This window comes from Pseudomonas sp. ICMP22404, assembly GCF_006227205.1.
GTDB lineage: Bacteria > Pseudomonadota > Gammaproteobacteria > Pseudomonadales > Pseudomonadaceae > Aquipseudomonas.
In genome coordinates this window covers 1-55,833 of record NZ_VCNG01000016.1, presented here as the reverse complement: position 1 = coordinate 55,833, position 55,833 = coordinate 1, and the positions used below count along the sequence as shown (strand labels likewise).

Annotated in this window: 52 protein-coding genes and 1 pseudogene (1 of these 53 only partly in view); 30 read left to right on the top strand and 23 right to left on the bottom strand. The window is 60.7% G+C overall.

What is annotated here, in order from left to right; all coding sequences use genetic code 11:
• The 6 genes from fadB to FGE05_RS23790 all read left to right on the top strand — a co-directional run.
• Positions 1 to 897 carry the 3' end of a fatty acid oxidation complex subunit alpha FadB gene (fadB, locus tag FGE05_RS23815; protein WP_139648814.1) on the top strand. The gene continues 1,251 nt to the left of window position 1, outside the view, so the window shows 897 of its 2,148 coding nt (coding positions 1,252-2,148); the start codon falls outside the window, past its left edge; it ends in the stop codon at positions 895 to 897.
• 30 nt (positions 898 to 927) lie between these two features.
• Positions 928 to 2,103 (top strand): acetyl-CoA C-acyltransferase FadA, encoded by a 1,176-nt coding sequence (gene fadA / locus FGE05_RS23810; protein ID WP_139648812.1) that lies wholly within the window; start codon positions 928 to 930, stop codon positions 2,101 to 2,103.
• A gap of 106 nt (positions 2,104 to 2,209) precedes the next feature.
• Positions 2,210 to 2,446 (top strand): DUF1653 domain-containing protein, encoded by a 237-nt coding sequence (locus FGE05_RS23805; protein ID WP_003199644.1) that lies wholly within the window; start codon positions 2,210 to 2,212, stop codon positions 2,444 to 2,446.
• A gap of 115 nt (positions 2,447 to 2,561) precedes the next feature.
• Entirely contained in the window at positions 2,562 to 5,174 is a 2,613-nt protein-coding gene (gene topA / locus FGE05_RS23800) for a type I DNA topoisomerase (RefSeq protein WP_139648811.1), read from the top strand.
• A gap of 237 nt (positions 5,175 to 5,411) precedes the next feature.
• Positions 5,412 to 5,936: a DUF6586 family protein gene (locus tag FGE05_RS23795; RefSeq protein ID WP_139648809.1), complete on the top strand. Its 525-nt coding sequence runs from the start codon at positions 5,412 to 5,414 to the stop codon at positions 5,934 to 5,936.
• A gap of 106 nt (positions 5,937 to 6,042) precedes the next feature.
• Positions 6,043 to 6,282, top strand: a complete 240-nt coding sequence (locus FGE05_RS23790) for a hypothetical protein (RefSeq protein ID WP_041022021.1) — start codon at positions 6,043 to 6,045, stop codon at positions 6,280 to 6,282.
• A 73-nt stretch (positions 6,283 to 6,355) separates the two neighbouring features.
• On the opposite strand, the gene sulA is transcribed toward FGE05_RS23790, so the two are convergent.
• A complete protein-coding gene (sulA, locus tag FGE05_RS23785) occupies positions 6,356 to 6,829 on the bottom strand; it encodes an SOS-induced cell division inhibitor SulA (RefSeq protein WP_139648807.1) in 474 nt (157 codons plus the stop codon).
• A 10-nt stretch (positions 6,830 to 6,839) separates the two neighbouring features.
• Positions 6,840 to 7,448, bottom strand: a complete 609-nt coding sequence (lexA, locus tag FGE05_RS23780; RefSeq protein ID WP_024777918.1) for a transcriptional repressor LexA — start codon at positions 7,446 to 7,448, stop codon at positions 6,840 to 6,842.
• Positions 7,449 to 7,687: 239 nt separating this feature from the next.
• On the opposite strand from lexA, the gene FGE05_RS23775 reads away from it, so the two are divergent.
• The 3 genes from FGE05_RS23775 (at position 7,688) to FGE05_RS23765 (ending at position 10,320) form a co-directional block, all read left to right on the top strand.
• On the top strand, positions 7,688 to 8,395 hold the full coding sequence (locus FGE05_RS23775) for a TetR/AcrR family transcriptional regulator (RefSeq protein WP_041022016.1): 708 nt from the start codon (positions 7,688 to 7,690) through the stop codon (positions 8,393 to 8,395).
• A gap of 179 nt (positions 8,396 to 8,574) precedes the next feature.
• A complete protein-coding gene (nagZ, locus tag FGE05_RS23770) occupies positions 8,575 to 9,573 on the top strand; it encodes a beta-N-acetylhexosaminidase (RefSeq protein ID WP_173668667.1) in 999 nt (332 codons plus the stop codon).
• Positions 9,574 to 9,585: 12 nt separating this feature from the next.
• Positions 9,586 to 10,320, top strand: a complete 735-nt coding sequence (locus tag FGE05_RS23765; protein WP_139648804.1) for an S-methyl-5'-thioinosine phosphorylase — start codon at positions 9,586 to 9,588, stop codon at positions 10,318 to 10,320.
• Between the two features lie 317 nt (positions 10,321 to 10,637).
• Here FGE05_RS23765 and FGE05_RS23755 read toward each other — a convergent pair whose 3' ends face one another.
• The 3 genes from FGE05_RS23755 to mfd are packed head-to-tail and all read right to left on the bottom strand — an operon-like array spanning position 10,638 to position 17,366.
• Positions 10,638 to 13,328, bottom strand: coding sequence for a DEAD/DEAH box helicase (locus tag FGE05_RS23755; protein ID WP_139648801.1), 2,691 nt, complete (start codon positions 13,326 to 13,328; stop codon positions 10,638 to 10,640).
• Positions 13,329 to 13,339: 11 nt separating this feature from the next.
• On the bottom strand, positions 13,340 to 13,906 hold the full coding sequence (locus FGE05_RS23750; protein ID WP_139648798.1) for a CsiV family protein: 567 nt from the start codon (positions 13,904 to 13,906) through the stop codon (positions 13,340 to 13,342).
• Positions 13,907 to 13,916: 10 nt separating this feature from the next.
• Positions 13,917 to 17,366 carry a transcription-repair coupling factor gene (mfd, locus tag FGE05_RS23745; protein WP_139648797.1) on the bottom strand — a complete coding sequence of 1,150 codons (3,450 nt, stop codon included), beginning with the start codon at positions 17,364 to 17,366 and terminating at the stop codon, positions 13,917 to 13,919.
• 169 nt (positions 17,367 to 17,535) lie between these two features.
• Here mfd and FGE05_RS23740 point away from each other — a divergent pair, with 169 nt between their 5' ends.
• Entirely contained in the window at positions 17,536 to 18,999 is a 1,464-nt protein-coding gene (locus tag FGE05_RS23740; RefSeq protein ID WP_041020650.1) for a glyceraldehyde-3-phosphate dehydrogenase, read from the top strand.
• A gap of 170 nt (positions 19,000 to 19,169) precedes the next feature.
• On the opposite strand, the gene FGE05_RS23735 is transcribed toward FGE05_RS23740, so the two are convergent.
• Positions 19,170 to 20,468, bottom strand: coding sequence for an MFS transporter (locus tag FGE05_RS23735; RefSeq protein ID WP_139648795.1), 1,299 nt, complete (start codon positions 20,466 to 20,468; stop codon positions 19,170 to 19,172).
• A gap of 263 nt (positions 20,469 to 20,731) precedes the next feature.
• Between FGE05_RS23735 and FGE05_RS23730 the strand changes: the two genes are divergently transcribed.
• The gene (locus tag FGE05_RS23730) at positions 20,732 to 21,718 is read left to right on the top strand and encodes an FAD:protein FMN transferase (protein WP_241802165.1); all 987 of its coding nucleotides are present in this window, start codon (positions 20,732 to 20,734) and stop codon (positions 21,716 to 21,718) included.
• A gap of 210 nt (positions 21,719 to 21,928) precedes the next feature.
• On the top strand, positions 21,929 to 23,323 hold the full coding sequence (sthA, locus tag FGE05_RS23725) for a Si-specific NAD(P)(+) transhydrogenase (RefSeq protein ID WP_041020652.1): 1,395 nt from the start codon (positions 21,929 to 21,931) through the stop codon (positions 23,321 to 23,323).
• 42 nt (positions 23,324 to 23,365) lie between these two features.
• Here the strand turns inward: sthA and FGE05_RS23720 are convergent, their stop codons facing one another.
• The gene (locus tag FGE05_RS23720; protein ID WP_139648791.1) at positions 23,366 to 24,088 is read right to left on the bottom strand and encodes a glycerophosphodiester phosphodiesterase family protein; all 723 of its coding nucleotides are present in this window, start codon (positions 24,086 to 24,088) and stop codon (positions 23,366 to 23,368) included.
• Complete coding sequence (locus FGE05_RS23715) at positions 24,085 to 24,681, bottom strand: PilZ domain-containing protein (RefSeq protein ID WP_139648789.1); 597 nt, start codon at positions 24,679 to 24,681, stop codon at positions 24,085 to 24,087. Before FGE05_RS23715 ends, FGE05_RS23720 begins: the two co-directional genes overlap by 4 nt.
• Before the next feature lie 94 nt (positions 24,682 to 24,775).
• Here FGE05_RS23715 and FGE05_RS23710 point away from each other — a divergent pair, with 94 nt between their 5' ends.
• The 3 genes from FGE05_RS23710 (at position 24,776) to FGE05_RS23700 (ending at position 28,025) form a co-directional block, all read left to right on the top strand.
• A complete protein-coding gene (locus FGE05_RS23710; RefSeq protein ID WP_041020655.1) occupies positions 24,776 to 26,026 on the top strand; it encodes a lipoprotein-releasing ABC transporter permease subunit in 1,251 nt (416 codons plus the stop codon).
• Between the two features lie 7 nt (positions 26,027 to 26,033).
• Positions 26,034 to 26,717 carry a lipoprotein-releasing ABC transporter ATP-binding protein LolD gene (gene lolD / locus FGE05_RS23705; RefSeq protein WP_175363615.1) on the top strand — a complete coding sequence of 228 codons (684 nt, stop codon included), beginning with the start codon at positions 26,034 to 26,036 and terminating at the stop codon, positions 26,715 to 26,717.
• Between the two features lie 63 nt (positions 26,718 to 26,780).
• Positions 26,781 to 28,025 (top strand): lipoprotein-releasing ABC transporter permease subunit, encoded by a 1,245-nt coding sequence (locus tag FGE05_RS23700; RefSeq protein WP_139648785.1) that lies wholly within the window; start codon positions 26,781 to 26,783, stop codon positions 28,023 to 28,025.
• Positions 28,026 to 28,189: 164 nt separating this feature from the next.
• On the opposite strand, the gene FGE05_RS23695 is transcribed toward FGE05_RS23700, so the two are convergent.
• Together FGE05_RS23695 and FGE05_RS23690 are read right to left on the bottom strand one after the other, a co-directional pair.
• On the bottom strand, positions 28,190 to 29,536 hold the full coding sequence (locus FGE05_RS23695; RefSeq protein WP_139648783.1) for a heavy metal sensor histidine kinase: 1,347 nt from the start codon (positions 29,534 to 29,536) through the stop codon (positions 28,190 to 28,192).
• A complete protein-coding gene (locus FGE05_RS23690) occupies positions 29,533 to 30,213 on the bottom strand; it encodes a heavy metal response regulator transcription factor (protein WP_139648781.1) in 681 nt (226 codons plus the stop codon). Before FGE05_RS23690 ends, FGE05_RS23695 begins: the two co-directional genes overlap by 4 nt.
• A 155-nt stretch (positions 30,214 to 30,368) precedes the next feature.
• Here FGE05_RS23690 and FGE05_RS23685 point away from each other — a divergent pair, with 155 nt between their 5' ends.
• Together FGE05_RS23685 and queF are read left to right on the top strand one after the other, a co-directional pair.
• Positions 30,369 to 30,896: a plastocyanin/azurin family copper-binding protein gene (locus FGE05_RS23685; protein ID WP_139648779.1), complete on the top strand. Its 528-nt coding sequence runs from the start codon at positions 30,369 to 30,371 to the stop codon at positions 30,894 to 30,896.
• Between the two features lie 61 nt (positions 30,897 to 30,957).
• Positions 30,958 to 31,788 carry an NADPH-dependent 7-cyano-7-deazaguanine reductase QueF gene (queF, locus tag FGE05_RS23680; RefSeq protein WP_139648777.1) on the top strand — a complete coding sequence of 277 codons (831 nt, stop codon included), beginning with the start codon at positions 30,958 to 30,960 and terminating at the stop codon, positions 31,786 to 31,788.
• A gap of 184 nt (positions 31,789 to 31,972) precedes the next feature.
• Here queF and FGE05_RS23675 read toward each other — a convergent pair whose 3' ends face one another.
• Positions 31,973 to 32,236 carry a DUF4404 family protein gene (locus tag FGE05_RS23675; protein ID WP_041021911.1) on the bottom strand — a complete coding sequence of 88 codons (264 nt, stop codon included), beginning with the start codon at positions 32,234 to 32,236 and terminating at the stop codon, positions 31,973 to 31,975.
• Between the two features lie 111 nt (positions 32,237 to 32,347).
• A complete protein-coding gene (locus FGE05_RS23670) occupies positions 32,348 to 32,968 on the bottom strand; it encodes an HAD family phosphatase (protein ID WP_139648775.1) in 621 nt (206 codons plus the stop codon).
• A gap of 202 nt (positions 32,969 to 33,170) precedes the next feature.
• On the opposite strand from FGE05_RS23670, the gene FGE05_RS23665 reads away from it, so the two are divergent.
• From FGE05_RS23665 to rssC, 3 genes are all read left to right on the top strand, one after another.
• The gene (locus FGE05_RS23665) at positions 33,171 to 33,860 is read left to right on the top strand and encodes a VacJ family lipoprotein (protein ID WP_139648773.1); all 690 of its coding nucleotides are present in this window, start codon (positions 33,171 to 33,173) and stop codon (positions 33,858 to 33,860) included.
• Positions 33,861 to 34,203: 343 nt separating this feature from the next.
• On the top strand, positions 34,204 to 35,385 hold the full coding sequence (gene rssB, locus FGE05_RS23655) for a two-component system response regulator RssB (protein ID WP_139648771.1): 1,182 nt from the start codon (positions 34,204 to 34,206) through the stop codon (positions 35,383 to 35,385).
• Entirely contained in the window at positions 35,385 to 35,867 is a 483-nt protein-coding gene (gene rssC / locus FGE05_RS23650) for an anti-sigma factor antagonist RssC (protein ID WP_139648769.1), read from the top strand. Before rssB ends, rssC begins: the two co-directional genes overlap by 1 nt.
• Before the next feature lie 209 nt (positions 35,868 to 36,076).
• Here the strand turns inward: rssC and tal are convergent, their stop codons facing one another.
• From tal to FGE05_RS23635, 3 genes are all read right to left on the bottom strand, one after another.
• Entirely contained in the window at positions 36,077 to 37,003 is a 927-nt protein-coding gene (gene tal / locus FGE05_RS23645) for a transaldolase (RefSeq protein WP_139648767.1), read from the bottom strand.
• A gap of 178 nt (positions 37,004 to 37,181) precedes the next feature.
• Positions 37,182 to 38,177, bottom strand: a complete 996-nt coding sequence (gene dusA / locus FGE05_RS23640; RefSeq protein ID WP_139648765.1) for a tRNA dihydrouridine(20/20a) synthase DusA — start codon at positions 38,175 to 38,177, stop codon at positions 37,182 to 37,184.
• 183 nt (positions 38,178 to 38,360) lie between these two features.
• Positions 38,361 to 39,107: a hypothetical protein gene (locus FGE05_RS23635; protein WP_139648763.1), complete on the bottom strand. Its 747-nt coding sequence runs from the start codon at positions 39,105 to 39,107 to the stop codon at positions 38,361 to 38,363.
• A 605-nt stretch (positions 39,108 to 39,712) separates the two neighbouring features.
• Here FGE05_RS23635 and FGE05_RS30495 point away from each other — a divergent pair.
• Both FGE05_RS30495 and FGE05_RS30490 read left to right on the top strand, forming a co-directional pair.
• Positions 39,713 to 40,483, top strand: a pseudogene (locus tag FGE05_RS30495) (MCP four helix bundle domain-containing protein); the annotation flags it as partial.
• Positions 40,475 to 41,338, top strand: coding sequence for a methyl-accepting chemotaxis protein (locus tag FGE05_RS30490; protein ID WP_373682520.1), 864 nt, complete (start codon positions 40,475 to 40,477; stop codon positions 41,336 to 41,338). The pseudogene FGE05_RS30495 and the gene FGE05_RS30490, both read left to right, overlap by 9 nt.
• Positions 41,339 to 41,377: 39 nt before the next feature.
• On the opposite strand, the gene FGE05_RS23625 is transcribed toward FGE05_RS30490, so the two are convergent.
• The 4 genes from FGE05_RS23625 to FGE05_RS23610 form a co-directional block, all read right to left on the bottom strand.
• Positions 41,378 to 42,100, bottom strand: coding sequence for a metallophosphoesterase (locus FGE05_RS23625; protein ID WP_139648759.1), 723 nt, complete (start codon positions 42,098 to 42,100; stop codon positions 41,378 to 41,380).
• Positions 42,101 to 42,166: 66 nt separating this feature from the next.
• Positions 42,167 to 42,709, bottom strand: a complete 543-nt coding sequence (locus FGE05_RS23620) for a hypothetical protein (RefSeq protein WP_139648757.1) — start codon at positions 42,707 to 42,709, stop codon at positions 42,167 to 42,169.
• A gap of 142 nt (positions 42,710 to 42,851) precedes the next feature.
• Positions 42,852 to 43,472, bottom strand: coding sequence for a putative adenosine monophosphate-protein transferase Fic (locus FGE05_RS23615; RefSeq protein WP_139648754.1), 621 nt, complete (start codon positions 43,470 to 43,472; stop codon positions 42,852 to 42,854).
• A complete protein-coding gene (locus FGE05_RS23610) occupies positions 43,472 to 43,642 on the bottom strand; it encodes a YhfG family protein (protein WP_139648753.1) in 171 nt (56 codons plus the stop codon). The genes FGE05_RS23615 and FGE05_RS23610 overlap by 1 nt, the downstream gene beginning before the upstream one ends.
• 117 nt (positions 43,643 to 43,759) lie before the next feature.
• Between FGE05_RS23610 and FGE05_RS23605 the strand changes: the two genes are divergently transcribed.
• From FGE05_RS23605 to FGE05_RS23590, 4 genes are all read left to right on the top strand, one after another.
• The gene (locus FGE05_RS23605; RefSeq protein WP_139648751.1) at positions 43,760 to 44,980 is read left to right on the top strand and encodes a putative DNA modification/repair radical SAM protein; all 1,221 of its coding nucleotides are present in this window, start codon (positions 43,760 to 43,762) and stop codon (positions 44,978 to 44,980) included.
• Positions 44,971 to 45,843, top strand: a complete 873-nt coding sequence (locus tag FGE05_RS23600; RefSeq protein ID WP_139648749.1) for a TIGR03915 family putative DNA repair protein — start codon at positions 44,971 to 44,973, stop codon at positions 45,841 to 45,843. Before FGE05_RS23605 ends, FGE05_RS23600 begins: the two co-directional genes overlap by 10 nt.
• A 132-nt stretch (positions 45,844 to 45,975) precedes the next feature.
• Positions 45,976 to 46,662, top strand: a complete 687-nt coding sequence (locus FGE05_RS23595) for a cysteine hydrolase family protein (RefSeq protein WP_139648747.1) — start codon at positions 45,976 to 45,978, stop codon at positions 46,660 to 46,662.
• A 6-nt stretch (positions 46,663 to 46,668) separates the two neighbouring features.
• Positions 46,669 to 47,556, top strand: a complete 888-nt coding sequence (locus tag FGE05_RS23590) for a LysR family transcriptional regulator (RefSeq protein ID WP_139648745.1) — start codon at positions 46,669 to 46,671, stop codon at positions 47,554 to 47,556.
• Positions 47,557 to 47,587: 31 nt separating this feature from the next.
• Here the strand turns inward: FGE05_RS23590 and FGE05_RS23585 are convergent, their stop codons facing one another.
• Together FGE05_RS23585 and FGE05_RS23580 are read right to left on the bottom strand one after the other, a co-directional pair.
• A complete protein-coding gene (locus tag FGE05_RS23585; protein WP_257225704.1) occupies positions 47,588 to 48,076 on the bottom strand; it encodes a hypothetical protein in 489 nt (162 codons plus the stop codon).
• Positions 48,077 to 48,250: 174 nt separating this feature from the next.
• Complete coding sequence (locus tag FGE05_RS23580; protein ID WP_139648743.1) at positions 48,251 to 49,159, bottom strand: LysR substrate-binding domain-containing protein; 909 nt, start codon at positions 49,157 to 49,159, stop codon at positions 48,251 to 48,253.
• Positions 49,160 to 49,340: 181 nt separating this feature from the next.
• Between FGE05_RS23580 and FGE05_RS23575 the strand changes: the two genes are divergently transcribed.
• Entirely contained in the window at positions 49,341 to 50,633 is a 1,293-nt protein-coding gene (locus tag FGE05_RS23575) for a dicarboxylate/amino acid:cation symporter (protein WP_139648741.1), read from the top strand.
• 11 nt (positions 50,634 to 50,644) lie between these two features.
• A complete protein-coding gene (locus FGE05_RS23570) occupies positions 50,645 to 52,108 on the top strand; it encodes an amino acid racemase (protein WP_139648740.1) in 1,464 nt (487 codons plus the stop codon).
• A 202-nt stretch (positions 52,109 to 52,310) separates the two neighbouring features.
• Here the strand turns inward: FGE05_RS23570 and FGE05_RS23565 are convergent, their stop codons facing one another.
• Entirely contained in the window at positions 52,311 to 53,210 is a 900-nt protein-coding gene (locus FGE05_RS23565) for an AraC family transcriptional regulator (RefSeq protein ID WP_139648738.1), read from the bottom strand.
• 246 nt (positions 53,211 to 53,456) lie between these two features.
• Between FGE05_RS23565 and FGE05_RS23560 the strand changes: the two genes are divergently transcribed.
• Positions 53,457 to 54,692, top strand: coding sequence for an MFS transporter (locus FGE05_RS23560; protein ID WP_139648736.1), 1,236 nt, complete (start codon positions 53,457 to 53,459; stop codon positions 54,690 to 54,692).
• 128 nt (positions 54,693 to 54,820) lie between these two features.
• A complete protein-coding gene (locus FGE05_RS29930; protein ID WP_175363638.1) occupies positions 54,821 to 55,069 on the top strand; it encodes a hypothetical protein in 249 nt (82 codons plus the stop codon).
• Here FGE05_RS29930 and FGE05_RS23550 read toward each other — a convergent pair.
• Complete coding sequence (locus FGE05_RS23550; RefSeq protein ID WP_139648734.1) at positions 55,066 to 55,557, bottom strand: hypothetical protein; 492 nt, start codon at positions 55,555 to 55,557, stop codon at positions 55,066 to 55,068. The genes FGE05_RS29930 and FGE05_RS23550 overlap by 4 nt on opposite strands.
• Positions 55,558 to 55,833 lie beyond the last annotated feature (276 nt).

Below are 55,833 nucleotides of genomic sequence, written 5' to 3'. Positions count from 1 at the left end.
AAGGTCAAGGAGGACACGATCCTCGCGTCGAACACCTCGACCATTTCCATTTCGCTGTTGGCCAAGGCCCTCAAGCGTCCGGAAAACTTCGTCGGCATGCACTTCTTCAACCCGGTGCACATGATGCCGCTGGTGGAAGTGATCCGTGGCGAGAAGTCCAGTGAGCTGGCCATTGCCACCACCGTTGCCTACGCGAAGAAAATGGGCAAGAACCCGATCGTCGTCAACGACTGCCCGGGCTTCCTGGTCAACCGCGTGCTGTTCCCGTATTTCGGCGGTTTCGCCAAATTGGTCAGCGCTGGCGTGGACTTCGTGCGCATTGACAAGATCATGGAAAAATTCGGCTGGCCAATGGGCCCGGCGTACCTGATGGACGTGGTCGGTATCGACACCGGCCACCACGGTCGCGACGTCATGGCTGAAGGCTTCCCGGACCGCATGAAGGACGACCGTCGTTCGGCTGTCGACGTGCTCTACGAAGCCAAGCGCCTGGGTCAGAAGAACGGCAAGGGTTTCTACGCCTACGAGACCGACAAGCGCGGCAAGCAGAAGAAAGTGGCCGATCCGTCGGTGCTGGAAGTGCTCAAGCCGATCGTTTACGAGCAGCGCGAAGTCACCGACGAGGACATCATCAACTGGATGATGATCCCGCTGTGCCTCGAAACCGTGCGTTGCCTGGAAGACGGCATTGTCGAAACCGCCGCCGAAGCCGACATGGGTCTGGTCTACGGTATCGGTTTCCCTCCATTCCGTGGCGGTGCGCTGCGCTACATCGATTCGATCGGTGTGGCCGAGTTCGTTGCCCTGGCTGACCAGTACGCTGATCTGGGCGCGCTGTACCACCCCACCGCGAAGCTGCGTGAAATGGCCAAGAACGGCCAGAGCTTCTTCGGTTAAGCGCCCAACGACTAGAGCGAGAGAACATTTATGAGCTTGAATCCTAGAGACGTCGTGATTGTCGACTTCGGTCGTACGCCGATGGGCCGCTCCAAGGGCGGCATGCACCGTAACACTCGCGCCGAGGACATGTCGGCGCACCTGATCAGCAAACTGCTGGAACGCAACGTCAAGGTCGATCCGAACGAAGTCGAGGACGTGATCTGGGGCTGTGTTAACCAGACTCTGGAGCAGGGCTGGAACATCGCCCGCATGGCCTCGCTGATGACCCAGATCCCTCACACCGCGGCCGGTCAGACCGTCAGCCGCCTGTGCGGTTCGTCCATGAGCGCGCTGCACACCGCCGCCCAGGCGATCATGACCGGTAACGGCGATGTGTTCGTCGTCGGCGGTGTCGAGCACATGGGCCACGTGAGCATGATGCACGGTGTCGATCCGAACCCGCACATGTCGCTGTACGCGGCAAAAGCCTCGGGCATGATGGGCCTGACCGCGGAAATGCTTGGCAAAATGCACGGCATCACCCGCGAACAGCAGGACGCCTTTGGCGTGCGCTCCCACCAGCTCGCCCACAAGGCGACCGTGGAAGGCAAGTTCAAGGATGAAATCATCCCGATGCAGGGTTACGACGAGAACGGTTTCCTGAAACTGTTCGACTACGACGAAACCATTCGTCCGGAAACCACCCTTGAAAGCCTGGCGGCCCTCAAGCCTGCCTTCAACCCTAAGGGCGGCACCGTGACAGCCGGTACCTCGTCGCAGATCACTGACGGCGCTTCGTGCATGATCGTGATGTCGGCTCAGCGTGCCCAGGACCTGGGCATCCAGCCGATGGCGGTGATCCGTTCGATGGCCGTGGCGGGTGTGGACCCGGCGATCATGGGCTATGGTCCAGTACCGGCCACGCAGAAAGCTTTGAAGCGTGCCGGCCTGAGCATGGCCGATATCGACTTCTTCGAGCTCAACGAAGCGTTCGCCGCACAGGCCCTGCCGGTGCTGAAAGATCTGAAAGTGCTCGACAAGATGAACGAGAAGGTTAACCTGCACGGCGGCGCGATCGCCCTGGGTCACCCGTTCGGTTGCTCCGGTGCACGTATCTCCGGCACGTTGCTGAACGTCATGAAACAGAACGGCGGCACTTTTGGCGTGTCCACCATGTGCATTGGCCTCGGCCAGGGCATCGCCACTGTCTTCGAACGCGTCTAAGCGTTGCGTTGATGGAAGCCGGGGCCAAGTGCCCCGGTTTTTGTTTTTCCGGGTTTAATAAAAAAATTTGTTTTTATTTTGAAAAGATTTCAGCGAGGGCCGAAGCATGCCGATACAACCTGGGCTCTACCAGCATTACAAAGGTCCGCAGTACCGCGTATTCAGCATCGCGCGGCATTCCGAGACCGAGGAAGAAGTGGTCTTCTATCAAGCCCTGTATGGCGATTACGGCTTTTGGGTGCGTCCCTTGAGCATGTTCGAAGAGTCCGTCGAGGTTGACGGCGAACAAGTGCCGCGCTTTGCTTTGGTGCAGGCCGAAGAGAGCATTTTTTCCAAGCCTTGAGGCCAATCCGCGGACAACCCTGCGCTTGACCTCACCTTGCAGCCACTATATATAGCGGTGCCGCGTCAGGCGCCTACCGCCTTTCACTTTTTAGAATTCAGGAATTTTCTGATCCATGGGCAAATCGCTGGTCATTGTGGAATCCCCGGCTAAGGCCAAGACCATCAACAAGTATCTGGGCAACCAATACGTGGTGAAGTCGAGTATCGGCCATATCCGAGACCTGCCCACCAGCGGTTCGGCTAGCGCCAGCAAGGAGCCAGCCGCCAAGCGCGGCAAGGCGGCCGCTGGTGAGGCGCCGGCGCTGTCGCCAAAGGAAAAGGCGCGCAAGCAGCTGGTCTCACGCATGGGGGTCGATCCGGAACACGGCTGGAAAGCCAAGTACGAGATCCTCCCAGGCAAGGAAAAGGTCATCGAGGAGCTGCGCCGGCTCGCCAAGGATGCCGACACCATCTATCTCGCGACGGACTTGGACCGCGAAGGGGAAGCCATTGCCTGGCACCTGCGCGAAGCCATCGGTGGTGATGACAGCCGCTACAAGCGCGTGGTGTTCAACGAAATCACCAAGAAGGCCATCCAGGAAGCATTTTCCGAACCGGGTGAGCTGGACATCGACCGGGTCAATGCTCAGCAGGCGCGCCGTTTCCTCGACCGCGTGGTGGGCTACATGGTTTCGCCCTTGCTGTGGGCCAAGATCGCCCGTGGCCTGTCGGCCGGACGGGTGCAGTCGGTGGCGGTGAAGCTGGTGGTGGAGCGCGAGCGGGAGATCCGTGCGTTCATCCCTGAAGAATACTGGGAAGTCCACGCGGACCTTGGCACGGCCAAAGGCGCCAACGTGCGCTTTGAAGTGGCCCGGGAAAAGGGCGAAGCCTTCAAGCCGCTTAACGAAGCCCAGGCCATGGCCGCCCTGGAGAAGCTCAAGGCTTCCACCTACAGCATCGTCAAGCGTGAAGACAAGCCGACCAGCAGCAAGCCATCGGCACCGTTCATCACGTCCACGCTGCAGCAGGCCGCGAGCAACCGCCTGGGCTTCGGCGTGAAGAAAACCATGATGATGGCCCAGCGTCTGTATGAAGCCGGCTACATCACCTATATGCGTACCGACTCGACCAACCTCTCGGCCGATGCCGTGGCGATGGCGCGTACTTATATAGAAAGCGAGTTCGGCAAGAAGTACCTGCCGGACACGCCGAACGTCTACAGCAGCAAGGAAGGCGCACAAGAGGCTCACGAAGCGATTCGTCCTTCCGATGCCAACACCGAGCCAAGCAAGTTGTCGGGCATGGAGCGCGATGCCGAGCGTCTCTACGAGCTGATCTGGCGCCAGTTCCTGGCTTGCCAGATGCTGCCGGCGCAGTACCTGTCCACCACCGTCAGCGTCGGTGCTGGAGACTTCGAGCTGCGCGCCAAGGGCCGCATCCTGAAGTTCGACGGTTATACCCGCGTCATGCCGCAGATCACCAAGCCTGGGGACGACGACGTCTTGCCGGACATGGCCCAGGGTGACGTGATGAAGCTGATCAAGCTCGATCCGACCCAGCATTTCACCAAGCCGCCGGCCCGTTACTCGGAAGCCAGCCTGGTCAAGGAAATGGAAAAACGAGGTATCGGTCGTCCTTCGACCTATGCGGCGATCATTTCGACCATCCAGGATCGCGGCTACGTGGCGCTGCACAACCGTCGTTTCTATTCGGAAAAGATGGGCGACATCGTTACCGAGCGGTTGTCCGAAAGCTTCTCGAACCTGATGGACTACGGCTTCACCGCTGGCATGGAAGAGCATCTCGACGATGTGGCCCAGGGTGAGCGGGACTGGAAGAACGTCCTCGACGAGTTCTACGGCGACTTCAAGAAAAAACTCGAAGTGGCTGAAAGCCCTGACAGCGGCATGCGGGCCAACCAGCCGGTGATGACCGACATTCCGTGCCAGACCTGCGGTCGCCCGATGCAGATCCGTACGGCGTCCACCGGCGTCTTCCTGGGTTGCTCGGGCTACAGCCTGCCGCCCAAAGAGCGCTGCAAGGCGACGGTCAACCTGGTGCCAGGCGATGAAATCGCCGCGGACGACGAGGGCGAGTCCGAATCCCTGGTGTTGCGCGGCAAGCATCGCTGCCCGATCTGCAGCACGGCGATGGATGCCTATCTGCTGGACGAAAAGCGCAAGCTGCACATCTGCGGTAACAACCCGGATTGCGCGGGCTACGAGATCGAAGAGGGCACCTATCGCATCAAGGGCTACGAAGGCCCAAGCCTGGAATGCGACAAGTGTGGTAGCGAGATGCAGCTCAAGACCGGCCGTTTCGGCAAGTTCTTCGGCTGCACCAACCCGACCTGCAAGAACACTCGCAAGCTGCTCAGGAGCGGTGACGCCGCGCCGCCGAAGATGGACCCGGTGAAGATGCCGGAGCTCAAGTGCGAGAAGGTCAATGACACCTACATCCTGCGTGATGGTGCGTCCGGTCTGTTCCTGGCGGCCAGTCAGTTCCCGAAAAACCGCGAGACCCGTGCACCCCTGGTGATGGAGATCGTGCCGCACAAGGACGAGATCGATCCGAAGTACCATTTCCTCTGCGAAGCACCGCAGAAGGATCCGGATGGCCGCCCGGCGGTGATTCGCTACAGCCGCAAGACCAAGGAGCAGTATGTGCAGACCGAAGTCGACGGCAAGCCTACGGGCTGGAAGGCCTACTACGACGGCGGTAAGTGGACGGTGGAAGACAAGCGCTGATTGATGGAGGCAAGGAGCCTCCCCAAATCAGTCAGACAAAGAACTGTGGGAGCGAGCCTGCTCGCGATAGCGGTTGGTCAGTCATCAATGCTGATCGTGACACCGTTATCGCGAGCAGGCTCGCTTCCACAGGGCACCGCTTGATCCTTTGGCTCTATTTGGCTTGCAGTGGTCTTGGTTGATCCACGACACTGTCGCTCTTGCGTAAAGCTTTCATGTCGCTGGGAGAATGCCGTCATGGCCCACGAGCTCTATACCCGCACCAACCAGAAAATCTACTTCGCCGGCCTGTCGCTCGAAGCGCTCGCCAGGACCGAGGATGGACGTGCGATGAACTCCCCGGCGCTGCTCCAGGCCGGACGCGAGTCGGCCCTGTTTCACCTGTACGGTGCGTTACTGGGCTTGTGCCATGAAATAGCCGGTTTCTATCGACTGCCCCTGGCGAGCGCCCCGCGGGCCGAACTGCTGCTGACACGGGAAGTGCTGCAGGATATTGCCATTCCGGAAATGGCTGAAATGATTGAACTGGCTCAAAACCCGGAAACCTGGCTGGCCAAGCTGCTGGCAGCCCATGCGGCGCTGTTCCAGCCGCCACGGGCTCCTCGCAAGCCCAAGGGTGACGTGACCCAGCCGTTGATCGTAGCGGTCAATCTGGATGAAGAAGAGCCGGAGCAAGAACTCAGCCGGGAAGAGCTGGAGAGCTGGCGTCAGAACCTCAAGAGCCTGGCGTTGCGCTTCCGTGAAGGGTTGAACGAGTGCTGAGTTTTCTTTCAGCTCAAGACCCTCATTGATAACGCTTGGTCAAGATCCCGAGCGAAGCCTGGCCGATGACTATATAATCCTCGCCTTTCGTGGAGAACAGACTTTTATGCCAACGTCCTTTCTAGAAATTGTCGAACTTCCTGATGGCCGTATCGAGCTGCGCAGGGCTGAGGACGAGGGTTCCCTGGTGACTCTGAGTTTCTCCGAAGATGCCAAGGCATTCCTGCAAGGCCAACACGTCGAAGTCGCCAAGGCGATGCTGAGCGTGGGTGTCCAGATGGCAGGGCGCCTGGTTGAAGGCGAATTCAACAACAAGGAAGACGAGGGGCCGCGGGTTCTACACTGATCCTGTCTGTCGGTTTCTTGGAAGTAGTGTTGCCGCCCGGCTTCTCTGTCCTGGAGAAGCCCCTGTGTTTGTCTTAGCCCAGTCGAATGTTCAGACTCTGTGCGTCCCCGGTGCGAGCGGCGCTGATCAACTGTTGTCGAGCCGTTGAGCTCAACGGGTTGAGCCAGCTGACCACCGTATGGCTGCGACCCAGGCGCAAGGCTTCGCAAGTCAACTGTTGAGCGCTTTGGGTGCCCCGCGGTTGCAGCAGCAGGATTCGCTCGCGATTAAGACCTGCGTCCCGCAACCAGGCCTGTGTGACACTGGCCGGAGGTGCGATCAGCGTCAACCAGCGGGCTTCCTGGTCCTGGCTTAATTCCCGCAGAATCGGTGCCAGCAGATTCAGGCAGTTCCCGGCTGCACCACGCAGTGACAGTTCACTGAAGGCCTCGGGCTCGACGCTCCACGGCGCCTCGATCACATCTTTCAGGACTGGAGCCAGCGGCTGGGCCATGAAGGCCTCGAACAACGGAAGTTGCGTGTGCTGTGGTGTGTGAGGGAACTGCATAAAGCCTCCTTTAGCGGCGGATGACGCCGACACTCAAGCCTTCGATGACCAGATCCTGTTCTTGCAGGTCCACCTCGATGGGTGCGAATTCAGGGTTCTCGGCAATCAGCCAGACCTTGCTGCCATCGCGTTTGAAGCGCTTGACGGTGACTTCGTCGCCGATACGCGCCACCACGATCTGGCCGTTGCGGGCTTCGCGAGTGGTGTGTACCGCCAGCAGATCGCCGTCGAAGATGCCGATGTCCTTCATGCTCATGCCATGTACGCGAAGAAGATAATCGGCCCGTGGATGGAAGAAGGCGGGGTTGATGTTGCAGGACTCCTCGACATGCTGCTGGGCGAGGATCGGAGCACCCGCCGCCACACGACCGATGATCGGCAAGGTGGTTTCGTCGGCCTTGGCTTCGAAGCCGGGAATACGAATGCCACGGGATGCGCCCGGGGTCATTTCAATCGCGCCCTTGCGGGCCAGTGCCTTGAGGTGTTCCTCAGCCGCGTTCGGCGACTTGAAACCCAGTTCCTGAGCGATTTCCGCGCGGGTCGGCGGATAGCCGTTGTCCTCGAGGCAGCGCTTGATGAAGGCCAGAATCTCTGCTTGGCGTGGCGTCAGCTTTAGCATATTGATCGCTCTGTCTTTTTATACAGTGACTGGGATTATATACAGTGAGCGCCGCTTGGCAATCTTCCTTTTTTCGCGGGCCGCTGGACGGTCGGTCGGGCGGTTGAAGCCACTTGGGCAACAGCCTGTAAAGGTGTGGTTAAATAGCTGACCGGGCGTTCGCAAAACGTCCCGTCAGGCTTGACAACCCCAAGGTCGAAACGTATGTTTCAAACAAGTGTTTGTCAGGCGGAGTAACCATGGCCCAGTCGGAAACCGTTGAACGCATTCTCGATGCTGCGGAACAGTTGTTCGCGGAGAAGGGTTTCGCTGAAACCTCGTTGCGCCTGATCACCAGCAAGGCCGGGGTCAACCTGGCGGCAGTGAACTACCACTTCGGTTCGAAGAAGGCGCTGATCCAGGCGGTGTTCTCGCGATTCCTCGGGCCTTTCTGCCTCAGCCTCGACCGTGAACTGGAGCGTCGCCAGGCCAAGCCCGACGTCAAGCCCACCCTGGAAGAGCTGCTGGAAATGCTGGTGGAGCAAGCGCTCGCCGTGCAGCCGCGCAGCGGTAACGATCTGTCCATCTTCATGCGCCTGTTGGGCCTGGCATTCAGCCAGAGCCAGGGCCATCTGCGGCGTTATCTGGAAGACATGTACGGCAAGGTATTCCGCCGCTATATGCTCCTGGTCAACGAGGCTGCGCCCCGGATCCCACCGATCGAGTTGTTCTGGCGCGTGCACTTCATGCTCGGCGCCGCCGCGTTCAGCATGTCTGGCATCAAGGCCCTGAGGGCGATCGCCGAAACCGACTTTGGCGTGAATACTTCCATCGAGCAGGTGATGCGCCTGATGGTGCCTTTCCTGGCGGCCGGCATGCGCGCCGAAAGTGGCGTCACCGACGACGCCATGGCAGCCGCCCAGTTGCGTCCGCGCAACAAATCCACGCCGGCCCTCGCCAAGGCGTGAACGGGTGGGCGCGGCTGCCCACATCCGCTAAGCTAGCCGCCCATGCCGACTCTCGTTTCGAATCCGTTTCAAATGTCATTGCACGACCGCGACCTGCCGGGCCTGGCGCCTGGCAACGCGGTCGTGCCTGTATTGCCATGCGGGTTCATCGTTACTAAGGAAATGCTATGACTGCTGGCCTGCAAGGCTCGTTGATGGTGGACGTCGCCGGTACCTGGCTGACGGCCGAAGATCGCCACTTGTTGCGTCAGCCGGAAGTGGGTGGGCTGATCATTTTTGCTCGCAATATCGAGCATCCACGTCAGGTTCGCGAGCTGAGCGCGTCGATCCGTGCCGTTCGTCCTGACCTGCTGCTGGCGGTCGATCAGGAGGGCGGGCGCGTTCAGCGTCTGCGCCAGGGGTTTGTGCGGTTGCCGGCGATGCGGGCGATTGCCGACAATCCGAATGCCGAATACCTGGCCGAGCAGTGCGGCTGGATCATGGCGACCGAAGTGCTGGCGGTGGGTCTCGATCTGAGCTTTGCCCCGGTGCTGGACCTCGACTATCAGCGCAGCGCGGTGGTTGGCAGCCGTGCCTTTGAAGGCGATCCGGAGCGCGTCGCGCTGTTGGCGGGCGCATTCATTCGCGGCATGCGAGCGGCCGGCATGGCCGCCACGGGCAAGCATTTCCCTGGTCATGGCTGGGCCGAGGCCGACTCCCACGTGGCGATTCCCAACGATGAACGCAGCCTCGAACAGATCCGCGCCAATGACCTGGTGCCCTTTGCCCGATTGAGCAAGCAACTGGCCGCAGTGATGCCGGCCCACGTGATCTATCCCCAGGTCGATGCCAACCCGGCAGGTTTTTCCCGGCGTTGGCTGCAGGACATCCTGCGTGGCGAACTGCAATTCGATGGCGTTATTTTCAGCGATGACCTGTCGATGGCTGGCGCCCATGTGGTCGGCGATGCCGCCAGTCGTATCGAGGCCGCGTTGTCGGCCGGTTGCGACATGGGCCTGGTGTGCAACGACCGCGCCGCCGCGGAGCTGGCCTTGAGCGCTGCCCAGCGCCTGAAGGTCAAGCCGTCGGCGCGGATCGCACGCATGCGTGGCCAAGCCTTTGCCACCACCGAATACCGCCAGGATCCACGCTGGCTGACGGCAATCGGCGCGCTGAAAGCCGCCCAATTGATTGATTAAGGACGTTTTGTCATGACCGTTTACGCAATTATCGGCGGCACTGGCCTGACCCAGCTCGAAGGCCTGACCATTCGCCGATCCCTGGCGGTGGATACGCCTTATGGCGCACCGTCGGCCGATATCCAGATCGGTGACTACGCTGGACGTGAAGTGTTGTTCCTGGCTCGCCATGGCCATCCCCATCGGTTGCCGCCCCATCAGGTCAACTATCGCGCCAATCTCTGGGCGTTGAAGCAGGCTGGCGCCGAGGCGATCCTGGCGGTCAATGCCGTGGGCGGGATCCATGCAGCGATGGGCACCGGGCATTTCTGTGTGCCTCATCAGTTGATCGACTACACCAGCGGTCGCCAGCACACCTATTTCGCTGATGATCTGGAAGCGGTCACCCACATTGATTTCAGCTACCCCTACAGCGAGTCGCTGCGTCAGAAGTTGATCGCTGCCCTGGCCGCCGAAGGCTGTGGCTACAGCAGCCATGGTGTATACGCCTGCACCCAGGGGCCACGCCTGGAAACCGTGGCCGAAATCGCCCGCCTGGAACGTGACGGTTGCGACATCGTCGGCATGACCGGCATGCCGGAGGCAGCGCTGGCTCGCGAACTGGAGCTGGACTACGCCTGCCTGGCCCTGGTGGTGAATCCGGCAGCGGGCAAGTCCACGGCGGTGATCACCATGGCGGAGATCGAGCAGGCGCTGCATGACGGGATGGGGAAAGTGAAATCGACCCTGGCGCGTGTATTGATGTAACGCTATCGCGAGCAAGCCCGCTCCCACACTGGAATGCTGGTGTACTCGCTATGACTGCACGACACGAAACCTGTGGGAGCGAGCCTGCTCGCGATGGCGCCGGAACATCCAGCATCGCAGGTAACTGAGACACCGCTATCGCGAGCAGGCTCGCTCCCACCCTGGAATGCAGGTGTACTCGCTATGACGGTACGACACGAAACCTGTGGGAGCGAGCCTGCTCGCGATGGCGTCGCAACATCCAACATCGCAGGTAAAAACACCGCTATCGCGAGCAAGCTCGGCTCCCACAGGTATCAGGCCGCCATATACGGGCCTCAGCGCTTCTCCAGCTTATCCGGCAGGGGCGCGAACAACGCCTCGATATCGTCGCTCTGCAGCTTCCAGTCTCCGGCCACGCGTCCGTCGAGGACGCCGGCGGCGAGGTCGGATTTTTCCTTTTGCAGCAGCTGGATTTTTTCTTCCACGGTGCCCCGGGCAATCAGCTTGTAGACGAACACTGGCTTCTCCTGGCCGATGCGATAAGCCCGGTCGGTCGCCTGGTTTTCCGTTGCGGGGTTCCACCACGGGTCGTAGTGGATCACCGTGTCGGCTTCGGTCAGGTTCAGGCCAACGCCACCCGCCTTGAGGCTGATCAGGAAAATCTGGCGCTTGCCGCTTTGGAACTCCTTGACGGGCGTGCGCCGGTCCCGGGTCTGGCCGGTCAGGATGGCGTAGTCCACGCCGCGTTTTTTCAGCTCATCTTCGATGAGCGCCAACATCGACGTGAACTGGGAAAACAGCAGCACCCGACGTCCCTCTTCAAACAGCTCGTCCAGCATTTCCATCAGGCTGTCGAGCTTGCCCGAGGTGCTGCCTCGGGCAGGTGGGGCATCGCTGATCAGTCGCAGGTCGCAACACACCTGGCGCAGCTTGAGCAGCGCTTCGAGAATGATGATCTGGCTGCGGGCAACGCCCTTGCGGGTGATTTCGTCGCGCACTTTCTTGTCCATGGCCAGGCGCATGGTTTCGTAGACGTCCCGCTGGGCATCGCTGAGTTCGACCCAGTGGACGATTTCGGTCTTGGGTGGCAATTCCGTCGCGACCTGTTCCTTGGTTCTGCGCAACAGGAAAGGTTTTACCCGGCCATTGAGGTGTTGCAGCCTGATGTCGCTGCCGCGCTTTTCGATGGGCACGCGGTAATCGCGGTTGAAACTCTTCACGTCCCCGAGCCACCCGGGCAGCAGGAAGTGAAACAGTGACCACAGCTCGCCCAGGTGATTTTCCAGGGGCGTACCGGACAGGCACAGTCGCTGCCGGGCATCGAGCTCCCGGGCAGCCTGGGCGGCTTTACTGGTGGGGTTCTTGATGTATTGGGCTTCATCGAGGATCAGCACATGCAGTGGCTGCGTCTTCAGGCGTTCGACATCCTTGGGCAGCAAGGCGTAGGTGGTGAGCACCAGGTCGTAATCGGCCAGCCGTTCGAAGTGCTTCTTGCGCCCGGCGCCATACAGGGCCAGCACCTTCAGTTGCGGCGTGAAGTGGGCGGCCTCGTCGAGCCAGTTGGGAATCAGGCTGGTGGGCATCACCACCATGCAGGGACGGTCGAGGCGGCCGGCGTTTTTTTCGCTGAGAATGTGCGCCAGGGTCTGTAGGGTCTTGCCCAGGCCCATGTCGTCCGCGAGGATGCCGCCGACTTCCAGTTGCCGCAGCGACTGCATCCAGCTCAAGCCTTCGAGTTGATAAGGCCGCAGCGTCGCGTTCAGGCCCTCCGGCACGGTGGCGGTGTAGTCCTTGATGTCCCGCAGGCGTTGGGCCAGGCCACGAATGTGTTCGCCGCCTTCCCAGCGCAGTGGCATGTCTTGCAGGGGATTGAGGCGCAAGGCATCCGCGCTGTTCAGGCGCAGCTTGGTGGTGCCGGGCTCGTGCAGGTAAAACTCGCCCAGAGTCGCCAGCACCGGTTTCAGCCGGCCGTAGGGCAGAGCCACTTGTTGCGGGCCGAACTCCGAGTTCGGACGGTTCGGCAAGTTGACCAGGATGAGTTCGTCATCGCGGCGCCTGGCCAGGCGTTCCGGGTTGAACAGTTCGATGTGCGAGCGCATCAGGTTCAACAGGATCGGCAGCAGGCTCAATCGCTCGCCATTGACGATGATCCCCAGTTCCAGATCGAACCAGTCCCGCTCCGGCGTTTCCTCGACGGTGGCGTACCAGTCGTCCACGGCGGTCAGATCGAAGCCGAAATCTTCATCGATCTGCAGCTCCCAGCCCTGGCTGCGCAGTTTCGGCAGATCATTGAGCGTGAACGTCAGCCAGGCGCTGTCGTTGACCATCTCGTAAAGTTCGCCGGCACTTTCCGGCAGGGCCTTGCTTTGCCGGGTCGCGATCTTGAAGCCGAGGATCCGTAGCTGCTCGCGGTAGGACTGCTCCACATCGGTGTGGCGTTTTATTCGCAGCGTCTGTGTTTCCTGGCGAATCAGCACGTCAGTATTGCGTTGGCCGCTGACGTACTCGTCCAGATAGCTGAACGACAGGGCCGCGCGGTGTTGGATGTAGCGCTGCATCTTGCCGTTACGCGGCTCGAAGGCGCTGAACTCTATGCTCGCCAGCCACAGGCGTGGCATCGGTTGGACGTTGTCCACCAGCACCTGCGGCGGGGCCTTGGGGCTGCGGTTGTCCAGTACCGCCTGGAGTTTCTCCAGCAGTTGGGCGTCTTTCTCGGCAGCCGGATAGGCCAGGGTTTCCTGGACTTGCAGCAACACCGCCGCGCAATGCTTGCAGTTGATGCGCACCGGGCAGGAGCAAGCGGCTTCGAGCAGAATCAATGTGCCTTTGGCTGATTCTTTAAGGCGAATGGTCTGACGATAAACATTGCCACCAGAGCCTTCGCAACTGGCGGTGATGGTGCTTTCTCCGGTCTCGACGATCCTGACGCGGTTTTCCAGTGCGTAACGGCGCCCACGCTCCAGGCTCTGTTCCTTGAATCGATTGACCCAGGAAGGTGCCAGGGGTTTGCTCAGGGGCGAGGGCATAGGCGCGCCGTTCAGTCCGGAATGACGTCAGGTGCCTGCCGTGGAGCGGGCGCGGTCAACGAGGTGATCTTGATCAGCAGGGCCAGGTGACCGTTGTCCAGGTAGTTGAGCTGGCCGTTCTTGGTATGGCTGTTCTGCTTCATGCGTTCGCTCGCGGTGACGAGGCCATTGGCATCGATCCGGTTGATCCAGAAGTCGGCATCCACGTCGGTGAAGCGTCCCAGTTTCAGCCCCAGGGTGCCTTCGATGGGGAACTGGCCGAACTGTTCGGTGCCGTCGCTGATGGCGATTTTGCTGCCCTGTTCGCCGATGTTCTGCTGCCAGGCCTTGTGCATCAATACGGTGTATTGGCCGCTGGCGTTGAGTTTCTCCACGATGCCCCTGAGCGCTGGGGTGCGCTGGCTGTCGGCGGGCAGTCGTTGCGCGCCGGCGTCCCAGTCTTCCGGGGCGGCACGGCTGATAATCACCGGTTCGGCATTCTGGCGCAGCAGAATCATTTCGACCTGATACAGGTCGTCGGCAAACGCCAGGGGAGCGACCAGGGTCAGCAGCAAGGTCAGTGAGCGAAACAGGCGCATGGGGCGTCCTTCAAGCAGTGGTCGGGGTGAGGCGCTCGAACAGCGCTTCTACGGTATTGAAACGTTCTTCCGGGCGCTCCATGGGCACCATGAACTTGAACATCGTGGCGCCTTCGAATTTGTAGCGCTTGGGCTGGCCCTGGATCAGCTTGATCAGTACCAGTGGATCGACCGGGGTCTGGGCTTCGAACTCGATCCGACCGCCATTGGGGCCGCCGTCGACTTTCTTGATGCCCAGTTGTTCGGCCTGGAGCTTGAGCAGCGTCGTTCGCACCAGGTTCTTGGTCGGTTCCGGCAGCAGGCCGAAGCGGTCGATCATCTCCACTTGCAGGTCCTTGAGTTCTTCCTCGTTGGTGGCCGAGGCAATGCGCTTGTAGAGAATCAGTCGCGCATGGACATCCGGCAGGTAATCCTCCGGGATCAGCGCCGGCACCCGCAGGTTGATTTCCGGCCCGCCGCCCAGGGGCTGGTCGAGGTTCGGCTGTTCGCCCTTGCGGATCGACTTGACCGCCCGTTCCAGCATTTCCATGTACAGGGTGAAGCCGACGGCCTGGATCTGGCCGCTCTGGCCGTCCCCCAGCAGTTCGCCGGCACCGCGGATTTCCAGGTCGTTGGTGGCGAGCACGAAACCGGCCCCCAGGTCCTGGGTATTGGCGATGGCCTCCAGGCGTTTTTCCGCGTCGGGGGTGATCTGCTGGCGTGGCGGCGTCAGCAGGTAGGCATAGGCCTGGTGGTGACTGCGCCCGACCCGGCCGCGCAACTGGTGCAACTGGGCTAGGCCGAACTTGTCGGCCCGCTCGATGATAATGGTGTTGGCGCTCGGCACGTCGATACCGGTCTCGATGATGGTCGAGGCGATCAGCACGTTGAAGCGCTTGTGGTAGAAGTCGCTCATCACCTGTTCGAGTTCGCGTTCGCGCATCTGCCCGTGGCCGATGCCGATCCGTGCTTCCGGCACCAGCTCGGCCAGGTCGGCGGCGCACTTCTCGATGGTCTTCACGTCGTTGTGCAGGTAATAGACCTGGCCGCCGCGCAGCAGCTCACGCAGCAGCGCTTCCTTGACCGTGCTCTTGTTCTGCTCCATGACGAAGGTGCGCACCGACAGGCGGCGGGCCGGCGGCGTGGCGATGATCGACAGGTCGCGCATGCCCGACACTGCCATGTTCAGCGTGCGCGGAATCGGCGTGGCGGTCAGGGTCAGGATGTCGACCTCGCTGCGCAGGGCCTTGAGCTGTTCTTTCTGGCGTACACCGAAGCGGTGTTCTTCGTCGATGATCACCAGCCCGAGGTTCTTGATCTTCACATCGTCCTGCAGCAGCTTGTGCGTGCCGATGACGATGTCGATCTTGCCCTCGGCCAGGTCGGCCACGGCGGCGTTCACTTCCTTGGCGGACTTGAAGCGGCTCATCACTTCCACAGTGACCGGCCAATCGGCGAAGCGGTCGCGGAAGCTGTTGTAGTGCTGTTGGGCGAGCAGGGTGGTCGGCACCAGGATGGCGACCTGCTTGCCGCTGTGCACGGCAATGAACGCGGCGCGCATCGCCACTTCGGTCTTGCCGAAACCGACATCGCCGCACACCAGCCGGTCCATCGGCTTGGGCGCGAGCATGTCGGCGCGCACGGCTTCGATGGTGGTTTGCTGGTCGACGGTTTCCTCGAACGGGAAACCGGCGCTGAAGGTTTCGTAGTCGGCTTTCGGGTCGGCGAAGGCATAACCCTCGCGCGCGGCGCGGCGGGCGTAGATGTCCAGCAGTTCGGCGGCCACGTCGCGCACCTGTTCGGCGGCCTTGCGCTTGGCCTTCTGCCAGGTTTCCGAGCCCAGGCGATGCAACGGGGCCAGGGCGTCGTCGCTGCCGGTGTAGCGTGCGATCAGGTGCAGGTTCGCCACCGGCACGTAGAGCTTGGCGCCTTCGGCGTATTCCAGGGTGAGGAACTCGGCCGCCTGGTTGTCGATTTCCAGTGTCGCCAGGCCCAGGTAGCGACCCACGCCGTGGTCGATATGCACCACCGGCGCGCCTTCGCGCAGCTCGGTCAGGTTCTTGATGACCGCGTCGTTGGCGGCATCGGCACGCTTCTCACGGCGACGGCGTTGCATGACGCGCTGGCCGAACAGCGGGCTTTCGGCCACCAGCGCCACCGCCGGATCATCGAGTACCAGGCCTTCGTCCAGCGGCGCGATGGTGATTGCCAGTCGATCCTTGCTCGCGACGAAGTCCGGCCAGCTGTCGATCGTTTTCGGCCGCAATTTCAGGCGCTCGAGCAACTCCAACAGCACTTCGCGCCGCCCGGCGGATTCGGCGGTAAACAGCACGCGGCCAGGAAACTCGTCGAGAAAGCCGGCCAGCGCCGCCAATGGCTGCGTGGCCTTGGCTTCGATCGCCAGGTCTGGCAGGGCTTTGGCGGGGAAGCGTTCACGGCCGACGCCGGGCTCCACGTCCTGCTGGCTTGCCACCACGCGTGGCCAGGTCTTGAGACGGGCAAAGCAGTCTTCCACCGGCAGGAACAACTCGGCAGGCGGCAATAAAGGACGGGACGGGTCGACGCGACGTTCTTCGTAGCGATTGCGCACGTCGTTCCAGAAGTTTTCCGCTGCCTGTTCGATCCCTGGTAACGAGAACACCTGGGTGTCCTGGGGCAGGTAGTCAAACAGGGTGGAAGTCTCTTCGAAAAACAGCGGCAGGTAATACTCGATGCCGGCGGGGGTGATCCCGCTGCTCAGGTCCTGGAAGATCGGGCAGCGACGGAAATCCACGTCGAAGCGCTCGCGAAACCGCGCCTTGAAGCGGGTCACGGCGTCTTTCTGCAGCGGGAATTCCTTGGCGGGCAGCAGGCGGACCGACTGGACCTTGTCGATGGAACGCTGGTTTTCCGGGTCGAAGGTACGCAGGGTCTCGATTTCGTCATCGAACAGGTCGATGCGATAAGGCAGCTTGCTGCCCATCGGGAACAGGTCGATCAAGGCGCCACGTACCGCGAACTCGCCGTGTTCGTACACGGTGTCGACGCAACGGTAGCCGCTGGCCTCCAGTCGGATGCGCATCTGCTCCACATCCAGCTTCTGGCCGATATCCAGCACCAGGCTGCTGCCGAGGAGGAACCGGGTCGGGGCCAGGCGATGTAGGGCCGTGGTGATGGGCACTACCAAAACGCCATGACTGAGCTCCGGCAACCGATAAAGGCTGGCGATTCGCTGGGAAATGATGTCCTGGTGCGGCGAGAACAGGTCGTAGGGCAGGGTTTCCCAGTCCGGAAAATGCAGAACCGGCAGATCCGGGGCGAAGAAACCCAGCTCCTGCTCCAGCCGCTCGGCGCTCTGGCTGTCGGCGGTCAGCAGCAGGGTAAAGCGCTTTGCAGCGCTGGCGGCCTCGGCAATGGCCAGGCTCAGGGCGGCACCGGGCAGGTTGCCCCAGTGCTGTTTACCTGCCGTGGCAGGGAGAAGCGGAAGACGCAGAACGGGCACGGAAGGTTGAGCTCCAAGCGTTGCGACAAAGTCGACAATTGTAGCGGGGTAAAGGGGCGGCTGTCAGTCGCAGACTACCCGGGCGGAGGGGAAAACCACGGCGCGACAGGCGCGCATTGCTCCGGCGTGGACTCGGCGGCATAATGTAGCCCCTTTTTTCAGCCCCTACATGTGGAAGGTTCCCGTGACTCAGAAGCCCGACCAGTGTCTTGGTGAATGGATTGATCGTGAAGCACTCGCCGAAGCGATGATCCCTCTCATCGGTCAGCTCTACCGCAATAACAACGTGGTGAGCTCGATCTATGGCCGCAGCCTGATCAACCAGTCTGTCATCGCGATTCTCAAGGCGCACCGCTTTGCTCGCCACCGTTCCTCCGACGACAGCGAACTCTCCGTCCACGAAACATTCCCTCTGCTCAAGGCCATGAGCGAGCTCAAGCTCGGCGCGGCTTCGGTGGACCTGGGCAAGTTGGCGTTCAAATTCCGCAACGAAGGCAATGGCCGTAGCGCCGAGCAGTTCGTGCGTGAAGAGATGGCTGATGTGGTTGGCCAGCAGAACGTTTCGGCTCGCAAAGGCACTGACGTGGTCCTGTACGGCTTCGGTCGTATCGGCCGTCTGCTGGCGCGCATCCTGATCGAGAAAACCGGTGGTGGCGACGGCCTGCGTCTGCGGGCCATCGTGGTGCGCAAGGGCGCCGAGAACGACCTGACCAAGCGTGCCAGCCTGCTGCGCCGTGACTCGGTCCATGGTTCGTTCAACGGCACCATCACCATCGACGAAGAAAACAACACCATCACCGCCAACGGCAACCTGATCCAGGTGATCTACGCGAAGAACCCGACCGAGGTGGACTACACCCAGTACGGGATCAAGGATGCGCTGCTGGTGGACAACACCGGTGTATGGCGTGACGCCGACGGCCTGGGCCAGCACCTGGCCTGCCCGGGTGTCGACCGCGTTGTCCTGACCGCGCCAGGCAAGGGCAAGCTGAAGAACATCGTTCACGGCATCAACCACGGCGACATCACCGCGGACGACAAGATCGTTTCCGCCGCCTCTTGCACCACCAACGCCATCGTGCCGGTGCTCAAGGCAGTGAACGACAAGTTCGGCATCGTCAACGGTCACGTCGAAACAGTTCACTCGTACACCAACGACCAGAACCTGATCGACAACTTCCACAAAGGCGATCGTCGTGGCCGCAGCGCCGCGCTGAACATGGTCATCACCGAGACCGGCGCCGCCACCGCTGCCGCCAAGGCCCTGCCTGAGCTGGCCGGCAAACTGACCGGTAACGCGATCCGTGTGCCGACGCCTAACGTGTCGATGGCCATTCTCAACCTGAACCTTGAGAAAGCCGCCACCCGTGAAGAGATGAACGAGTACCTGCGCTACATGGCGCTGCACTCCGATCTGCATAAGCAGATCGACTTCGTCAATTCCCAGGAAGTGGTGTCCACCGACTTCGTGGGCTCGCGCCACGCCGGTGTCGTGGATGCTGAAGCAACCATCAGCCAAGACAACCGCGTTGTTCTGTACGTCTGGTACGACAACGAGTTCGGTTACAGCTGCCAGGTGGTTCGCGTGATGGAAGACATGGCCGGTGTGAACCCGCCAGCGTTCCCACGCTAAGCGCTAGCCGCCCATAAAAAACGCCCCGACTTGTCGGGGCGTTTTTTTGTCTGGGGGTTTTGTGTTGGCCTCACGGGCCTCATCGTCGGATCGCCGCCCGGAGCAAGCCCGCTCCCACAATTTGACCGCGTACACTCTGTGGGAGCGAGCCTGCTCGCGATAGCGGTTGATCAGGCGCCGCTAACGGCTGAAGCCTGCGCAGTCCGCAGTTGATGACGATTGCCCTTGAACAGCACCAGGGTAGCAATCAGCCCCAGCACCGCCGCACCGCTGAGCCATATCCCCGGCGCAGCCTTGTTGCCCAACACATGAATCAAATAAGTGCAGGCCGCCGGTGTGAATCCACCGAAGGTTGCGGTCGCCAGGCTGTAGGCCAGGGAGAACCCGGTGGTGCGCACTTCCACCGGCATGATTTCCGTCAAGGCCACCACCATGGCGCCGTTGTAGGATCCATACAGGAACGACAACCACAGCTCGACGATCAGCAAATGGCTGAAGCTGGGGTTCGCCACCAGCCAGGACAGCGCCGGATAGGCCGTCAGGATTGCCAGGATGGTCGCGGCGAGCAGCAGGGGTTTGCGTCCGACCTTGTCGGAAAATGCCCCCATCACCGGCAACCAGAAGAAATTCGACAGGCCGATGCACACGGTGACCAACAACGCGTCCAGGTCCGACAGGTTCAACTCGGATTTGCCGAAGGTCGGCGTATAGGCGGTGATCAGGTAGAACGACACCGTGGTCATCACCACCAGCGCCATGCCGGCCAAGACGATGCCAAAGTTCTGGCCGATGGAACGGATGATTTCCGACAGGGTGGGGCGGTGCTTTCTCGCCTGGAATTCAGGCGTTTCTTCCAAGGAGCGACGGATCACGAAAATCGCCGGTACGATCATGCAACCTACCAGGAAGGGTACACGCCAGCCCCATTCGCCCATTTCCTGCGGGCTCAGCCAATGATTGAGGCCAACCCCCAGGAGCCCGGCGAATACCACGGCAGCCTGTTGGCTGGCGGATTGCCAACTGACAAAGAAGCCCTTGCGCCCGGGTGTGGAGATTTCCGCCAGGTACACCGACACTCCACCGAGCTCGACCCCTGCGGAGAAACCTTGCAACAACCGACCCAGCAGCACCAGCAACGGTGCCACCACGCCCAGGGTGGCGTAGCCCGGTACGCAGGCGATCAGCAAGGTGCCGGCGGCCATCATCGCCAGGGTGATGATCAGGCCTTTGCGGCGACCATGGCGGTCGATGTAGGCACCGAGAAAGATCGCCCCCAGCGGGCGCATCAGGAACCCGGCGCCGAAGGTGGCCAGGGACAGCATCAGCGAGGCGAAAGCACTGTCGGTGGGGAAGAACGTCTTGGCAATGGCCGTGGCGTAGAAGCCATAGACCATGAAGTCGAACATCTCCAGGAAGTTGCCGCTGACAACGCGAAAAATCGCCTTGCCGTTGCTCGTGTTGGAAGGCATGTGTAGGTACTCACTCTGGTAAATCTTGTTGGAAACGCAGTACCTGTAGGAGCGAGCCTGTGGGAGCAAAGCTTGCTCGCGATGAACGAAGGCGCGGCCTTGCAGGTGGACCGAGTCGTTTGCGTCGCGAGCAAGCTTTGCTCCCACAGGTCTGCTCCCACAGGTTGTTGCATCTGGACTGGCGGACACTGAAGTCCATAATGGCCGTCGTGGTTTTGAGGGGGGATGAAGATTTGTTAACTGGACGATGGGCAACGCTTGTGATGCTGGTCGGCGTACTGTCCGGCTGCGGCAACGGCGATACCCTGGAGCGTTTCGACGGCCCGACCATGGGCAGTCATTATTCCATCCAGTACGTCAGGCATGCGGCCACGCCAGGCCCGGCAGCGGTGCAGGCCGAGGTCGAGCAGATCCTTGCCGACGTGGATCGGCAGTTATCCACTTATCGCAGCGACTCGGACATCGAACGTTTCAATGCGCTGCCGGCCAACAGTTGCCAGGTCATGTCCGCCCCGGTGCTGGAATTGATTGGCTTGGGGGAGCAGTTATCCGCGCAAAGTGGCGGTGCTTTTGACCTGACGGTCGAACCGCTGCTGAACCTGTGGGGCTTCGGTCCCCAGTCCCGGGAAGAGAAGGTGCCGAGTGCCGAGGTCCAGGCCCAGGTGCGCCAGCGCGTCGGCCATGGTCACTTGCGTATCGAGGGCGACCGGCTGTGCAAGGATGCCCCGGTGGAAGTCGATTTCAACAGCATTGCCGCCGGTTATGCCGTCGACCGGATCGCCGCGAGGCTCCAGGCCCTGGGCATCGACAGCTACCTGGCCGAAGCCACCGGTGAACTCAAGGCGCTCGGGCGCAAACCTGACGGTTCGGCGTGGCGCGTCGCCTTGGAGGCGCCTCGGGATGACCAGCAAGTGGCCGAGCGTGTCATCGAGGTCAATGGCTACGGTGTTTCAACTTCCGGCGACTACCGCCGATACTTCGAGCAGGACGGCACGCGCTATTCCCACACCTTCGATGCGCGCACCGGTGCACCGGTCCTGCACAACCTGGCGTCAGTCACGGTGATTCATCCTTCGGCGTTGATGGCCGATGGACTGTCGACGCTGTTGCTGATTCTCGGGCCTGAGCAGGGTTGGGACTATGCCGAGAAACATGACATTGGGGTATTTTTCGTGCTGCGGGACAAAGATCGTTTTGTCACCCGTACCAACGATGCGTTTGAACGGATCAGCAGCGGAAAAACCCAATGATGACAGGCTGGTGAAAGCGTAGGTGTGGCGAAATAACGCAGCAAAACTAGCCTCTGACGCGACCAAGGGGTAATGTGCGCGGCGTTGACGCTTCGATAGACTGCGGCCGGGCGCGTGAACCGGCCCAAAATTGTTCCTTCATGCCGCAACCCGGCGTGATTTAGCCGTCGGCGCCATATCGGGTGCCACGGCCTGTTCTGAGGAGTACGCATGGCTGTCTACAACTACGACGTGGTGGTACTGGGTTCCGGCCCGGCGGGAGAAGGCGCGGCAATGAACGCCGCCAAGGCAGGACGCAAGGTGGCGATGGTCGACAGTCGTCGCCAGGTCGGCGGCAACTGCACCCACTTGGGTACCATCCCGTCCAAGGCCTTGCGTCACTCGGTCCGGCAGATCATGCAGTTCAACACCAACCCGATGTTCCGGGCCATCGGCGAGCCGCGCTGGTTCTCCTTCCCCGACGTGCTCAAGAGTGCCGAGAAGGTAATCTCCAAGCAGGTGGCCTCGCGTACCGGCTACTACGCCCGCAACCGTGTCGACGTATTCTTCGGCACCGGCAGCTTTGCCGACGAGCAGACCGTGGAAGTGGTGTGCGGCAATGGCGTGGTGGAAAAGCTGGTGGCCAAGCACATCATCATCGCCACCGGCTCGCGTCCTTATCGTCCTGCCGACATCGATTTCAACCACGCGCGTATCTACGATAGCGACACCATCCTCAGCCTGGGACACACCCCGCGCAAGCTCATCGTCTACGGCGCCGGGGTGATCGGTTGCGAATACGCGTCGATCTTCAGCGGCCTGGGTGTGCTGGTGGAGCTGGTGGACAACCGTGGCCAGTTGCTGAGCTTCCTGGACTCGGAAATCTCCCAGGCCCTGAGCTATCACTTCAGCAACAACAACATCACGGTGCGCCATAACGAAGATTACGATCGCGTCGAAGGCGTGGATAACGGCGTGATCCTGCACCTCAAGTCCGGCAAGAAGATCAAGGCCGACGCCTTGCTCTGGTGCAACGGTCGCACCGGCAATACCGATGCCCTGGGCCTGGAGAACATCGGCGTGAAGGTCAACAGCCGTGGCCAGATAGAAGTCGACGAGAACTACCGCACCTGTGTGCCGAACATCTACGGTGCCGGTGACGTGATCGGCTGGCCGAGCCTGGCCAGTGCCGCCCACGACCAGGGGCGTTCGGCCGCCGGCAGCATCGTCGACAACGGCAGCTGGCGTTTCGTCAACGACGTGCCGACCGGTATCTACACCATTCCGGAAATCAGCTCGATCGGCAAGAACGAGCAGGAACTGACCCAGGCCAAAGTGCCTTATGAAGTGGGCAAGGCCTTCTTCAAGAGCATGGCGCGGGCGCAGATCGCCGGTGAGCCGCAAGGCATGTTGAAGATCCTGTTCCACCGCGAGACGCTGGAAGTGCTCGGCGTGCACTGCTTCGGTTACCAGGCTTCGGAGATCGTCCACATCGGCCAGGCGATCATGAACCAGCCAGGCGAGCTGAACACGCTGAAGTACTTCGTCAACACCACGTTCAACTACCCGACCATGGCCGAAGCCTATCGGGTAGCGGCCTATGACGGGCTCAACCGGCTTTTTTGAGCGGCTCCGGCCGGTGGCCTGAGCCGGCCGGGGAGACCGATTTCAGCCATTCTCGAGCGTGGCAGTGGCCAAACCGGGAAAGTCTGTAATCAGGCTGTCAGCGCCAAAGTCGGCGAGCCTGCGCATCAGCGCAGGCTCGTTGACGGTCCACACCGACACATGCAGCCCCTGGCGCTGCGCCTTGATCAGGCGCTCGGGCGTGCACAAGGTCCAGTTCAACGCCAGAATCTCACAACCGTAACTCTGGGCGACCTTCAGCGGGTCGAGCCAGGCGTACTCGGCCACCAGCCCGCGGGAGATGTCCGGCGTCAACTCCAGCGCGGCCTTGAGCACTTCCCGGGAACTGGAGGTGATGGTGACTTTGTCCAGCAGGCCGAAGCGCTGGGCCATCTCGCGGATCCCCAGCACCGTGGCTGCCGCCCGGGTGCGTGAAGCGCTCTTGACCTCCAGTTGCCAGTGCTCGAAATCACACTTCTCGAACAGCTCTTCCAGGCGCGGGATCGGGCACGGTGTGATCCAGCCCGGGCCACCCTTGCGCGCATCGTAGGTCACCAGTTCGGCGGCGGAGTGCTCCACCACCTTGCCCCGGCGGTCGGTCGTGCGCTTGAGGGTCGGGTCGTGGATCACCATCAACTCGCCGTCCATGGACAGGTGCAGGTCCAGTTCGCAACGGCGTACACCGTGCTTGAGACATTCCTGAAAACCGGTCAGGGTGTTTTCCGGTGCTTCGCCCTTGGCGCCGCGGTGGCCATAAATGAGGGTCACGGTTCTTCCTTATTGATACCTGATTCGTTCTGTTCCCGCGCCAGGCGGCGTTCTTGCGCCTGTTTCTGCAGGATGTAGCGGGCCAGCAGCTGGCGCTGGGCGTCGGTTGGGCGTTCGAACTCGGTGCCTACGTCGTAGCCGTCGCCCTTGGGGTCGCAATGGGTGACCCGCGCCCGCAGCAACAGTCCCAGGGCCTGGGGCATGAGCACCAGTTTGATCGACAGGTGCGCGCCGATGGCAATGGCGGTGGGGTACTGGAAGTCGATGCCGCCTTCGGAAATGATCACCGGCTGCGGCTCGCCGATCTCGCCGAGCACAGTCAGGGCAATGACCTGGCTGAGCAGGTCGATACGTTTGTTCATCACCTTGAGATAGGCGGCGATGCTGCGTTCGCGCTCGCTGATCTGGCGCAGCAGGTGCTGTGACTCGAACTCGCTCAGGTGCAGTTCGCTGAGCAGATTGAACAATGGAGAAGGATCCTGCAACACTTCCTGGCCAGCAGCTTCAGGAATGGAGAGGGGCCGAATTTCCAGTGCGATCGTGTCCTCGATACGGTAGTATTCGCGGCGATCTTCTTCATCTAATGTCGACATGGCGAACCCATGGTAGCGGCGGTGGTCTGAGTGTAAAGCTGGTTTGAGACCCCCGCCACAAGGACGTTCCTTTTCCCCCCGAACAAGCCCCGACATGTTCAGACCTCTCTTCGTATTCATCGGCACGCGTTATACCCGTGCAAAACGTCGCAATCATTTCGTATCGTTCATTTCCCTGACATCCATCATCGGGCTGGCCCTTGGCGTGGTCGTGATGATCGTCGTGTTGTCGGTGATGAACGGCTTCGACCATGAAATGCGCACCCGCGTGCTGGGCATGGTGCCCCACGCCACCGTCGAATCCGGCGAAGCCATCAGCGACTGGCCGAGCCTGGCCGCCAAGGTCAAGCAGAACCCGCAGGTGCTGGCCGTTGCGCCGTTCACCCAGATGCAGGGGCTGCTGACCAACGACGGCAAGGTGTCCAAGGTGCTGCTCAACGGCATCGACCCCGGGCTCGAGCGGCAGGTGTCGATCATCGACAACTTCATGCAGCAGGGCCGGCTCGACGACCTGGCGCCGGGCAGTTTTGGCATCGTGATCGGCGACAAGGCCGCGACCAAGCTGGGCGTGGCCATTGGCGACAAGCTGACCTTCGTCGCGCCGGAAGTCACCGTGACCCCGGGCGGCGTGTTCCCGCGCATGAAGCGCTTTACCGTGGTCGGCATTTTCCATGTCGGCGCCGGGGAGCTGGACGGTTACCTGGGCGTTACCAACCTCCAGGACCTGGCGCGCCTGCATCGCTGGAAACCGGACCAGGTCCAGGGGCTGCGGCTGAAGTTCGACGATCTGTTCCAGGCGCCGCGTGCCGCGTGGACCATCGCCCAGCAGCTCGGTGAAGACCGTTATTACGCCCGGGACTGGACCCGCACCCACGGCAACCTGTACCAGGCGATCCGCATGGAAAAAGCCATGATCGGCCTGCTGTTGCTGCTGATCGTCGCCGTCGCCGCGTTCAACATCATTTCCACCCTGGTGATGGTGGTGAACGACAAGAAGGGTGATATCGCCATTCTGCGGACCCTGGGCGCCACGCCGGGACAGATCATGCGCATCTTCATGGTCCAGGGCACCGTCATCGGCGTGATCGGTACGCTGGTCGGCGCCCTGGTCGGGATGTTCGCCGCGCTGAACGTCAGCGCCGCGATTGCCGCCCTGGAAGGCCTGATCGGGCACAAGTTTCTCAACGCCGACGTGTATTTCATCGACTACCTGCCATCGCAACTGCAGGCCGACGATGTGTTGATGGTCTGCGGCGCCGCGTTGATCCTGAGTTTCCTCGCCACCCTGTATCCAGCCTGGCGTGCCGCGCGCACCCAGCCTGCGGAGGCGTTACGTTATGAGTGAGTCGGGCATGAGTGAAAAAGCAATCTTGAGCTGCCGCAACCTGGGCAAATCCTACGAGGAAGGCCCGGAGTCGGTGGTGGTGTTGTCGGGCCTGCAACTGGAGCTGCATCCGGGTGAGCGCGTAGCAATTGTCGGTACCTCCGGGTCGGGCAAAAGTACCTTGCTCAACCTGCTGGGCGGTCTCGATACACCGAGCACCGGCAGTGTCTGGCTGGCGGGGGAAGAACTCTCGGCGCTGAACGAGAAGGGCCGTGGCCTGTTGCGTAACCGCTCCCTGGGCTTCGTCTACCAGTTCCACCATTTGCTGCCCGAGTTCACCGCCCTGGAAAATGTCTGCATGCCGCTGTTGATCGGCCGCACGGCGATTCCAGAGGCCCGCCAGCGCGCTACCGCGTTGCTGGAGCGGGTAGGGCTGGGCCATCGCCTGGAGCACAAGCCGGCGGAACTGTCCGGTGGTGAGCGCCAGCGGGTGGCGATTGCCCGCGCCCTGGTCAACAAGCCAGGCCTGGTGATGCTCGACGAGCCGACCGGCAACCTCGACTCCCACACCGCCCAGGGCATCCAGGACCTGATGCTGGAACTCAGCACCTCGATGCGCACCGCGTTCCTGGTGGTGACCCACGACATGAACCTGGCCCGGCAGATGGACCGCGTCCTGCATTTGCAGGAAGGTTGCCTGACGCCCATCTGACCGCCCGCAACCCGGCGCTGGTGATACGCGCCGGGTCTTTAATTTTTCTACGGTGCTCCGCGAATGTTCAGACCGTTATCGATCTTCATCGGCACGCGCTATACCCGCGCAAAGCGCCGCAATCGCTTTGTTTCGTTCATCTCCATGACCTCGATGATCGGCCTCGCCCTGGGTGTGCTGGCGATGATCGTGGTGCTGTCGGTGATGAACGGCTTCCAGCGCGAAATGAGCTCGCGCATCCTCGGCATGGTGCCCCATGCCACCATCGTCGGGGTCAATCCGATCGATGACTGGCAGCCAGTGGCCGCCGCCGCGCTGAAAAATCCCGAGGTGACCGCCGCCGTGCCGTTCACCGAGATGGAAGGCATGCTGAGCTATAAGGGCTCAATGCAGCCGATCCAGATCAGCGGCGTCGATCCGGCCCAGGAAGGCAAGGTGTCCATTGTCGCCCAGCATATCGTCCAGGGTCGTCTCGATGCCTTGAAGCCGGGGGAATTTGGCGTGGTGATCGGTGAAATCACCGCCCGGCGCTTCCGCCTGAACGTCGGCGACAAGCTGACCCTGATCGTGCCGGAAGTCAGCACCGCGCCGGGCGGTATCACGCCGCGGATGCAACGGCTGAACGTGGTCGGTGTGTTCAAGGTCGGCGCCGAGCTGGATGGCTCCATGGCCCTGATCCATCTGGCCGACGCCGCACAGATGCAGCATTGGCAGCCGAACCAGGTGCAGAGCGTGCGGCTGGCGGTGAAGGACCTCTACGCTGCGCCGAAGGTGTCCGGCGATATCGCTACGGGCCTGGGCTCGGACTACAAGGCCGACGACTGGACCCACACCCAGGGCAGCCTGTTCAGTGCCATGAAAATGGAGAAGACCATGATCGGCCTGCTGTTGCTGATGATTGTCGCGGTGGCGGCGTTCAACATCATCGCCACGCTGATCATGGTGGTGAACGACAAGGGCGCGGACATCGCGATCCTGCGCACCATCGGCGCCACGCCGCGGCAGATCATGGCGATCTTCATGGTCCAGGGCACGGTGATCGGTATCGTCGGCACGGTGATCGGCGGTGTGCTGGGGGTGATTGCGGCGCTGAACGTCAGTGAGTTGGTGGGTTGGCTGGAGCGGGTCACCGGCCAGCACATCTTCAGCTCCGACGTGTACTTCGTCAGCAACCTGCCGTCGGAGCTTCAGCGCGGCGACGTGGTGCTGATCTGTGCCGCAGGCTTCATCCTGAGCTTCCTGGCCACCGTCTATCCGGCGTGGCGCGCGGCGAAGATCGAACCGGCGCAGGCGTTGCGGTATTCGTAAGGTCAGCGCGACCCCCCTGTGGCGAGGGGATTTATCCCCGCTGGGCTGCGAAGCAGCCCCAAAAGCTCTCATTCAATCTGGCAGATCGGGTTGGCAGGTTTAGGGCCGCTTCGCGCCCCAGCGGGGATAAATCCCCTCGCCACAGGGCTGGCGTTCGGCTCAACCTATTTTGGCAACTCAATCACGAACCGCGTCCAGCCATCGGCTGATTCACAGTGAATCTCGCCGCCATGGGCGCGGATGATTGAGCGGGTGATCGCCAGGCCCAGGCCAGCATGTTCGCTACTGCCTTCCCGGCGGGCCGGGTCGGCGCGGTAGAAACGGTCGAACAGGCGCGGCAGCAAGTCCGCCGGGATGCCTTCGCCGCTGTTCTCCACGCTCACGCTCAACGCCTGGGCAGTCTCGATCATTCGTACCCGCACTTCACCGCCCATGGGGGTAAAACGCAGGGCATTGTCCAGCAGATTGGACAGGGCCCGGCGCAACATGCCGCGATCCCCCTCGAGGCGACCACTGCCCTCGCGGCTCAAGCGAACCTGGGCGTCTTCGGCCAGTGGCGCAAAAAACTCCAGCAGCACATCCACTTCCTGCGCCAGCTCCAGCGGTTCGCGGTGGGGTGCCAGCAGGCCATGGTCGGCCTTGGCCAGGTAGAGCATGTCGTTGACCAGTTGGGCCATCCATTGCAGCTCTTCGAGATTGCTGTGCAACGTCTCGCGGTAATCCTCCAGTGTGCGCTCGCGGGTGAGGGTGACCTGGGTGTGGGTCAGCAGGTTCGACAGCGGCGTGCGCAGTTCATGGGCGATGTCGGCGGAGAACGCCGAAAGCCGTTGAAAGGCGTCATCGAGGCGTCCGAGCATGGCGTTGATGCTGTGGGCCAATTCCGCCAGTTCGGCCGGCATGCGGTCTTCGGGCAGTCGGGCGTTGAGTGAGCGTGCCGAAACCCCGCCAGCGATGGCTCCCATGCGGCGAAGCGGCTGCAAACCGCGTTGGGCAACCCAGGCGCCGAGAAGGGCAGTTGCCAGGGCCGACAGGCCGACGGTCAGCCAGATCAGGCGCTGCATGCGTTGCAGGAAATGCTGGTGGTGGGTGATGTCCAGCAGCAGCGTCAGTTGCGGCGAGTCCGGACGATCGGGGTACAGCGCTGCGTTCAGGACTCGGTAATCGGTGTCGGCATCGCTGAGGGTGAATAGGCCAGGGGTTTCGGGCAGTTGGGCCGGAATCTGGATCGAACTGTCATACCAGCGCACGCCGTCGCTGCCTTTGATACGCAGGGCCAGGTCGGCCTGTCGGCTCAGTTCGTCTTCCAGGCGGCGCTGGGTCTGCTCGGCATCGAGATCCTGAAGGGCGCGGCGCAGGCCGATCAGCTTGCCCTCCAGCAACTGCTGGTCCAACTCGATGAAGTGCGCCTCGCTGGCGCGGCTGAACAGTATCCCGGCAAACAGGGACACCACGGCGGTGCAGGCGGCGAACAGCAATGCCAGTCGGCTACTCAACGACCACCGGCCCCTCACAGGCTGCGCTCTTCAAGCACGTATCCCATGCCCCGCACGGTGTGGATGAGTTTGCTGGGGAACTCATCATCGATCTTGAGTCGCAGCCGCCGGATCGCGACTTCGATGACATTGGTATCACTGTCGAAATTCATGTCCCAGACCTGGGAGGCGATCAAGGATTTGGGCAGTACCTCGCCCTGGCGGCGCAGGAGCATTTCCAGCAAGGCGAACTCTTTGGCGGTGAGGTCGATGCGTCGGCCGCTGCGTTCGACACGGCGACGGATCAGATCCAGGCGCAGGTCCGCCAGTTGCAGGCTGGTTTCCAGGGGCGTCGAACCGCCCCGGCGCAGCAGGCTGCGGACCCGTGCCAGCAACTCGGAAAAGGCGAAGGGTTTGACCAGGTAGTCGTCGGCCCCCAGTTCCAGGCCGTGTACCCGATCCTGTACCGCGTCCCGCGCGGTCAGGAACAGTACGGGGGTGTCCAGCCCGGCCCCGCGGACCGCTTGCAGAATCTGCCAGCCGTCGCAGCCGGGCAACATCACGTCGAGGATCAGCAGGGCGTAGTCACCGCTCAGGGCCAGCTGCTGGCCGCTGATGCCATCGGTCACCAGGTCGGCGTTGAACCCGGCCTCGCCCAGGCCCTGGCGCAGGTATTGGCCGGTTTTCGTTTGGTCTTCGACGATCAGCAGTTTCATAGGGCGGCTCAGGACAGGTTTCGGCGTGAGGTTATACCGCGGCAGGCACCGCTGCGGCGCAAGCTGACAAAGTTGTAATCAAGCTGTCAGTCGGCTGGCAGCCGCATGGGGATAGAGTTTGCGCACGTTGAATATTATCCGGTTGGAGTATGGACATGTTGATGGGAAAACGTTTGATCCTGGCCGCTTGTGCGCTGGCCTTCAGTGCGTCGTCGTGGGCCTCGCCGGGCCGGCATTTCGATTTCGGCCAGCCTGCGCCGGCGGCCAAGGCCAGCCGCACCATTGATGTGGTGATGGGAGACATGACCTTCGATCAGCGCACGCTCGACGTCAAAGCCGGCGAAACCGTGCGATTCGTGCTGATCAACAAGGGCCAGTTGCTGCACGAGTTCAATCTTGGCGACGCCGCGATGCACGCCGAGCATCAACAGGAAATGCTCAAGATGCAGCAGAGTGGGCAATTGATGCCGACGGGGATGGGGCATGGCTCGATGTACCATGGCTCGATGGACCATGACATGGCCGGCATGAACCATGACGATCCCAACAGCGTGTTGGTGGAGCCGGGCAAGACCGCCGAGCTGACCTGGACGTTCAGCAAGGCCACGCGCCTGGAGTTCGCCTGCAATATTCCCGGTCATTACCAGGCGGGGATGAAGGGTGACTTGACCGTCAGACAGTAAGCACTCAAAGGCTTGGGCAAAGGCTGATAGAATCCGCTGATTCTTCAGTCAGGTTTCCGTCATGCATCCCGCAGCCGAACATTCGCCGCTGGGCAAATCCAGCGAATACATCGCCACGTACACGCCGTCACTGCTGTTCCCGATTCCGCGTACCGCAAAATGGGCGGAGCTGGGCCTGACGGCCGACACCCTGCCGTACAAGGGCGTGGATTTCTGGAACTGTTTCGAGCTGTCGTGGCTTTTACCGTCCGGCAAGCCGGTGGTGGCGATCGGTGAGTTCGCGATTCCGGCGGACTCACCGAACATCATTGAGTCCAAGTCGTTCAAGCTGTACCTCAACTCGCTGAATCAGACCCCGTTCGCCGATACCGCGAGCCTGGAAGCGACCCTGCGCCAGGACCTCTCGGCGGCGGCGGGGAAACCGGTGCAGGTGCGGGTTCGCAGCCTCAAGGACGTGGAGCGTGAAGGCGTCGTGGCGCTGCCCGGCGTTTGCATCGACGACCTGGATATCAGCGTCGATTCCTACGCGCACCCCCGTCCGGAGCTGCTGCGATGCGATGAGTCGCGCATCGTCGAAGAAAGCCTGCACAGCCACCTGCTCAAATCGAACTGCCCGGTGACCAGTCAGCCGGACTGGGGCAGCGTTGTCGTGGAGTACCGCGGCGCAGCGCTCGATCCTGCCAGCCTGCTGGCCTACATCGTCAGCTTCCGCCAGCATTCGGATTTCCATGAGCAATGTGTGGAGCGAATCTTTCTCGACTTGCAGCGCTTGCTCAAGCCGGAGAAATTGACGGTGTATGCGCGGTATGTCCGACGTGGCGGGCTGGACATCAACCCCTATCGCAGCACTGAAAGCGTGCAACTGCCGAACCTGCGGCTGGTTCGTCAGTAACCACCTGGCAGAGGGGATCCCCTGTGGGAGCGAGCCTGCTCGCGATAGCGATGAATCAGGCAACATTGAGGTTGGATGTGCAATCGTCTTCGCGAGCAGGCTCGCTCCCACAAAGATGGCATTTCAGGTTGCAGTATAAAAAAGCCCCGCCATCGATGGAGCGGGGCTTTCTTTGTCCGGTGTTTCAGATCCCCATGTTGCCCAGCGTCAGCATGATGTTGCGCAACGTCCCTGCAACGGCCGGGTGGCTGACTTCGAAGCGTTCCACGGCCAGGTTCACGCCATCCACCAGGTTGGTGTCCTGAAGGGTGTTCTCCAGCTGGATTTCGGCTTCGATCTGAGCCATCAGTTGTTGCAGGTTTTCGCGCTCAGGTTCGGACAGGGGCGGGTTCTGGTCCAATTGCTCGCGCAGGGCATTGAGTTGTTCTTGCAGTTCGAGGCGCGCCATTGGCATTAACTCCCATAATTGATAGGCACAGCCATGGACCGCGGCGGTGCGTCAAAAGTCCATGGCTTGCCCTAAGAGTAATCCACCCTCACGTTCCCTGCATGATCCCGGTCAGGGCTTCTCGCCCTTGAGCCGACGCTGGCCGATGTCTGCCAGGCAGGTATCCAGTTCGCCCAGATGATCGATGACCGAATGCACCCCCAGACTGAACAGCTCTACCGTGGCCTTGGCGCGCCTGATTTCCCGCTGCTGTTGGCTCAGGGCTTGCCATTCGCTGGGTGTCAGGCCACACAGCGAGCCGCAGGAGGCCAACCCGATGGTCCACAAGCCGGCGTTGAGCCCTGACTGCAGCAAACGGGGTTCGCCGCTGACCAATACGCATCCGTCCAATTGCTGGACGTTCAGCGCCATCAGTGCCTGCCAGCAGGCATGAGGGGCCGGCCACGGATTATTTGTTGCAGGAAGTTGCGGCGCTTTGATCCACGCCGGTAACGACGCCGCCAGGCCATGACTGACGGCTGGCGGCAGTTCATCGAGCCAGGCGCAGGGAATTTCTTGCAGTTGCAGGTGCCGCAGGCTTTCGAGGGCGCCGGGTGTCGGTTGCGCATGTTCGGCCGGCGTTGTCCCTGGTTGGCGAGTGCGTGCCCCGAAGTCCACCAGACATCCGCTGAGGCCAAACAGTACGGCGGTGAGGCTGGGAGCGGGGAGGGGCAGGGCTTCGGCGCGGGGCATTGGGGTCATCCTTGAAATAAGCCGAGCCTAGCGTGCTTCAATGACAGTCCAGTGACAGAGAAATGAAAGGGTCGGGTCGTGGAAATGTCCTACGAGCAGCTTCTTTTCCATGCTGCCTATCGGCGCTTTCCACCTTATACTACCCACCATCTTACCGCCTGGGCTCGGCGCCCTTGCCTGAATGAACCAAGGAGTTTTCCCTATGCGCTGGAGCCATCGCCTAGCTCAGTTGTTTCTTTCCGCCAGTGTGTTGCTGGTGCCGTTCGCCGCTCAGGCCGCTACGGAAGAAGATCCATGGGAAAGCATCAACCGTCCTATCTTCACCTTCAACGACACCGTTGATACCTACGCGCTCAAGCCACTGGCCCAGGGTTATCAGTATGTGACGCCGCAGTTCCTTGAAGACGGCATCCATAACATGTTCCGTAACATCGGCGATGTGGGCAACCTGGCTAACGACCTGTTGCAGGCCAAGCCGGCCTCCGCCGGGGTCGACACGGCCCGGTTGATCTTCAACACCACGTTCGGCTTGCTGGGCTTCTTCGATGTCGGCACCAAGATGGGACTGCAACGTAGCGATGAAGATTTCGGCCAGACCCTCGGCTATTGGGGCGTGGGCAGCGGCCCCTACGTGATGCTGCCGTTGCTGGGGCCAAGCACGCTGCGCGATGCGCCGGCCAAGCTTGTCGATAACTACACCACGCCCTATCCCTACATCGACAATGTGTCGGTGCGTAACTCCATCTTCGGTCTGAACGTCGTCGATACCCGCGCCAGCCTGTTGTCGGCCGAGAAACTGGTGAGCGGCGACAAGTACGTGTTCATCCGTAATGCCTACCTGCAGAACCGCGAGTTCAAGGTCAAGGATGGCCAGGTCGAAGACGATTTCTGATTCGATCCAGAGACAAACGGAAGGCGGCCCTGGAGGCCGCCTTCCGCGCTTTTGCGCGTTGTCCGGCCGATTTGTCCTTCCATTGAGTTACGCTTCGCTCGGTTCTTATAACTCTCTGTACTTTGACAAATAAAGACGGCAAGCGGCTATTCGCATGAGCTTGAAACGCCCCGCGGATGGGAGTACCGTCTGCGCCTTAGAAGGGCACCTCTGATGTAATCGTGTGTAGGGCAAAGGCCTGAAGCCGGTACGACAGAGAGGCTAGAAAGCGAATCCAGTAGTGCGTGCAAGGCCAGATGGCCCAGCCGACTACGCCAACCTAATTCTGGCGCCGTTTGCCCACATGCCAAAAACCAGTGCCACGCTGCTGATAATCGATGATGACGAAGTGGTGCGAGCCAGTCTCGCAGCCTACTTGGAAGACAGTGGTTTCAGCGTCCTGCAGGCCAGCAACGGCCAACAGGGTCTTCAGGTATTCGAGCAAGACAAGCCCGACCTGGTCATCTGCGACCTGCGCATGCCGCAGATGGGCGGACTTGAGCTCATTCGCCAAGTCACCGGAATTTCTTCGCAGACACCGGTCATCGTGGTGTCGGGTGCCGGCGTGATGAATGACGCGGTCGAGGCATTGCGCCTGGGCGCGGCGGATTACCTGATCAAACCTCTCGAAGACCTGGCAGTGCTCGAGCACTCGGTGCGCCGAGCCCTGGACCGTTCGCGGCTGTTGGTAGAAAACCAGCGTTATCGGGAAAAGCTGGAAACCGCCAACCGTGAGCTGGAAGCCAGCCTCAACCTTTTGCAGGAAGACCAGAACGCCGGGCGCCAGGTGCAGATGAACATGTTGCCGGTCAGCCCCTGGGCCGTCGACGATTTCCGGTTTGCCCACCAGATCATCCCGTCGTTGTACCTGTCGGGGGATTTCGTGGACTATTTCCGGGTCGATGAGCGACGGGTGGCGTTCTACCTGGCGGATGTTTCCGGCCATGGTGCTTCGTCGGCTTTCGTCACGGTGCTGCTGAAGTTCATGACCACGCGGCTGCTGTTCGAGTCCAAGCGCAACGGCACGCTGCCAGAGTTCAAGCCGTCTGAGGTCCTGGGGCATATCAACCGGGGCCTGATCAGTTGTAAGCTGGGTAAGCACGTCACGATGGTCGGTGGAGTCATCGACGAGGAGACGGGCTTGCTGACCTATAGCATCGGCGGTCACCTGCCGTTGCCTGTGTTGTATACGCCAGACAGTGTTCGGTATCTGGAAGGGCGTGGTTTGCCGGTGGGCCTGTTCAATGAGGCAACCTACGAAGACCACGTGCTGGAATTGCCGCCGGTATTCAGCTTGACGCTGATGTCTGATGGCATTCTGGATCTTTTGACAGAGCCTACACTCAAAGAGAAAGAAGCGGCCTTGCCTGAACGGGTGAGCGCAGCGGGCGGCAGCCTGGAAGGCTTGCGCCAAGTGTTTGGATTAGCCACGCTAGGGGAGATGCCGGATGATATCGCCCTGTTAGTGTTGAGCAGGAACCTTTGATGAGTACTGGTAGAATCCAGTTCGCCGAGCAGGACGGCACATTTGTCCTGAAGTTTGTCGGTGAAGTGCGCCTGACGCTGTGTTCGGCGCTGGATGCGACTATTGAGCGGATCTTCACCGCGCTGAATTTCAGCGCCATCGTGATCGACCTGACCGAAACCCGCAGTATCGACAGCACCACACTTGGCCTGCTGGCCAAACTGTCGATCCTGTCGCGGCAGAAGGTCGGCTTGCTGCCCACCGTCGTCACCACCCATAACGACATCACCCGTCTGCTGCAATCGATGGGTTTCGATCAGGTGTTCAACATCGTGAGCGACCCGGTGCCGTGCCCTGAGTGCCTGGATGACCTGCCTGACCAGGACCAGTCCGAGGAAGACGTGCGGATCAAGGTGCTCGAAGCCCACAAGATCCTCATGGGGCTGAACGAATCCAATCGTGAAGCGTTCCATGACCTGGTGAACGCGCTGGAACGTCCCTGAACCAGGGGGCCCATCGCGAGCAGGCTCGCTCCCACAGGGATTGGGCTGTACTCAGTTGATGAAGGTTACGCGAAACTTGTGGGAGCGAGCCTGCTCGCGATGACGTCTGTTCTGTCGTCCAATCCCTCAGTGCGCAGCCAAGCCATTCCAACATGAAAAGGGGGCGAACCCATCAAGGTTCGCCCCCTTTTGCATGCCTTTGAATCAGCTCAGAGCTTGGCTTGCAGCAACGCCTCGAGCTTCTCCTGGTCCCGGGCAAACTGACGGATACCTTCTGCCAGCTTTTCGGTAGCCATGGCGTCCTCGTTGGACAACCAGCGGAACTGCGCTTCATTGAGGCTTAAGCGCGCTTCACCGGCTTGGCCTGGTGCCAGCTTGCGCTCCAGCTTGCCTTCGTCGGCGGCCAGTTTTTCCAGCAGTTCCGGGCTGACGGTCAAGCGGTCGCAACCGGCCAGTTGTTCGATCTGGTTGAGGTTGCGGAAGCTGGCGCCCATGACCACGGTCTTGTAGTCATTGGCCTTGTAGTAGTTGTAGATGCGTGTCACCGACTGGACGCCTGGATCATCGGCACCGGTGTAGTCGTTGCCATTGGCTTTCTTGTACCAGTCGTAGATACGTCCCACGAACGGCGAAATCAGGAACACCCCGGCGTCGGCACAGGCCGCGGCCTGGGCGAAGGAGAACAGCAGGGTCAGGTTGCACTGGATGCCTTCACGCTCCAGTTGCTCGGCGGCGCGGATGCCTTCCCAGGTCGAAGCGATCTTGATCAGCACGCGATCACGGCCAATGCCGGCCTTGTCGTACAGTTCGACCAGGCGATGGGCACGTTTCAGCATGGCATCGGTGTCGAACGACAGGCGCGCATCCACTTCGGTGGAAATGCGCCCTGGAATCACCTTCAGGATCTCTCCCCCGACCGCCACACCGAAGCGGTCGCTGGCCAGGCCCACATCACCCTTGCAGTCCGCCACGCAGGCGTTCAACAGCTCTGCATAGCCTTGCATCGCCGAGGCCTTCAGCAGCAGGGAAGGGTTGGTGGTGGCATCTACCGGTTTGACGCGGGCAATGGCTTCGAAGTCGCCAGTGTCGGCCACGACGGTGGTGAATTGCTTGAGTTGTTCCAGCTTGGAAGTCATGAGCGTGCTCTGTCCTATGGGTCTGTTGACATTACCCGAGGGCCGGCGGCCACTCAAGGGCGTGTGCGGGGATCAATGGCCCCGGTGGCAACAACCTGAAAACGGCTGTTTGAAAGGGCGGGGCAGGTACCGGTAGATACGATGCCAAAACCGCGTGCAGGTTCAACCCAAATGACCGTCAGCGCCCTTCCAGCAACCCAGCGGCCTGATCCAGCAGCGCCAACGGATCCTTGCTCTTATGGATATCCACCGACAACAGTTGCCGAAACCGTCGCGCTCCTGGAAAACCAGTGCCCAGGCCCAACACATGACGGGTGATATGGTGCATCGCCCCACCAGCGGCCAGGTGATTGGCAATATAGGGTCGCAGCTGTGCCAGCGCCTCGGCCCGGGTGATGACCGGCGCGGTACTGCCGAACAGCTGTTGATCGACCTCGGCCAGCAGATAGGGGTTATGGTACGCCTCGCGCCCCAGCATCACGCCGTCGAAGGTCTGCAGATGCTCATGGCACGCCTCAAGCGTCTTGATCCCGCCGTTGAGCACGATTTCCAGCTCCGGAAAATCCGCCTTCAACCGCGCCACCACGTCATAGCGCAGGGGCGGGATATCACGATTCTCCTTTGGCGACAGCCCCTCCAGGATCGCGATCCGCGCATGCACGGTAAAACTCGTGCAACCGGCCTCGCGCACCGTGCCAACGAATTCACACAGCTGCTCATAGCTGTCCCGCCCGTTGATCCCGATCCGATGCTTGACCGTCACCGGGATCGACACCGCATCACGCATCGCCTTCACACAATCGGCCACCAACCCCGGATGCCCCATCAGGCACGCACCGATCATGTTGTTCTGCACCCGATCGCTTGGACAACCGACATTGAGGTTGACCTCGTCGTAGCCATGCTCCTGGGCCATCTTCGCGCAGGCGGCCAGATCCGCCGGGACGCTGCCACCCAACTGGAGCGCCAGGGGATGTTCGGTTTCGTGATGACGCAGGAAACGCTCATGGTCGCCGTTGAGCAGGGCGCCGGTGGTGACCATTTCGGTGTAGAGGAGCGCGTTTTTGGAGAGGATGCGCAGGAAGTAGCGGCAGTGGGCGTCTGTCCAATCCATCATCGGGGCAACGCTGAAGCGGCGGGACAAGGGCTGTGGGGGGGCTGGGTATAGAGGCATCGGGGATCTGGGCGGAAAGGCGGAAGGCCGCAGTTTATCAGGAAAGAGGTCGGCGAGGTTTGGATGGGAGCTGAGTGTCTAGGGCTTCGCTTGTTGGTGAGTCAGTGTAGGTATGAGGTCGAGGATAAATAAATCTGAGAATCATCTAGCCGGCCTCCCCACCTCACGGAGGTGGAGCAAAATTCAAGGTGCGGCAGGATTCTCGCCGCCCAGCCCCCAATGCATTTGTGCGGAGGACTCGGGAAGGAACTGCCAATCGGTGGGTAAAGTTGTTCGCATGTTTTTTTGAAGCCACTCTTCGAGATCTTCTTTTTCTATCTGTTTAAGATCGAGCTTTAATTTTAATTGCTGGTATTCTGAGTAGAGCTCGATAGGGAGGATATGGGGCTTGAGATCATGAAGATTTGAAAAAGAGATCATTCCCTTCGGAGCTTTTACCCATAATGTATGGCCGCCATTGGTTTTTGCCTTGTGGTTGATGTCGATCTGCATGTTATCCCAGCTGAGTTTTTTTTCTATTCGCGTAAATGCTTCGGCAAAAAAAATTTCGGCGAAGCTTTTTCCTGTGAGGCGACTTCCGGCGTTACAGGATACGAGGACTATTTTAAGTGGACGCATCAGGTCCAAACCACGCTTGATCAGGTGGTCAAGTAGCTCGGATGGTGTTTTTCCTGACAGCAGATTGTCACCTGAGGAGCTATGTCCAAGTATATAGAGTTTCTCTTCCGGTCCGAGGTTGGCCAACGGAGTCCCTTCGTCAGCAACCATTATCCCTCGGGAGGCCGTGCCAAGTTTGATGTTGAATTTTTTTCTTTCCAAGAACGAAACTTCTTTTTTTTGCATGGATTTAACTCCGATTTGAAGGGTTTCGTCTGCTGTATAGCTACCACCTCCATTAGGGACAGTGTTATCGGTAATCGGAATGATCATAGGTCCTCCATTTTTCAATTCGTTCCAGGCTGCTGACCAAACAATAGCGAGTGCATTGTATTATCGGGTTATCGAAAAGGGTGCGATGCTGACCGACTGCACTGACGCGATAGCAGTATTGAATCTGAACATAGTTCATGGTTTTAAAGCTGTCGACGCGGATGGGCGCGAATATGTGCTCGGATTACGTAAAAGACACATAGCGGTGTAATTCTTGCCCAGCGCCGCACGGTTGCAACACGCCAAGCTGCGGTTGCTAGATGTTTGCTACGGGAGTGACGAAGAGAGCGGCGCTAAGCAAGCAGAGTAGCGGGTTCGGTGATTAATCCACCCAATCCATCATGGAGCAACACTGAAGCGGCGGGGCAAGGGATGCGGGGGAGCGGGGTATGGAGGCGTCGGGGATCTGGACGGAAAGCCGCAGTTCTCACTCTCACGTCCACACGCACAAACTCTCCCGCCGGAGGAAGAAAGGCCTCCATCACCGATGCCCTGCCAAAGACCGCGCTAGCCCATTTGTCGGCTGATTTGCAGCGCCAGACATCTTGGTCGATATCTCGGAATAACGGCAGCGCTATGCCGACCCTTTCCAAGAGAGACAAAACATGAATGTCAGGACCATGAACCTCGCCCCGAGGTCTGCCGCCTTCTTCTCGCTTATTGTTATGGTGGTCTTTGCCCTGGGCATCATCGCCCTGTTGCAGATGGGTAAGCTGCGAGACTCGGAGCAGGATGTCGAAACCAACTGGATGGCGAGTATCCGTCAGACAGCCAAGATGCAGACTGGCATCTTGCGCCTGCGTCTTGAAAGCATCCGTATCACGGTGACCGTCGACGAACAACAGCGCCAAACCCGCATCGCTTCGTTGAGCGGTTACCGCAGCACGTTGCAGGAGGCCCTCAATCGTTACGAACCCTTGATTACCGGACCGACAGAGCGTGAGCTCTACCAGGCGGTGTCCACCGACGTGCAGCAGTATTTCAAGCTATTGGACGAACTGGAGCCGTTGCTGCGAAAGGGTGACAACGCTGCTGCCATTACCCTGATCAATGCTCGCATCAGCCCGATGACCAATACCCTGCAGGACAAGATGACCAAGCTCTCGGACTTTAACGACGAGGGTGCCAAGCGTGCCGGCCTGGAGGCTGCCTCGACTTATAGCCATGGCGTAACGCTGGTGATTGGCCTACTGGTGATGACCGTGGTCCTTACCGTGGTGCTGGCTGCGGTGCTGACTCGAAGCATCACCACGCCCATCAACGATGCCCTGTCCGTGGCCGAGCGCATCGCCGGCAGCGACCTGTCCCGGGAGGTCTCGGTCAGTGGCCGCGATGAAGCCGGTCGTCTGCTGGCCGCCCTGGCGAAAATGCAGAGCAATCTGCGGGAAACCATTGCCCGCATCGCTGACTCTTCCACCCAACTGGCATCGGCCTCTGAAGAAATGACCGCAGTGACCGAAGACGCCAGCCGCGGATTGGTGCGGCAGAACGATGAGGTCAATCAGGCCGCCACCGCCGTGACCGAAATGAGCGCCGCGGTGGATGAGGTGGCACGCAATGCCGAAGCCGCCGCCCAATCTTCCCGCGAATCCATGGAATTCACCCGCTCGGGGATCGAGAATGTGGCGCAGACCCTCAAAGCCATCGAAAGCCTGGCCGGCAACGTGGCCAGCACTGGAGATCAGGTCAAGGCCTTGTCCAGCAGGGCCCAGGACATCAGCAAGGTGGTCGAGGTGATTCGTGCGATTGCCGAGCAGACCAATCTGCTGGCGCTGAACGCGGCCATTGAGGCCGCCCGCGCCGGCGAGCAAGGTCGCGGCTTTGCCGTGGTGGCCGATGAAGTCCGGGCTCTGGCACACCGCACCCAGCAGTCGACCCAGGAAATCGAACAGATGATCAGCGCGATTCAGGCCGACTCGACCCAGGCAGTGGGCGCCATGAACGTCAGCGCCCAGATGGCCAGCAGCTCAATTTCGGTGGCGCAGAACGCCGACCAGTCGCTCAAGCAGATCGCCGAGACGATTACCCGTATCAATGAACGCAACCTGCTGATCGCCACCGCCTCCGAAGAGCAGGCGCAGGTGGCTCGCGAGGCCGACCAAAACCTGACCAGCATCCGCGAGCTGTCGATCCAGAGCGCGGCGGGCGCTACTCAGACCGCCGGCGCTTGCGGTGAGATGGCGAACCTGGCGATTGAACTGAATCGCCTGGTGGCGCGTTTCAAGGTCTGACACGTGCAGGCGAAGTGTCGTACCCGTTTCCGTATTCGACTATGGGCGCATTGTTATGCAGGTTGTGGTGTCCGCATTGAGTTCCACAAGGCTCAATGCCCCATCGTGAAAGGAACAGCCGGTGTCGATGTAGACGACATTACCCAGGCAGGTGACGCTCGATACGGTTGAGTGCCCGACGTAAAGCCGGCTTATTCCCCTGATGGGGTCATTATTCTGCTGTTCGATTTTCCCCCGGGCATACAGCGCTGTTTTCAGGGCGCGGTGGCGGCTGTCTTCTCCAAAATGTCCGGACAAGGCGTCTTTGGCAGTCTGCCAGTCGCCATCGTCGTGTAGTAACGGAGCTTCGGCGTGCACGATGCCCATTTTTCTTCCGTCTACCAGGTCAACTTCAATGATTAGCGGAAGTCCCTGGAGGACATTGGACAGTTCATGCTGGGTCTTGGCTGCCAGTTCATAGAGCCAGGCCCCGCCGTTTCGGGTATGCCTGGCAATGTCGCCCTGTCCGGACACACAGTCAATGAGCATCTGTTCATGATTGCCTCGGACCGCGTGAAACCAGGGCTCCGTGAGCCAGTTCATCACGTCCAGGGAGTCCGGGCCGCGATCGATCAGGTCGCCAACCGAGAAAACACGATCCCGTTCAGCATTGAAATTGGCGTTAACCAAAAGCGACTTCAGAAGTTTGAAGTGTCCATGGACATCACCTACGACAAAGTCCCGGCCTTTTCCATTGGGGGAGAACGTTCTGATCGTGTTCATCGTCGGCATTTCATGTGGAGAGGGGAGAAGAGGAAGCAGCTTGCTCGCTCTTCTGGCCCAATAACATTATTTTTTCAATTGATAGTCCTGGCCCCACACCCGTACAGAACTGATGGGCTCGTTCTGCCCATCGAAGATGAACTTCTGCCGCACGGCGGCCTTGGGTGGAACAGTGACTTCATCCGGGTTTTCCATTGCCTTGAGGCTGTTGGCATAACCTGCCTGGTCGATAGCCAGCAAGACGCCCGTCTGCCTGAGGTTGATCAGGCGCAGTTGCGTGTCGGTACTGTTCTTGAAACCGAGAGTGACTGTCAGGTTGTCATCACTGGGCTCCAGTTTCAGCACCTCGACGCCAATGCGCTCTTTCATTTGTTCGCCGGAGGAAATGATCGCTGCGCCATCGGTGCCCTGGGCCGATTCGCGGCCATCGAGTACACCTTCGCTCACACCGCCCAACAGGTTCTTCCCAGCCGTGATGAACGATGAAACGGCGGCTTTGGTCGAGTCCTTGATGAGGCTGCCATCGGCCGGTTCAGCTTCGGCGAAGCACAAAGTGCTGGCCATGAGGCTGGAGACAAAGAAGAGGGAGCGTGACGGCAAGAGAGTCATACTGGAGTCCTTGAGAATGATCTGCAGCGTCGAGGCATGCAATGGCTGTCGAGTTTATCGCTGACCTACCCGCAAGATGAAATAAATCGATGCGGTTTCGAAGGGGGCAGGGGTTGAGCGAGTCGATGATAGTGCGATCAGTTCATAGGGCGGCATCAGTTGCACTGGCTTGAATCGCCTGACCAATGCACTTCTCGAACACCTGCACCATGGGGCCAAGAGTGCAGTTGTAAGCTGCAATGTTTGCAAAGATCCACTCTTCCTTTTCGATGCCCCACCAACTGATTTCAAACCCGGCATTCATGATGAGATGTTCGAAGAGAATGCGTTGGGCACGTCCATTGCCTTCGCGAAAGGGGTGGACGACGTTGATATCGGAATAGGCATCGGCCACGGCAACGATCAGGTCCGCCCGGGACAGTCCTTCGAACCAATGGGCGGCGGCCATGTTGCTGAAAATTTTCCCGGCTTCTTTTTCCATGAACTGCGGCTGGCAGAAGCGTGTGTCTTGCTTGGCCATCCCGACGGTGCGCAGTTCTCCGGCCCACTCGTACAAATCCGAGAAGAGTTGCCGGTGGATGTTCTGGAGGTAGGCCAGGTCGTAAGGGGGAGGGTTGAATTCGACGTGGTCCGCCGCGATGGCCGTGAGTTGTTGTTCGGCTTCGCTCAAGGTGGGTTCGTCGCGGATATCGAGTTTGTTGCGAAGGACAGTGGAGCCCGGGTAGCAATAGGCGTCTTCACCGACCCCATATTTGTCGGGCATCAGGTTCTGGTCTTGGTGAAGGTCTTCAAGACTTCTTCACGGGTCGGCATTTTGCATTCGCCATCGGAAAAGGTCACTTTGAAGCCTTCCAGGCGCAGGCTGGCCGTATAGTTGGACCGACGTGTCCTGGCCGCGTAGGCCTTCTTGGTTTCAAGGCTGATAGTGCCCATGGGGCTGGACCTCAAATCGCGTGGGTGAATGGATTATAACCCACCGATGACCAATGGCGCTTGCATCGCCCTGCTTCTCCAAATACTGTATGCATAACCAGTATCGAGAGCCCTCCCATGCAACTGATCGCCAAGCTCGGCATTCTCGCCGACGCTGCCAAGTATGACGCCTCCTGCGCCAGCAGTGGTGCACCCAAGCGCAGCTCTCGCGGTCGTGACGGGTTGGGGGCCACGGACGGCATGGGCATTTGCCATAGCTACACGCCGGATGGGCGCTGCGTCTCGCTGCTCAAGGTGCTGCTGACCAATTTCTGCCTCTATGACTGCCAGTACTGCGTCAACCGCCGCTCCAGCAACGTGCCGAGGGCGCGCTTTACGCCGGAGGAGGTGGTGCGCCTGACGCTGGATTTCTATCGTCGCAATTGCATCAGCGGGCTGTTCCTGAGTTCCGGCATCATTCGGTCGGCCGACTACACCATGGAGCAACTGGTGCGCGTGGCGCGTCTGTTGCGGGAGGTGCATCAGTTTCGTGGCTATATCCACCTCAAGACCATTCCCGATGCCGATCCGTTGCTGATCGAGGAGGCCGGGCGGCTGGCCGATCGCCTGAGCGTGAACATCGAGTTACCCAGCGAGGCCAGTCTCAAGCGCCTGGCGCCGGAGAAGCAGCTGGTCACGATCCGCCAGGCCATGGGCACCATCCATCAGGGCCAGCAAGCAGTGGCTGGAGAAGTGCGCGCGCCTCGCTTCGCCCCGGCCGGGCAGAGCACCCAGGTGATTGTCGGGGCCGATGCCACGGACGATCATGCGATCCTGCAGAATGCCGAATCGCTCTACCAGGGGTATGGCCTGCGGCGGGTCTACTACTCGGCTTTCAGCCCGATTCCCGACAGCCCCGCCAGCGTGCCATTGGCGGCGCCGCCGTTGTTGCGCGAGCACAGGCTGTACCAGGCTGACTTCCTCATGCGCGGCTACGGCTACAAGGCGGGTGAAATCCTGGGGGGCGCCGGCAACCTGGACCTGGACATCGACCCCAAACTGGCCTGGGCGCTGGCGAACCGTGAAGTGTTCCCCCTCGACGTCAACCGTGCCGAACCCGCGTTGCTGGCGCGTATTCCGGGAATTGGCTTGCGCAGCGTGCAACGCCTGGTGGCGCTTCGCCGGGAACGACGGGTCCGCTACGACGATCTGGTGCAGTTGCGTTGCGTGCTGGAAAAGGCGCGACCGTTCATCGTCACCAGCGACTACCGGCCCGCCGACGCTCAGATGCGCAGCGGCCTGCTGCGGGCGCGCTTGCGTGAGCCCCAAGGGCCCATGCAAATGGGGTTGTGGGGATGATTGCGCTGGATTGCCAGGATGATTTCCTGATATGGCGCGACCAGGCCCGCAAACTGCTCGGCCACGGCATCGACCCCGCTGAGGTGACCTGGACCCAAGGCCCCATGGCCGATTTGCTGGCCATGCCGACGCCGCTGCCGTCAGGCCCGGGTCCGTTTTCCACACGAGTGCCGGCGGCCTTGTTGACCCAGCTCGAGCAGGCCGGCCGTTACCAGGGCGAACAACGCTGGAGCCTGTTGTACGAAGTGCTCTGGCGTGTCGCCCATGGCGATCGCACGGCGATGCTCGCCGGTGATCGCCTGGGCAGCGAATTGCAGCGACGGATCAAACAAGTCAGCCGCGAGGCCCATCACCTCCATGCGTTTGTGCGCTTCATACCCTTGCCGCAGCCGCTTGCCGAGCAGTTGCAACTGGACCTCGTGGCCTTTCACGAGCCGGCCCATGACATCCTCGAAAGTGCGAGCGGCCATTTTGCCGAGCGGCTGGGCCGACAACGCTGGCTGATAGCGACGCCTCGCGATGGCATCCGGTTCGATGGTGAGGCCCTGGATTATCAGCGCCAATGTCCTGAGCAGTGGCAGCAATGGGCGCGTCACGCTGAAGACCCGGACGCAGAGTTATGGCGTACTTACTATCGACACACCTTCAACCCGGCGCGGGTCAATCCGCAGGCACTCAGACAGCACATGCCCGGGCGCTTCTGGCAGCACTTGCCCGAGGGAGAATTGATTCCCCGGCTGGTTGGGCTGGCGAGGCAGGGAAAGCAACGGGATGGGCAGGCGTTGGAGGTGGGGGAGAAGGTTGGGAAGCGGATCGTTGTGGGTGACTTCGCTCCTCTGCCAACTCAATTTCCCTCATCCTGATTTCCCTCCGTCGCAGCCCATAGTGCTGTGTTTGTGCAAATCCCGAACAGGTCCTGTGCCGTCCCCGCTGTGTTCAAGCACCAAACCTCTTTCTAGCATTCCTTCCCTCAACAACCAGGAAGGGAAATTCCCATGCAACGATTCACCCGCCGTTTCCTCGCCGCCTGTGCATTTTCCGGCATTGTCGCCAGCAGCGGCGCACTCGCGGAAAACCACCCAACCATCCGGGCCATGTCAGGCGCAACGCCGGCCGGCCAGTTGCCTGTTGGTAAAACCGCGTTACTGGTGATCGATTTTCAGAACGAATACTTCACCGGTAAGATGCCGATTCCTGATGGCGCGGCTGCGCTGGCCAATACCCGTAAGCTGATTGCCTTTGCCGATAACCACAAGATGCCGGTTTTCCATGTCCAACACGTCGCCCCCGCAGGTTCGGCGGTGTTCGCGAAGGATGGTGAAAGCGTGAAGTTTCATCCGGACATGCAACCCAGGGCCCAGGATGTGGTGTTGCAGAAAACCACCGTCAGCGTCTTCGGCAGTACCGACCTGGACAAGCGTCTGAAGCGCGCGGGTATCGAAAACCTGATCATTTCCGGCCTCATGACCCATGCGTGCGTGGCGGGTGCCGCTCGGGATGCGGCGCCTTTGGGCTACAACGTACTGGTCGCCTCCGACGCATCGGCGACTCGCGCGATTACCCGGGTCAACGGTGAGGCGATCGACAAGGACGCCTTGCACAAGGCCGCGCTGGCTGAAGTCGAGGATACCTTCGGTGATGTCATGACCACCGAGCAGATCATCAATTTACCGATACGCTGAGTCGATATGAATCAGATGCTCGCCATGGGCGTGTTCCGTTGCATTGTGGAGTCCCAGGGGTTTTCAGCCGCAGCGGAGCGGCTGGACACCACTCATTCCTCGGTGTCGCGACACTTGCAGCAATTGGAAAGCGCCTTGGGCGTGCGTCTGCTCAATCGCAATACCCGACGCATGAGCCTGACCGCGGCCGGCGAAAGGTACTACGCGGCTTGCGTGGATATCCTGGACCGCGTCGAGGCCGCCTCCCGCGCCGCTACCCTGGAGCAGGAGCGTCCCTCCGGACTGCTGCGAATCAGCGTGCCGCTGGTAACCGGTACGTTGGAACTGGCTCATTGGTTGCCGGCCTTCCAGCAACGCTATCCGGACATCCAGGTCGATTTGTCGTGCTCCGATCCCCTTGTCGACCTGGTGGCCGATGGGTTCGATGTGGCGTTGCGGATCTGCGGGCCGTTGGCCGACAGCAGCCTGGTCGCCCGTTTGCTCGGGGTGTCATCGCAAGTCTTGGTGGCGGCGCCGAGCTATGTAGCCAAGTACGGACTTCCTCGCAATGCCGTTGAGCTCAATCAGCACCGGCTGCTGACGTATGCGTCGGCTACCCAATGGTCATTGGTCAGCGAAGGAGGGAAGGCAATGACGTTGGATTGCAACAGCGCCTTTCATACGGACACCATCACCGCCTTGCATGCGTGCGCCTTGTCAGGCGGGGGGATCGCTGCATTTACCCTGGCGACGGTGCGGGACGATCTGCTGACGGGAAGGTTGGTGCGGATTCTGCCGGAGTACACCCTTGGCACGCGGCACTACTATGCGCTGTATCCTCACGCCCGGAACTTGCCCCTCAAGGTCCGCGTGTTTGTTGATCACATGGCCCAGTACTACGAAGGAAAGCTCTGAGAGGGGGATGGAAATCCCCCGAGAAGCGGGTTCAGCTTTTCATGGCCAGCTTGGCGGCTTGTTGTACCTGGGCGGCAGACAGGCTTCCATTCTTGCTCAGTTTTTCCAGGGAGGCGCTCGCTGTCATCAGGCTGGCGGTGAGTGTCGAGAGCGTGGCCTGCAACGCGCCGATTTTCGTCTGCTTGGTTTCCGGGGACATACTCTGGTCGGCCATGAGCGCCTGCATTTCTGACTGCTTTTCCTGGATTTTCTGCTTCAACTCCCGAATCATTTTCAGGATCTTCTGCACCTGATCAGGCAATCCACTTTCTTCAATGTCCTTGTTGGCATTGGCAGAGCGTCCGTTCGCGGCTTTTTGGAGGCCAACGCCTGACAGCGTCACTTTTACCCCTTCAACTTGCGTGCCCGTAGACGGTTTGGTTGCCGATGCCTCTGGTATTTCATTCGCTGATTTATCGGGCTCTACGCTGAACACGGAGGGTTGGCTGCTGTTGGAGATCGGTGCGCCGAAGGTAATCATGTTCAGTCCCTGGATGAGTTGGATGCTAGAACGCTATCGGCATGTGGTTTAGCGCCTTTAGATCTTTGGGGCAGAGAATTGTTAAAGAGTGTATTCCTGGGAAAACGACGACCAGGCACATCGATTCCCGCCTGTTGACAGGGGCGTTCTGTCTCTTCAAACAGCGTCTGCCAGCTATCGCAACGAAGCCCCCTCCAACGTCTTCCACAACTTGCGCATCGTCGGGTTCCGATTGGCGATCGCACAGTACGAGCGAATCTCCAACTGCGTGCTCCATTCGTCGCCCCCGGCCCTGACCAACAACCCTCGCTCCAATTCATCGGCCACCGCGCTCTGCGGCAACCAGGCCACGCCATAGCCTTCGACCGCCATGCGCATCAGCAGCATCGCCATGTCGGCCTCGTAGCAGCGCTCCAGTGCCGTCGGTGCGGGGCCGTTCTTGATGACGATGTCGGCGACGCGACCCAGGAAGGTGGTAGCGGTGTAGGCCAGGTGGGGCACCGGTTTGCCGGCGCGGCCGGGCAGGCGGAACAGCGGTTCGCCCTTGGCATTGGGGGCGCACAAGGGAATGAACGCGTCATGGCCGAGGGTCAGGCTGCCGAAGCGCTCGGCGTCCAGCAGGATGGGGGCGAGTGGGTGGTGATAGACCATCATCAAATCGCAGTTGCCTTCTTCGAGGGCAATGACGGCGTCGTGGATGTTGGCGGCGACGACCCGGGCGTTGAACTGTTCGTTGTGTTGCTGGAATTGGGAGAGCCATTTCGGCAGGAAGGTCATCGAGAGGCTGTGGGCCGCGGTGATCTGGATAGAGCGGCCCGGCATCCGCTCCACATCGCGTAACGTTGAGCGCAACCGCAGCAGGCCGGCCAATGCGTCCCGACTTTCCTCGCAAAAGGTGATGCCCGCCGCCGTTAGCTGGACGGGGTAGGTGCCGCGGTCTACCAGCTTGACCCCCACCCACTCCTCGAGCGAGCGGATACGGCGTGACAAGGCTGATTGTGTCACGCAACGGACTTCGGCGGCGCGTGAAAAGTTCTTCCACTCGGCGATCGCCAGCAGGTCATCCAGCCATTTGAGTTGCATGTCCGATCTCCCGCTAAAGGTGCGTCAGTTTACGTCGCAATCCCCGGCCCGGCGCGCCTGTTACGTAACTATTCCAAAAGCGCATGAAGGTATCTGGATTACTCATCATCTCCCCAGATCCTCTCCTTAGAATCGACCTTGCCAAGTAAAAAAACTCCAAGAACTACTTGAGGACAACACCGTGAAGAAGAATAAGCTCCCACGTCGAATTGCAATGGGCATTGCCCTGGGCGTGCTGGTGGGTTGGGCGTGTCACCATTTCGCAGGGAGCGAGCAAAGCGCCAAGGAGATCGCCGGCTACTTTTCGATGGTCACCGACATTTTCCTGCGCATGATCAAGATGATTATCGCCCCCCTGGTGTTCGCGACCCTGGTCGGCGGGATCGCCAGCATGGGCAATTCCCGTTCCGTGGGGCGCATTGGTGCCCGGGCGATGGCGTGGTTCGTGACGGCGTCAATCGTCTCGCTGCTGATCGGGATGGGGCTGGTGAATCTGTTTCAGCCCGGTGCCGGGCTGAATCTGGACGTCGCGCAACATGCGGCCGCTGCGGTGCCGGTCAATACCGGTGATTTCAGCCTCAAGGCCTTCATCGGCCACGTGTTCCCCCGCAGCATCGCCGAGGCCATGGCGAACAATGAGATCCTGCAGATCGTGGTGTTTTCGTTGTTCTTTGGCTTCGCACTGGCTGGCGCCAAACGGGCGGGCCACACCCGGATGACCGACTCCATCGAAGAGTTGGCGAAGGTGATGTTCAAGATCACCGACTACGTCATGGCCTTCGCGCCGATTGGCGTGTTTGCCGCCATCGCTTCGGCCATCACCACTCAGGGCCTCGGCTTGCTTGTCGACTATGGCAAGCTGATCGGCGAGTTCTACCTGGGCATCCTGATTCTCTGGGCGTTGCTGTTCGGGGCCGGCTACCTGTTCCTCGGACGTGCCGTGTTCCGGCTCGGCAAACTCATCCGCGAGCCGATTCTCCTGGCCTTTTCCACCGCCAGCAGCGAGTCCGCCTACCCGAAAACCATCGAGGCGCTGGAGAAGTTCGGCGCGCCCAAGCGTGTGTCCAGCTTCGTACTGCCCCTAGGGTATTCGTTCAACCTGGATGGCTCGATGATGTACCAGGCCTTCGCCATTCTGTTCATCGCCCAGGCCTACAACATTGACCTGAGTTTCACTCAGCAGATGTTGATTCTCCTGACGCTGATGATTACCAGCAAAGGCATGGCCGGCGTGGCACGGGCTTCGGTAGTCGTGGTCGCGGCCACCTTGCCGATGTTCAATCTTCCCGAGGCGGGGCTGTTGTTGATCATCGGCATCGACCAGTTCCTGGACATGGCACGCACGGCGACCAACGTGGTGGGCAACAGCATTGCAACGGCGGTGGTCGCTCAATCCGAACCGCACGAGGAGACGGCCGAGGACCGTGACACAGCTCCCGTCCAGTCTCGATCCGAACCGGTTCCGGTTGTGTAGGGAGCAACGTCATGAAGGTGAAAGCGAAGTCGACCCGGCAGACGCCTGCGGTTCGGAAGCTGGGCATCGTCGGCGGGCTTGGCTCCCTGGCCGGTGGCGACCTGTTCTACAAACTGCTCAAGTCCAGGGCGGTGCTCGAGGATCAGGGCCGCTACCATTTTCTGGTCGAACAACACCCCTTCAAGGACGTGCTGCTGCCCCTGGACACGAATGCAAGCATGACGTCGCGCAAGTTCTATGTGTTCCAGGTGTGCAAGTCGTTCGAGGCCAATGGTTTCGACGCGGTGATGCTTCCATGCTTCGCCAGCCATACCTTCCGCGCGGAAATCCAGGACGAGCTGGGCATTGCGGTGCTGGACATGATGGCGGCCCTGGCCCGGCACGTCAGGCGCACCGTCCGGCCGGGGGCAACGCTGGGTGTCATCGGCTCCGACTTCGTGCGTCACTGTGGATTGTTCGAACGGTACTTCGCGGAGGATTACCGGATCGTTTATCCCGATGCCGAGGCTCAGTCGGCTTTGATGGAGGCCATGTACGGTCTTGATGGCATCAAGGACGGTCACCTGGAGGGCGCGCCGCTGGAGGTGCTGCATCAGGCGTGCTTGTCGTTGCAGGCTCAGGGGGCGACGGTGATGCTTCCCGGCATGACCGAGCTTTCATTGGTCTGTGCCGAGTTGCAGCGAAGGGGTATGGCGGTGCTGGACATCAACTCGATCTACGCGGATTTCGCGACGCAGCAGCGGACGTCGCCAAGTCCACCAAGCTTCAAACTGGGCATCATGGGCGGTGTCGGGCCTGCCGCCACGGTGGATTTCATGTCCAAGGTGGTGGCTCATACGCCGGCGGACAGGGACCAGGACCACATCAGGATGGTGGTCGAACAGAACCCGCAGATACCGGATCGGACGGCCAACCTGCTGCGGGGTGAAACCGATCCGACCCTGGCGATGTATGCCACCTGCAAGCGCCTCGAAAGCGCGGGCGTCAACGCCATCGCGATTCCCTGCAACACCGCCCATGCCTTTGTCGAACGCATCCAGGCGAACCTGCGGGTGCCCATCGTGAATATGTTGAGCGAGACCGTGGAGTGGATCCTGCACCGATACGGGGCGGGCAAGATCATCGGGCTCCTGGCGACTTCCGGCACGGTACAGAGCCAGGTCTATCACCAGGCCGCACGCCGCGCCGGGCTGCAAATCCTGACGCCGGGGGTCGATTATCAGGCCATGGTCATGGACGCTATCTACGGGCCGCGGGGAATCAAGGCCGGTTTCACCGACGGGCTGTGCAGGGAACAGTTGCTGCTGGCGGCCGAGCACCTATGCGAACTGGGGGCAGGGGTGTTGATCCTTGGGTGTACGGAGCTGCCCCTGGTGCTCGAACACGGCGAGGCGTTTGAAATCAATGGGCACACGGTGGCGTTGGTGGACCCGACGATGATCCTGGCATTGAAGTGCATTGCCCTGGCGAAATGAGGTTGTCCTCTACAAGACTCAGCCTGTGGGTGTTTCACCTGAGCAAATACACAACATCCTGTGGCGAGGGGATTTATCCCCGCTGGGTTGCGAAGCAGCCCTGAACCCTGGCACCTCGATGTACCAGACAGATTATGTTTGGCTGTCTTGGGGTTGCTTCGCAACCCAGCGGGGATAAATCCCCTCGCCACAGTGTTTTGCATCAAGCCTTGTTCCGTAGCCCGGCAATATCTCGCTTGGGCGGCGCACCAAACAAGCGGCCATATTCGCGACTGAACTGGGACGGGCTTTCATAGCCCACCTTGAAGGCCGCGCTTGCCACATCCATGTGTTCGTTGAGCATCAGGCGTTTCGCTTCGTTCAGCCGCAGCCATTTCTGGTATTGCAGCGGGCTCATCGCGGTGAGTTGGCGGAAGTGATGGTGGAACGTGGGGCCGCTCATCTGCACACTCGCCGCAAGGTCTTCCACGCGGATCGGGTCGGTGTAGTTTAATTTCAGCCAGTCGATGGCCTTGGCGATCCGGTAGCCCTGGCTGTCCACGGAGGCGATCTGCCGCAGCCGGGCAGCTTGTTCGCTCATCAACAGACGATAATGGATTTCCCTCTGGATCAGTGGCGCGAGGACCGGAATCGCGTCGGGTTCATCCAGCAGACCCAGCAGGCGTATGAATGGCGCGAGCAGCTCGGGCGTCACCGCGCCGATGTTCGCGCCGACGCCGACGGGGCGATCCCGACCGGGTGCCAGGCTGCCTTGGGCGACTAGGTCGGCGACCAGGCGCAAGTCGAGCTTGAAGACCAGTCCCAGACAGGGTTGCTCCGGGCTGGCCTGGGTCACCTCGGAATCGGCGGGCAGGTCCAGCGAGGTGATAAGGAAGCGCGAGGCATCGTAGCCATAGGCCTCGCCGCCGAGCCACAGTTGCTTCGCACCCTGGGCCACGAGGACGATGCTCGGTTCGATCATGCAGATGGCAGGCGGCGCGGGGGCATCACGGCGAAACAGGCTGAGGCCGGCGATCGAGGTTGCATAGTCCCCCGTCCGCAGGGCCCGCGCGCCAATGTTGTCGGCGAGTGTCTCTTGCAACGATGTGCGCCGGGTCGTCATGGTGTGCTCAGGTTTCAGGTAGGGTTGATAGCTTTAGGCAGAACATTACCTCGCCAAGCGAAGCGCTGACTATATGTCGCGTGCAGGTTCACAGAATCGGGCAAGAATTACAGAGAAATACTCTACCGGTCATCTAGAGATAACCGCTGAAATGGGCGTGTGCTGCGGTGCTGTTCCCGAGGCCCGAGCGGACCCGCTCTTGCGGCGCAGCAAAAGCGTTTACCTCAGCGACAGGATGCATACTCGATGACCGATACCTCTTTGCCGAAATCACACGGCCAACCCGCATGGAGTGCCGTGCTTGCCATGGCGCTCGCCGCGTTCGCGCTCGTAGCGTCGGAATTCATGCCGGTCAGCCTGCTGACGCCGATAGCAGCGGATCTGCATGTCAGCGAGGGGCAGGCCGGCCAGGGCATTGCCGTGTCCGGCGCCTTCGCGCTGATCACCAGTCTGTTCATTGCCTCGATTGCGGCCAGGATCGACCGTAAATGGCTGCTGTCGGCCCTGACACTGCTGATGATCCTCTCCGGGACGGTGGTCGCGCTGGCGCCTGATTACCTGACGTTCATGGCGGGACGCGCCTTGATCGGGGTTGCAATCGGTGGCTTCTGGTCGCTGTCGGCGGCCACGGCCATGCGACTGGTACCGGACAATCATCTGCCGCGTGCCTTGGCCATCGTCAATGGCGGCAACGCCCTGGCGACGGTGGTGGCGGCGCCGTTGGGCAGTTTCCTGGGCGCGATCATCGGTTGGCGTGGCGCGTTCTTCTGCATCGTGCCCGTGGCTGCGATTGCCCTGGTCTGGCTGCTGTTGCGGATGCCGACAATGCGGGTCCGGCACTCGCAGACGAAACAGGGCAGCAGCAATGTCTTCAGGCTGATGACCCGGGCGCCGGTTGCATGGGGCATGTTGGCGGTCAGCACGTTTTTCATGGGGCAGTTCATGCTGTTCACTTACCTGCGTCCGTTCCTCGAAAGCGTGACCCAAGTGAGCGTCTCCCTGCTTTCGTTCATGTTGCTGGTCATCGGCGTGGCCGGTTTCCTGGGCACTTTCCTGATTGGCGCATTTCTGAAGAAGGGCTTGTATCGGACTCTGGTCATAATCCCCTTGTTGATGGCGGCGATTGCCATTGCGCTGGTGGGGTTCGGCGCGTCCGCGGTTGCCACGACCGTCTTGCTGGGATTATGGGGTCTGGTGGCGACTGCCGCGCCTGTCGGGTGGTGGACCTGGCTGGCGCGGACACTGCCGGACGATGCAGAGGCCGGAGGCGGGCTGATGGTGGCAATCGTCCAGCTCGCCATCGGGTCGGGCGCGACGGTCGGTGGTCTTCTGTTTGATCTGAACGGCTACCAGGCGACCTTCGAAACCAGTGCGGCGGTGCTGGGCGTTGCCGCCATCCTGACCATGCTGGCTGGCCGCGCTACGGCTCGGGAGTCGTTAGCGATGCCGAGCACCGCGGCATTCAGCGCGGTGGGTAGCTGAGCAAGTCAGCTGACCGTTGAGCGCTTGCGGTTGGTGGCCTATTGATATCTTGGTAAACTCGGCTCTCGCGATCCATCAGGCCGTCAGTTGTGTCTACCGAACGAATTCCCCAGTTGGAGCAAGCCCTTATGGCCGTTATCGCTGCCGCGGGGAAAATGGGTGTCTGCAGCGATGAGCTGTGTGCCCAGGCGGTGGGCGGATTGATGTCCGATCGCTACTGGAGCTGGGCGAATGCCCTCTATGCACAAGGCGCGGCCGATGAGATCGACAACGCCTTGAACAGGCTGGTGGCACGGCCGATGGCGCAAGTGACGTCGCCCGACGCTGAAGTTGGCAGCGGCGTGACACTCCAGTCGGCCTTCCAGGCCAGCAATTAGACTGCGTGCGTTAACCCCAGACCTTCCTCCACCAGCGCAACCAATGCATCTTCGTCCAGTGCCAAGGGCTCGGACTGCGGTTGTCCGTTCGACTGGACATGCCACCGCGATTCACCATGCTCGCCGACGGTTCGCAGAAGGCAGCGTGTCTGCCCCTTCAGGTGGATTTCAATACAGCCCTCTCCATGAGAGGAGAAGCGGGCAATCGGGTCGAGCTCGATGCGGTGATGGTTTCCTTCCATCGACAGTCGATCAATGGCGTAGTTGTACGTCGAACCGCTGGAATGGCTTTCGAACACGTGGGTAGGATTGCGCCGAATCGTCAGTCCGGCCTCGCAGACCGGCGCCAGCCAGGTTTCGATCTGGTGGTACAGCTCATAGACCTGGGCGGGCCAATGTTCAATCGCCAGGTCGGCGTTGTTATCCGTATCGGCACGGCTTTGCCGGGTTTGCCTCAGTTTGGCTGCCAGCTCGTCTGCCTTGCTCATGTTAATGCTCCCTGTCGTAGTGATGAGGTGAGCTTAGCTGATGGGGGCAGGGGTTCAGTTGCGTTGGGTCAGGGGAAGGCTTTCGAGTGTAGGGGCGAGCTTGCTCGCGAAGGCGTCAGGCCAGTCAATTCTGGGTGGGTTTATGCACCGCTATCGCGAGCAGGCTGAACTGGCCTAATGATTTTGGACACTTCAATCGGGCGCTATGATGGCGCCCAAATCTGAGGTGTTTGGCTATGCGTAAATCTTATTCCAGTGAGTTCAAGCTCAAAGCTG

What these genes read in the sequence shown, in the direction of transcription:
- FGE05_RS23635 (WP_139648763.1), bottom strand. Translation starts at nt 39,107, where the DNA reads ATGATCATTCCGATTACCGATAACACTGTCCCTAATGGAGGTGGTAGC.
- FGE05_RS30490 (WP_373682520.1), top strand. Translation starts at nt 40,475, where the DNA reads ATGCAGAGCAATCTGCGGGAAACCATTGCCCGCATCGCTGACTCTTCC.
- fadA (WP_139648812.1), top strand. Translation starts at nt 928, where the DNA reads ATGAGCTTGAATCCTAGAGACGTCGTGATTGTCGACTTCGGTCGTACG.
- FGE05_RS23560 (WP_139648736.1), top strand. Translation starts at nt 53,457, where the DNA reads ATGACCGATACCTCTTTGCCGAAATCACACGGCCAACCCGCATGGAGT.
- FGE05_RS23590 (WP_139648745.1), top strand. Translation starts at nt 46,669, where the DNA reads ATGAATCAGATGCTCGCCATGGGCGTGTTCCGTTGCATTGTGGAGTCC.
- FGE05_RS23775 (WP_041022016.1), top strand. Translation starts at nt 7,688, where the DNA reads ATGGCCCAGTCGGAAACCGTTGAACGCATTCTCGATGCTGCGGAACAG.
- FGE05_RS23665 (WP_139648773.1), top strand. Translation starts at nt 33,171, where the DNA reads ATGCGCTGGAGCCATCGCCTAGCTCAGTTGTTTCTTTCCGCCAGTGTG.
- FGE05_RS23605 (WP_139648751.1), top strand. Translation starts at nt 43,760, where the DNA reads ATGCAACTGATCGCCAAGCTCGGCATTCTCGCCGACGCTGCCAAGTAT.
- FGE05_RS23755 (WP_139648801.1), bottom strand. Translation starts at nt 13,328, where the DNA reads ATGCCCTCGCCCCTGAGCAAACCCCTGGCACCTTCCTGGGTCAATCGA.
- FGE05_RS23615 (WP_139648754.1), bottom strand. Translation starts at nt 43,472, where the DNA reads ATGCCCGACAAATATGGGGTCGGTGAAGACGCCTATTGCTACCCGGGC.
- FGE05_RS23710 (WP_041020655.1), top strand. Translation starts at nt 24,776, where the DNA reads ATGTTCAGACCTCTCTTCGTATTCATCGGCACGCGTTATACCCGTGCA.
- FGE05_RS23670 (WP_139648775.1), bottom strand. Translation starts at nt 32,968, where the DNA reads ATGCCCCGCGCCGAAGCCCTGCCCCTCCCCGCTCCCAGCCTCACCGCC.
- tal (WP_139648767.1), bottom strand. Translation starts at nt 37,003, where the DNA reads ATGACTTCCAAGCTGGAACAACTCAAGCAATTCACCACCGTCGTGGCC.
- FGE05_RS23565 (WP_139648738.1), bottom strand. Translation starts at nt 53,210, where the DNA reads ATGACGACCCGGCGCACATCGTTGCAAGAGACACTCGCCGACAACATT.
- dusA (WP_139648765.1), bottom strand. Translation starts at nt 38,177, where the DNA reads ATGCCTCTATACCCAGCCCCCCCACAGCCCTTGTCCCGCCGCTTCAGC.
- lexA (WP_024777918.1), bottom strand. Translation starts at nt 7,448, where the DNA reads ATGCTAAAGCTGACGCCACGCCAAGCAGAGATTCTGGCCTTCATCAAG.
- FGE05_RS23730 (WP_241802165.1), top strand. Translation starts at nt 20,732, where the DNA reads ATGCTGGTCGGCGTACTGTCCGGCTGCGGCAACGGCGATACCCTGGAG.
- FGE05_RS23595 (WP_139648747.1), top strand. Translation starts at nt 45,976, where the DNA reads ATGCAACGATTCACCCGCCGTTTCCTCGCCGCCTGTGCATTTTCCGGC.
- FGE05_RS29930 (WP_175363638.1), top strand. Translation starts at nt 54,821, where the DNA reads ATGGCCGTTATCGCTGCCGCGGGGAAAATGGGTGTCTGCAGCGATGAG.
- FGE05_RS23580 (WP_139648743.1), bottom strand. Translation starts at nt 49,159, where the DNA reads ATGCAACTCAAATGGCTGGATGACCTGCTGGCGATCGCCGAGTGGAAG.
- FGE05_RS23550 (WP_139648734.1), bottom strand. Translation starts at nt 55,557, where the DNA reads ATGAGCAAGGCAGACGAGCTGGCAGCCAAACTGAGGCAAACCCGGCAA.
- FGE05_RS23795 (WP_139648809.1), top strand. Translation starts at nt 5,412, where the DNA reads ATGGCCCACGAGCTCTATACCCGCACCAACCAGAAAATCTACTTCGCC.
- FGE05_RS23735 (WP_139648795.1), bottom strand. Translation starts at nt 20,468, where the DNA reads ATGCCTTCCAACACGAGCAACGGCAAGGCGATTTTTCGCGTTGTCAGC.
- FGE05_RS23620 (WP_139648757.1), bottom strand. Translation starts at nt 42,709, where the DNA reads ATGACTCTCTTGCCGTCACGCTCCCTCTTCTTTGTCTCCAGCCTCATG.
- FGE05_RS23610 (WP_139648753.1), bottom strand. Translation starts at nt 43,642, where the DNA reads ATGGGCACTATCAGCCTTGAAACCAAGAAGGCCTACGCGGCCAGGACA.
- FGE05_RS23750 (WP_139648798.1), bottom strand. Translation starts at nt 13,906, where the DNA reads ATGCGCCTGTTTCGCTCACTGACCTTGCTGCTGACCCTGGTCGCTCCC.
- FGE05_RS23715 (WP_139648789.1), bottom strand. Translation starts at nt 24,681, where the DNA reads ATGTCGACATTAGATGAAGAAGATCGCCGCGAATACTACCGTATCGAG.
- rssB (WP_139648771.1), top strand. Translation starts at nt 34,204, where the DNA reads ATGCCAAAAACCAGTGCCACGCTGCTGATAATCGATGATGACGAAGTG.
- lolD (WP_175363615.1), top strand. Translation starts at nt 26,034, where the DNA reads ATGAGTGAAAAAGCAATCTTGAGCTGCCGCAACCTGGGCAAATCCTAC.
- sulA (WP_139648807.1), bottom strand. Translation starts at nt 6,829, where the DNA reads ATGCAGTTCCCTCACACACCACAGCACACGCAACTTCCGTTGTTCGAG.
- FGE05_RS23625 (WP_139648759.1), bottom strand. Translation starts at nt 42,100, where the DNA reads ATGAACACGATCAGAACGTTCTCCCCCAATGGAAAAGGCCGGGACTTT.
- FGE05_RS23570 (WP_139648740.1), top strand. Translation starts at nt 50,645, where the DNA reads ATGAAGGTGAAAGCGAAGTCGACCCGGCAGACGCCTGCGGTTCGGAAG.
- FGE05_RS23675 (WP_041021911.1), bottom strand. Translation starts at nt 32,236, where the DNA reads ATGGCGCGCCTCGAACTGCAAGAACAACTCAATGCCCTGCGCGAGCAA.
- queF (WP_139648777.1), top strand. Translation starts at nt 30,958, where the DNA reads ATGCATCCCGCAGCCGAACATTCGCCGCTGGGCAAATCCAGCGAATAC.
- FGE05_RS23685 (WP_139648779.1), top strand. Translation starts at nt 30,369, where the DNA reads ATGTTGATGGGAAAACGTTTGATCCTGGCCGCTTGTGCGCTGGCCTTC.
- FGE05_RS23585 (WP_257225704.1), bottom strand. Translation starts at nt 48,076, where the DNA reads ATGATTACCTTCGGCGCACCGATCTCCAACAGCAGCCAACCCTCCGTG.
- FGE05_RS23690 (WP_139648781.1), bottom strand. Translation starts at nt 30,213, where the DNA reads ATGAAACTGCTGATCGTCGAAGACCAAACGAAAACCGGCCAATACCTG.
- sthA (WP_041020652.1), top strand. Translation starts at nt 21,929, where the DNA reads ATGGCTGTCTACAACTACGACGTGGTGGTACTGGGTTCCGGCCCGGCG.
- rssC (WP_139648769.1), top strand. Translation starts at nt 35,385, where the DNA reads ATGAGTACTGGTAGAATCCAGTTCGCCGAGCAGGACGGCACATTTGTC.
- FGE05_RS23805 (WP_003199644.1), top strand. Translation starts at nt 2,210, where the DNA reads ATGCCGATACAACCTGGGCTCTACCAGCATTACAAAGGTCCGCAGTAC.
- FGE05_RS23765 (WP_139648804.1), top strand. Translation starts at nt 9,586, where the DNA reads ATGACCGTTTACGCAATTATCGGCGGCACTGGCCTGACCCAGCTCGAA.
- FGE05_RS23700 (WP_139648785.1), top strand. Translation starts at nt 26,781, where the DNA reads ATGTTCAGACCGTTATCGATCTTCATCGGCACGCGCTATACCCGCGCA.
- FGE05_RS23740 (WP_041020650.1), top strand. Translation starts at nt 17,536, where the DNA reads ATGTGGAAGGTTCCCGTGACTCAGAAGCCCGACCAGTGTCTTGGTGAA.
- FGE05_RS23790 (WP_041022021.1), top strand. Translation starts at nt 6,043, where the DNA reads ATGCCAACGTCCTTTCTAGAAATTGTCGAACTTCCTGATGGCCGTATC.
- topA (WP_139648811.1), top strand. Translation starts at nt 2,562, where the DNA reads ATGGGCAAATCGCTGGTCATTGTGGAATCCCCGGCTAAGGCCAAGACC.